This window comes from Streptomyces sp. PA03-6a (assembly GCF_033792765.1).
Lineage (GTDB): Bacteria > Actinomycetota > Actinomycetes > Streptomycetales > Streptomycetaceae > Actinacidiphila.
Genome location: NZ_JARAVK010000029.1, coordinates 1 through 54,758, shown reverse-complemented (window position 1 = coordinate 54,758; position 54,758 = coordinate 1). Strand labels below are relative to the sequence as shown.

Genomic DNA, 54,758 nt, shown 5'->3' with positions numbered 1-54,758 from the left:
TCCGCACCCTCGGCCCCCGCCTCCGCGCCCTCGTCGGCACCGTCGTCGGCACCGTCCGCCGCACCGGCCTCCCCGGCCGCGGGTTCCGGCGCCACGCTGACGGGAGCCTCGGCCACCGTGCTCGACATGGTCAACCAAGAGCGGGCGAAGGCCGGCTGCACCGCCCTGAAGGTCAACGCCAAGCTGAACCGGGCCGCGCAGGACCACAGCAAGGACATGGCCTCGCACCAGAACATGTCGCACACCGGTTCCGACGGTTCGTCCCCCGCCGACCGCATCTCCTCGGCGGGCTACGACTGGAGCAGCTACGGCGAGAACGTGGCCTACGGCTACTCCTCAGCCTCCAGCGTGATGAGCGCATGGATGGCCAGCCCGGGTCACAAGCGGAACATACTGGACTGCTCGTACAAGGAGATAGGGATCGCGCTGGCGCAGCCCGGCAACTACTGGACGCAGGACTTCGGCGCCGCGCGCTGAAGCAGGACGCCGGCAGGACCGGCCGCCCCCGTGGCGGCCGGGCCTCCCGGCGTACGTGCGGTGGGATCAGCGCAGGCCGCGGCCGAGCGCGTTGATCAGCTCGCCATTGGTGGTGTCCCCGCTCAGCTCCCAGAAGAAGGCGCCGCCGAGGCCCTGTGACTTCGCCCAGGCCGCCTTGCCCCGGAGGGTGAGCGGCGTGTCGTAGCTCCACCACTCGTCGCCGCAGCGGGCGTACGCGGTGCCGGCGACCACGCGCGTGGCCGGGCAGCGGGTCTTGAGCACCTTGTAGTCCTCGCTGCCCGCCTCCCAGGTGCCGGGGGCGGGGCCGGTGGCGTCGCCGCCGGGCGCCGTCCGCGTCACGCCGGTCCAGCCGCGGCCGTAGAAGCCGAGGCCCAGCAGGAGCTTGCGGGCCGGGATGCCGAGGCCGCGCAGCTTGCGGATGGTCGCCGCCGCGTTGGAGGTCTTCTCCGGGATGCCGCGGTAGGAGGTGAGCGGCGAGTGGGGGGCGGTCGGGCCGGTGGCCGACCAGGTGCCGAAGTAGTCGTAGGTCATCGGGTTGTACCAGTCGACGTACTTCGCGGCGCCCGCGTAGTCGGCGGCGTCGATCTTGCCGCCGTCCGAGGCGTCGGCGGTAATGGCGGCGGTGACCAGGTTCTTCTTGCCGAAACGGTGGCGTACCGCGGCCATCAGGTCCGTGTACGCGGTCGGGCCGCTGGTGTCGCAGGACATGCCGCAGGCGTTGGGGTACTCCCAGTCGATGTCGATGCCGTCGAACACGTCGGCCCAGCGCGGGTCCTCGACGAGGGCGTAGCAGGAGTCGGCGAAGGCCTTCGGGTCGGCCGCGGCCTGGGTGAAGCCCGGCGACCAGCTCCAGCCGCCGAAGCTCCACAGGATCTTGATGTCCGGGTACTGCTTCTTGAGCTTGCGCAGCTGGTTGAAGTTCCCGTGCAGCGCGCCGTCCGCGGTGCTGTCGGCGACGCCGTCGACGCTGCCGGCCGCGTCGTAGGGCTTCTGGTGGTCGGCCCAATCGTCGCCGACGGCGCACTTGCCGTCGCTCACGTTGCCGAAGGCGTAGTTGATGTGGGTGAGCCGCGAGGCAGCGCCCGAGGTGACGATGTTCTTGACGTGGTAGTCGCGGGCGTAGACGCCCCAGTCGATGAAGTAGCCGACGACTTTCGACGTGGCTCCCGTGGTGTGCGGGGCGTGGTGGCCGTGGCCGTGGGACGCCGCCGCGGGCGCGGGCTGGGCCGCGGCGGGGCCGGTGACCAGGCTCGCGGTGAGCAGCGCCGTGCCGGCGGCGACGAGGCCGACCAGCGTTCTGCGGAACCGTGATCCCTGCTGTCTGGGCATGGAGTCACCTCTGGTGAGGAAGCGGTCGTGAGCGCGCGTGGATGCGGGGACACCCTAGAAGGACTAGACCAATGGGGTCAATGGTCTGCACCAATTCGGAAGTCCCCGCTCCACGCGGCGTGTTGACCGTCCGTCAGAGCGGCTGCAGCGTCCAGGACCAGCGGTGGGTACCCGGGCCCACCCGGTACGCCGGCAGGGTGTCGGGGCCGCAGGAGGCGGTGCCGACCCCGCGGTGGGCGGCGTCCAGGTGGACCACGCACGCGGCGCGCGGCTCGAGTTCGTCGTGGTGGGCGGCGGCCGTCAGGTCCGCGGCGCGGTAGCGGGTGACGCTCACCTGGCGCGGCACGTCCAGGTGGACGGCGATCCCCGGCGCGGCCGCGGCCCCGGTGAGCGTGAAGCGCCGCACGTCGTGCCGGCCGCCGCTCTCCTGCGGCCTCAGGTACGGCGTGAACAGCGCGTCCACGGCCGACCGGTGGACCCCCACGGTCGCACCCGCGCACCGGTCGGGGTACGTCTCGCCGGGGCCCCGCCCGAACCATTCCAGGGTGCCGAGCCCCGCCACGGTCTCGAAGACGGTGCCGACCCGCGGCAGGTCGGTCAGCGCATCCGGCAGCACCGCGGTCTCGTCGACGAGCAGCCCTCCGTTCGGCAACGGCGTGAGGACCTGCTCGTGGCCGACGGTGCCCGCGCCGTCCGTCGCGTACGCCGAGCGCACCACCACGCTCGCGCCCTCCCTGCCGACCGACACCAGGGTGCGTTCCAGGGCGTGCAGGCCCCAGGCGCGCCAGCGGGCTGCGATGCCGCCCCACTCGTCGTTGTCGGTGGGGGCGCGCCACAGCGTCAGCACGGGCGGCGCCGTGAGCAGCGGATGCCGGAGCAGTCCGGCGTCGTCGAGCTCCACCGCCCCCACCCCGTCACCGGCGAGCACGGCGCCCGCCCGGGTGAGCAGGTCCCGGTGGTCCTCGGCGAGCACCACCTGCGGGGCGCACACGAGCGTGCCGCGCGGCGCCCACGGCAGGTCCTGCGCCGTCGTGACGCGCAGCGTCAGGTGCGAGTCGCCGTGCGGCAGCAGGCTGGTGGGCAGCGGCACCACCGCGCTCTCCCCGGGCGCGAGGTCCGGGAGCCGGGCGGGGGCGGTGCCGGAGTCGCCGATGTGCCACCGCGCGCTCAGCCACGCCAGGTCCGCGAAGTGCTGCCGGTTGGTGATCCGCGCCTCGCGGCGGTCGGGGGTGAGCTCCAGCCGCAGCGGGGCGGCGATCTCGCGGTGCTCGGCCATCGCGGGCTTGGGCGTCCGGTCGGGCAGGACCAGGCCGTCGGCGCAGAAGGCCCCGTCGTGCGGCGTGTCGCCGAAGTCGCCGCCGTACGCCCAGCGGTAGCCGGGGGCGGTCACCCCGTCGGCGTAGGCGTCGGCGGGGGCGTCGGGCCCGGCCGGGCGGCCGGCCCCCTCCCCGGTGAGCCGCTGGAGGATGCCGTGGTCCCGGAACTCCCAGACGAAGCCGCCCTGCAGGCCCGGGGTGGACTCGATGGCCCGCCAGTAGTCGGCCAGGGAGCCGTTGCTGTTGCCCATGGCGTGCGAGTACTCGCACAGGATGAGCGGCTTGGAGTGCGGGCCGGCCGTGATCTCCTCGATGGAGGCGTACATCGGGCAGATGATGTCGCTCGCGGACTGCGCCTCCTCCCAGGCGTCCTTGATCGCGCCCTCGTACTGCACGGGCCGGGTCGGGTCGGTGCGCCGCAGCCAGCCCGCGGCGGCGTCGTGGTGGGCGCCGTGGTCGCTCTCGTTGCCCAGCGACCAGACGACGACACTGGGGTGGTTGCGGTCGCGCAGCACCATCCGGGCCACCCGGTCGGTGAACGCCCCCAGGTAGCGGGGGTCGTCGGCCAGCTCGTGGGCGTGGTCGTGGGTCTCGATGTCGGCCTCGTCCACGACGTACAGGCCGAGTTCGTCGGCGAGGGAGAGCAGGGCCGGGTCGGGCGGGTAGTGCGCGGTGCGCACCGCGTTGAAGCCGTGCCGCTTCAGCAGGCACAGGTCCGCCCGCATCTCCTCGGCGTCGACCACGCGCCCGGTCAGGGGGTGGAAGTCGTGCCGGTTGACCCCGCGGAAGTAGACCCGGACGCCGTTGACCAGCAGGTCGGCCCCGGAGATCTCCACGCGGCGGAACCCGACGCGGTGGCGCGACTCGTCGGCCACGCTGCCGTCCGCCCGGTGCAGCCGCACGGTCAGGTCGTACAGGTGCGGCGTCTCGGCGGTCCACGGCCGGACACCGGGCACCGTGGCCCGGATGCGGGCCTCGCCGAGGAAGTCCGAGACGCGCTCGCTCGCGACGTTGGCCCGCGCGAAGGCCTCGTCGGCGGGGAGCCGCAGGATGCCGTCCGGGGTGCACAGCAGTCCGGACACGCTCCAGCCCGCCGGGAGGGCGCCCTCCCCGCTGCGGACCCGGACCGCGACGTCGAGGGTGCCGCCGGGCACGGCCGTGATCCCCACGTCCGCCAGGTGGAGCGGGTCGGTGGCGTAGAGGTGGACGGAGCGGGTGATGCCGCCGTGCCACCACTGGTCCTGGTCCTCCAGGAAGGTCGCGTCGGACCACTTGACGACCGTCAGGCGCACGGTGTTGCGCTCCCCCGGGCGCACCGCGTGCGTGACGTCGAACTCCGAGGCGAGGCGGGAGTCCTTGCCCACCCCGACGGCGGTGCCGTTGACGTGCGCGATCAGCACGCTCTCGGCGGCCCCGACGTGGAGCACCACCCGCCGCCCCGCCCAGTCGGCGGGTACGTCGGCCTCCCGCTCGTACACCCCGGTCGGGTTGCGTCCGGCCGGCGGTGAGGGCGGCAGGTCGGGGAAGGGCATCGTCACGTTGGTGTAGTGCGGCAGGTCGCGCACGCCGTGGATGTCGTCGAAGTCCTGGACGGTCCAGCAGCCGGGCACGTCCGTCTGCGCCCAGCGGCCGGCGAGCGGGGTGCGCGGGGTGGGCAGCAGCTGGAAGCGCCAGCGCCCGTCCAGCGCTACCCGGGGCGCGTCGGGGCGGACGACGGCGTGCATCGGCAGCCGGCGCCATCCGGTCAGCTCGGGGGCGTCCCACGGGTCGATCGGAACGACGGGCTCTGCGCTTGCGGGGCGGCGGTCCTGCATGGGGGTTCCCTCCCGGGAGCGGTCGGTTCGCGGTGGGGCGCGGTGACGGCGGGCCGCGTGGGGACGAGGACCGGGGCGGCGTCGCCGGGGGTGGCCCGGCGGCCGCGGGTCGGGGCCCGCGGTGCGGCGCGATCGGCGCCGGGGAGGACGAGGGTCCGCTGCGACGGCACGGGGTGACGGCCAGGCGGTGCGTCGTCCGGGGCGGGCGTGGTGCGCGCGCCCCGGACGGCCCGGAACGGTCGGACGGGTGGCCGGCGGCCGGTGGCCGGACCGTTCCGGGCGGTGGGGCGGCTACGCGCGCGGCGTGAGACGCAGGGTGAGGATCTGGAACGGCCGCAGGGACACCCGGATCCCTCCGTCGGGCCCTACCTGCGCGCTCTCCCCCTCCAACGGGCGTTCCAGCAGGTCGGTCACCTGCACCCGCTGCACCGGGAACGAGGCGCGCAGGGTGGTCGCGGCGCGCCCGCCGAGCGACTCGTACAGCCGGACGACCACGTCGCCGGACCGGTCGTCGGCGAGCTTGACCGCCTCGATCGCGGCCCGCGTGCCGTCGAGGGTCACCAGGGGCGCGACCGGCCCGGTGCCCACGGCCCCGGCGGTGACGCGCAGCGGCAGGTTGAGCTCGTAGCCGCCCGCCACGGCGTCCTCCACGGCCGCGCCGGGCAGCAGCGCGTACGTCATGCGGTGCGTGCCCTGGTCGGCGTGCGGGTCGGGCACGCGGGGCGCCCGGACCAGGCTGAGCCGCAGCGTCGTGGTGGTGCCGCCGTCCTCGCGGGAGGTGCGGCCGACATCGTGGCCGTAGGTCGAGTCGTTGAGCACGGCCACGCCGTACCCGGGCTCGGCGACGTGCACCCAGCGGTGGCAGAAGACCTCGAAACGGGCCGCGTCCCAGCTGGTGTTGGTGTGCGTGGGCCGGAAGACGTGCCCGAACTGGATCTCGGCGGCGCTCCGGTCGGCGTGCACGTCCAGCGGGAAGGCCGCCTTGAGGATCTTCTCGCTCTCGTGCCAGTCGATCTCCGTCTCGAAGTCGATCCGCGGGCTGCCCGCGCGCAGCCGCACCGTCTGCGCGAGGCGGGAGCCCCCGAAGGACCGCTCGACGCGGATGGCGCCCACGAGCGGGCCCTCCTCCACGACGGTGATCGCGTCGGCGGCCGTCAGGTCGGTGTACTGGCGACGGTAGTGCCGGTCGATGTCCCAGGCGTCCCACTGGTTGGGCAGGTCGGTGTGGAGCCGCAGCAGGTTGCCGCGCTCGCCCGGGGCCAGCACCTCGCGGCCGGCGGTCAGGTCGAACACCGAGGTGAGCAGCCCGTCGTCGTCGAGTTCGACCCGGACCAGCCCGTTGTCCAGGACACGGCCGGTGACGGTCACCTTGCCGCCCGGCTCACCCGCCACGACCGGCCCCGCCCCGGAGGCCGGCAGCTCGGCGAAGACCGCCACCCGGCCGTCGGCGAGCGGCTGGCCTCCGGCTCCGTCCGGCGCCGCCGGCACCGCGACGACCTCCGCCCGGGCCCGCGGCGAGGTGTTGAACACCCACGGCGCCGACGGCCCGGTGCCGGGGTCGCCGGCCACCACCGCGGCGGCGCCGGCCGTGATCGCCTCCAGCTCCTCCTTCAGGCGGGCGTAGGTCGCCTCGGCCTCGCGGTGCACCCAGGCGATGGAGGAGCCGGGCAGGATGTCGTGGAACTGGTGGAGCAGGACCGTCTTCCACAGCCGGTCGAGGTCCTCGTACGGGTACGCGTACGAAGGGTCGCGCAGCGCGGCCGTGGCGGCCCACAGCTCGGCCTCGCGCAGCAGGTGCTCGCCGCGCCGGTTGCCGGACTTGGTGCGGGCCTGGCTGGTGTACGTGGCGCGGTGCAGCTCCAGGTAGAGCTCGCCGGACCACACCGGGGCGTCCTCGTACTCCGCCCGGGCCTCGCGGAAGAAGGTGTCCGGGTCCTGGACGACGACCTTGGCCGAGCCCTCCAGGTCGCGCAGGCGCCGGGCCTTCTCCAGCATCTCGCGGGTGGGGCCGCCCCCGCCGTCGCCGTGCCCGAAGGGGACCAGGGAACGCGTGCCGCCGCCCTTGTCGGCGTAGTTGCGCACGGCGTGGGCCATCTCCTCGCCGGAGAACACCGCGTTGTAGGTGTCGACGGGCGGGAAGTGCGTGAAGATGCGGGTGCCGTCGATGCCCTCCCACCAGAAGGTGTGGTGCGGCATCTTGTTCGTCTGGTTCCACGAGATCTTCTGCGTGAGGAACCACTCCATCCCGGCCAGCCGGGCGATCTGCGGGTAGGCGCCGGTGTAGCCGAAGGAGTCGGGCAGCCACACCCCCCGGCACTCGACGCCGAACTCCTCGGCGAAGAAGCGCTTGCCGTGGATCAGCTGGCGGGCCATCGCCTCGCCGCCCGGCAGGTTGCCGTCGGCCTCCACCCACATGCCGCCGACCGGCACCCAGTTGCCGGCCTTCGCCGCCTCCTGCATGCGCCGGTACACCTCGGGGTTGCGCTCCTTCACCCAGGCGTACTGCTGGGCCTGGGAGCAGGCGAAGACCAGCTCCGGATAGTCGGCGGCGAGCGCGGTGACGTTGGAGAAGGTGCGGGCGGTCTTGCGCTTGGTCTCACGCAGCGGCCACAGCCACGCGCTGTCGATGTGGGCGTGGCCGACCGCCGACAGCGTGTGGGCGCTGGCGTGGGCGGGCCGGGACAGCGCCCCGGCGAGTTCCGCGCGGGCCGCGGCGGCGGTGCCGGCGACGTCCGCGATGTCGAGGGCGTCGAGCATCCGCTCCAGGGCGCGCAGCAGTTCGTGGCGGCGCGGCTCGGCCGTGGACAGCTCACGCATCAGCTCGCCCGCGACCTCGATGTCCAGGACGAGGTGCCACACGTCCTCGTCGAGCACGGCGAGGTCCGCGCGGGCCATCGTGTACAGCGGTTCCGCCGGCGCCGTGAGCCGGTCGCCGAGCGGGGTCGGCAGGAACCCCTTGGCCAGGATGTCGGGGTTGGCGGCGGCCTCCAGCAGCAGTTCCACCGGTTCGCCGCCGGCCGCGGGGTTCGCGACGGGCACGTACTGGTTGCGCGGCTCGATGCCCTTGACCGGGGTGCCGGACGCGTCGTGGACCAGGGCCTCGGCCTGGCCGCCCGGCCAGTCACCGATGAAGCCGAGGTCGAAGACGGCCTCGACGCGCCGGCCGGCCCAATCCGCGGGAACGGTGCCCCGGGCGCGTATCCAGCTGGTCGACCAAGGGGTGCCCCAGCGGTCGCCGGTCGCGAAGGGGACGTACTCGGCGGCCAGCGCCTCTCCCACCGGCACCGGTTCGCCGTCCACGTGCCACGCGGTGAGCGTCAGCGGCACCGACGCCGCGTACACCGCGGGGCGGATGCGCTGTTCGAGGACGCGGTCGAGGCGCGCCTCGACCTGCTTGCGGTCGTCGTGCATGGGTGCTGGTCCCCTCAGTCCCGGAGGTAGGCGAGGTCGGGTACGTGCTTGCGGTAGCCGTCGAGCAGACGCTGGGCGACGGCGACGGAGTCGACGAGCGGGTGGAGCGCGAAGGCGCGCAGCGCGGCGGCGCGCTCGCCGGTGGTGGCGGCCCGGATGACGTCGCGCTCGACGGCCTTGACGGAGGTGACCAGGCCGACGGCGTGGCCGGGCAGCGGATCACCGACGATCGGGCGGGCGCCGTTGGCGTCCACGTGGCAGGGCACCTCGACGACGGCCTCGGCGTCGAGCGGCTCCAAAGCGCGGCGGTTGCGGACGTTGAGGATCAGCGTCGTGCGCTCGTCGAGGGCGATGGCCCGCATCAGGGCGAGGGCGACCTTCTCGTAGCCGCCGGACTCCAGGTCGCACGAGTCGCGTTCGCCGGCTCCCGCGGCCTCCCGGACGTCGGCGCCGTAGGTCGTCTCGCGCTCCAGGCGGGTGGCGTCCCAGGCCGCGAAGGGCTCCGTGCCCGGGGCGCGCATCGTCTCGTAGAAGCGCTGCTGCTGCTCCAGGAGGAAGGCGCCGCGGGTGTGCTCGGCGTCGCGCGCGGCGGCGACGGTCTCGCGGTTGGAGTAGTAGTAGTTCAGGTACTCGTTGGGCACCGAGCCGAGGGTGCGCAGCCACTCGGCGCCGAAGAGCTTGCCCTCCTCGAAGGAGGTGAGCGCCGCCTCGTCGGCCAGCAGGCGCGGGAGCAGGTCGACGCCGTCCACGCGCACCGCCCGCAGCCAGCCGAGGTGGTTCAGGCCCGCGTAGTCGAACCAGGCGCGGCCGGCGTCGACGCCCAGGGCGCGCGCCACCCTCCTGCCGAGGCCGACGGGCGAGTCGCAGATGCCGATGACGCGGTCGCCGAGGTGGTGGGACATGGCCTCGGTGACCATGCCGGCGGGGTTGGTGAAGTTGATGACCCAGGCGTCGGGCGCGAGCCGCGCGATGCGGCGGGCGATGTCGACGGCGACGGGGATGGTGCGCAGCCCGTACGCGATGCCGCCGGGGCCGACCGTCTCCTGGCCGAGGACGCCCTCGTCGAGGGCGACGCGCTCGTCGACGACGCGTCCGGCGAGGCCGCCGACGCGGATCGCGGAGAAGACGAAGTCGGCGCCGGTGACGGCCTCGTCGAGGTCGGTGGTGACGGTGACCCCGGGCGCGTCGGGGTGTCCCTGCGCCTGCTGCCGCAGCACCCGGACGATGGCGTCCAGGCGTCCGGGGTCCAGGTCGTGCAGGGTCACGTGGGTGACGCGGCCCGCCGCACGGTCCTCCAGCAGGGCGCGGTAGACCAGCGGGACGCGGAAGCCGCCACCACCGAGAATCGTGAGCCTCATACCTCGACCACCTCCACCCCCGCCTCGCGCAGCGAGGTCCGGGTCGTCGCGTCCGCCGGGGCGTTGGTCACCACGACGTCGATGTCCTCGGGCCCGCACACGCGGGCCATGCCGGTGCCGGGGAACTTCCCGGCGTCCGCCGCGAGCACCACCTGGTCGCTCGCCGCGATCATGGCCCGTTTGACGGGCACCTCCACGGCGGTCGTGTCCAGTATCTGCCCGCCCGGGCGGATGCCGCTGGTGCCCAGGATCAGCCGGTCGGCCCGGACCTGGCGCAGGTTGTCCTCGGTGAGGAAGCCGACCAGGGAGCGGTACTCGCGGCGCACGACCCCGCCGAGCAGCACCAGCTGGACGTCCTTCTCGTCCTGCAGCTCCTCGTAGACCGCGAGGTTGCTGGTGATCACCGTGAGCGAGCGGCCGCGCAGGTGCCGGGCGACCCGCAGTGCGGTGGTCCCGATGTCCAGCAGCACGGTCTCGCCGTCCTGGATGATCTCGGCGCAGCGGACGGCGATGGCGTCCTTGGCCTCGACGCGGACGGCGGCGACGTCCGGGAACGGGTCGTCCTCGCCGGTCAGCGGGACCGCGCCACCGTAGACCCGCTTCAGCAGGCCCTCGTCCTCGAGCTGGATGAGGTCGCGGCGGATCGTGGCCTGGCTGGCGCCGATCCGCTCGGCCAGCACGGTCACCGAGGTGGGGCCGTCCGCCCGCAGCGCACGGAGGATCAGCTCATGTCGTCGGTCGGGGAGCATGGCACGAACCCTACCCGGGCTCTCTGCAAAGTCAATCAAAGTCGAGCAGGTTTGTGATTGACCCTTGTCAAACCACTGCACAGCATGCAAGCTCTTGCCTACTTCAGGCCGGGGCGTCCCCCTGTCCGGGCCTGGACCGGGGGGGGACACGAAGCACCGGGCGCCCCGCGCCGGTGCCCCTGGAGAGGTAGGTCGCAATGCCGCGGTCGACACACGCCGGCAGCACCCGGGAGGAGGCAGCCGATGTCTTCCTGTCCGGGCTGCTCTTCTTCGACCTGGGTTTCACCGGGCTCCCCTCGGCTCCCACCCCGGGCGCCGAGGTGTGGACCAAGGGCATGGGCACGTCCCCCGGCGGGATCGCCAACTTCGCGGTCGCGCTGAGCAGGCTGGGGCTGCGCACGTCGCTGTCCGCGGCCTTCGGCGAGGACCTGCTCGGCACGCACCTGTGGCACGAGCTGTCCGTCACCGAGGGCGTCGACCTCTCCCGCTCGCGCCGTTTCGCCGGGTGGCCGACCCCGGTGACCGTCTCGCTGGCGTACGACGGCGACCGGGCGCTGGTCACCCACGGCGAGGAGCCGCCGCTCGTCCCGGACGCGATGATCGGCGAACCGCCGCCCAGCCGGGCCGCGATCGCTCACATCGGCGCCGAGCCGCTGGAGTGGGTGGGGCGCGCGCACGCGGCGGGCACCCTGGTCTTCGCCGACGTCGGCTGGGACCCCTCGGAGCGCTGGAGCCCGGCGGTGCTGGAACAGCTCGCCCTGTGCCACGCCTTCATGCCCAACGCCGAGGAGGCGATGGCCTACACCCGCACCGGCACCCCGCGGGCGGCGTTGTCCCGGCTGGCCGACCTGGTGCCGCTCGCCGTGGTCACCGACGGCGCCGGGGGCGCGCTGGCGGTGGACTCCACGACGGGCGAGAGCGCGTCGGTGGCCGGCCTGCCGGTGGACGCCGTCGACACCACCGGCGCCGGGGACGTCTTCGGGGCCGGGCTGGTCGCCGCCACCCTGGCCGGCCTGCCGCTCGCCGACCGGCTGCGCTTCGCCAACCTCGTCGCCGCGCTGTCCGTGCGGCGGATCGGTGGCGCCGCCGCCGCACCGGACGTGGCCGCCGTCGGCCGCTGGTGGCGGTCCGTGCGCGACTCCCCCGGCAACGACGACCTGCGCTCCGCCTACGCCTTCCTCGACCACACCGTGCCGGCCGCCGCGACGACCGCCGCCGGCCCGCACCACGCCGACCAGCCCGAGCAGTAGGAGAACCCCGTGGACCTTTCCCGCAGACGATTCCTGCAGGCGACCGTGCTCACCGCCGCGGCCGCCGGCCTCACCGCCGCGTGCGGTGGCGGCGGAGCGGGCGGCACCAGGAACGGCAAGAACCTCACGCTCTGGTACTGGGGCGGCGGGCTGAGCGACAAGGTTGTCAAGGACGCCGAGGCGCACTTCACCGCAGTGACCCTGAAGTCCGCGCAGATAGGCGGCGACTTCAAGCAGAAGCTGCTCACGACGCTGACCGGCGGCCAGTCCGTGCCCGACATCACCGGCATCAAGGGCGAGGACATGGCCTCCTTCCTGCCCAACGCCAACCGCTTCCTGGACCTCAACGACCTGGGCTTCAAGGACGTGGCCCCGCAGTACCTGGAGTGGAAGACCAAGCTGGCGCGCAGCGAGGACGGCCGGCAGATCGGTTTCCCGATCGACATCGGCCCCACCGCGATGTTCTACCGCGCGGACTTCTTCGAGCAGGCCGGGCTGCCCTCCGAGCCGGAGCAGGTCGCGGCGCAGATCAAGAGCTGGGACGACTGGCTGGCCGCGGGCCGGGAGCTGCACAAGGCGGTGCCGTCGGCGTCGCTGATCAACAGCGCCAGCGCGGTCTTCGACATCGCCGTGGGCCAGGGCACGCAGCGCTTCATCGACACCGACAACCACTTCGTCGGCGACCAGGACCACATCCGTGCCGCCTGGGACCTGGCCGTGCGGCCGTACGAGCTCGGGCTCGACGCCAAGATCAACGACAACAGCTGGAACGCGGCCATCGCCAAGGGCACGCTGGCGACCGAACTCGGCGCCGCCTGGCACGCCCTGGACATCTCCTCCGCCGCCCCCGACTCCAAGGGCAAGTGGCGCGTGGCCCCGATGCCGGGCGGCCCGTCCAACCTCGGCGGCTCCTTCCTGGCGCTGCCCCGCCAGTGCCGCAACCCCGAGCAGGCCTTCAAGGTCGTGAGCTGGCTGCTGAGCCCCGCCAACGACGCCCGCGGCTTCGCCGACGCCGCGATCTTCCCGGCCGCCCCCGCGGCGTACGCGATGCCGCAGATGACCGCCGGCGATCCGTACTTCGGCGGCCAGAAGACCATCGACGTCTTCGGGCCGGCCGCCAAGGCGATCCCGGCGGCCTACGAGGCCCCGGCGGACGCGGCCCTGATGGCGACGTACAAGACCGAGCTGACCAACGTCGAGACCAAGGGCAAGAAGGCGGACGACGCCTGGAAGGACGCCGTGGCCCAGGCCAAGCAGGTCGCGCAGCGGCAGGGCGTGCGCTGACATGGCGGCGCCTCCGACCACCGGCCCCGGCTCCGTCGCGGTGGACGCCACCGGCGGCGGCCCGGGGCGGCCGCGGTTCCGTCCGCGCCGCTCCGCGCCCGCGCACCACCTGCCGCAGCCGGCGGCGCGGGCCGCCCGGCGCGGTGCGCTGTCCTTCTGGCCGCAGTACCTGGCGATCTCGCCGTTCTACCTGGTCTTCGGCGTCTTCATGCTCTGGCCGGTGTTCTACTCGCTCTACCTGGCCTTCCACCGCTGGGACGGCATCGGCGAGATGCAGTTCGTCGGGTTGCAGCAGTTCCGCTTCCTGATGGACGACCCGGTCTTCTGGCTGTCGATCCGCAACACCCTGGCCATCTGGGTGCTGTCGACGGTGCCGACGCTCCTGGGGGCGCTGGTGCTGGCCACGCTGCTCAACTCCGTGCGGCGCTTCAAGTCCTTCTACCGGATCGCGCTCTTCCTGCCGAACGTCACGTCGATCGTCGCCATCGCGATCTTCTTCGGGGCGGTCTTCAGCAACAACTTCGGCCTGGTCAACGCGATCCTGCACATGGCCGGCCTGCCCGAGGTCCAGTGGATGAGCAATCCGTGGACCATCAAGCTGGTCATCGCGCTGCTGATGACCTGGCAGTGGACCGGGTACAACATGATCATCTACCTGGCTGGCATGCAGGCCATCCCCGGCGAGGTCTACGAGGCGGCGCGGATCGACGGGGCCGGGCCGGTGCGGACCTTCCTGCGCATCACGATCCCGATCCTGCGCCCGGTCATCCTGTTCACGGTCGTCATCTCGACCGTCAACGGCCTGCAGAGCTTCACCGAGCCGCAGGTCCTGTTCGGGAGCAACGCGGCCAACGCCAATCTCGGCGGCCCCGGCCAGGCGGGTCTGACCACCTTGCTCTACTTCTACCAATCGGCGTTCTCCAACAACGACTTCGGCTACGGGGCCGCCATCGTCTGGGCGTTCTTCGTGCTCATCCTCGTGCTCGTCGTCGTCAACTGGCGCCTCGTCCAGCGCGGGAGGAAGTCATGACGCGCACCGCACGGTCGCTGCGCCCCAAGGGGCTCACCGCGCACCTCGTGCTGATCGTCGCGGTCCTCGTCTCGGTCTTCCCGTTCTACTGGACGATCGTCATGGCGACCAACACCACCCGCGACATCTACCGCACGCCGCCCAAGGTCTCCTTCGGCCCGCACCTGCTGGACAACGTCCGCACGGTGCTCGACAGCATCGACTTCTTCGGCTCGATGCTCAACACGCTGGCCGTCGCCTGCGTCTCGACCGTGCTCGTGCTCCTCGTCGACTCGATCGCGGCCTTCGCCTTCGCCAAGTTCGACTTCCCCGGGCGCAGGTGGCTCTTCGGGGTGCTGCTCGTCTTCATGATGCTGCCGCTGCAGCTGGCGATCATCCCGCAGTACCTGATCATGATGCACCTGGGCTGGCTCGGCACGCTCAAGGCGCTCATCCCGCCCGCGCTGGCCAACGCCTTCGGCATCTTCTGGCTGCGCCAGTACGTCAGCGGGGGCGTCCCCGACGAACTCCTCGACGCCGCCCGCATGGACGGCTGCGGCTTCCTGCGTCAGTACTGGCACGTGGTGCTGCCGATGATCCGCCCGGCGCTGGCGTTCCTCGGGATCTACGCCTTCGTCAACGCCTGGAACGACTACGTCTGGCCGCTGATCGCCCTGGTCAACCCCGAGCACATCACGCTCCAGGTCGCCCTGGCCCAGCTGAACGTCGGCCGCTCCACCGACTACAGCGTTGTGATGGCCGCCGTGCTCATCGCCTCCGCGCCCCTGGTGGTGGTCTTCGCGCTCTTCGCCCGGGGCTTCATCGCGGGCGCGACCGAGGGGGCCGTCCGCGGCTGACCCGGCACCGGTCCCGGGGCGCGCCGCCCGGCGCCCCGGGGCGGCCCGGGGCGGTCAGCCCGTCTGCACCGTGACCATGCCGTTCTCGGTGGTGGCGGTGATCCTGCGGGACGACGACGGATCGTTCGGCACGCTCACCTGCCTCATGCCGACGCCGGTCCGGGCCCGCACGTCGTAGGCGGTTCCGGGCGGCACGGTGACGGTGACCATGCCGTTCCCGGCGGTGGCGGTGACCTCCTGCGGTGCGACCTCGAAGGTCGCCTCGACGGTGCCGTTCTCGCTCGTCAGGGACGCCCGGCGGGCGCCGAGCGCGGTGCCGGTGACGCTCCCGTTGCCCGTGCCGAGGTCGACCGCGCCGGTGACGCCGTCCGCCTCGACCTCCCCGTTGTCCACCCTGACGGTGACGGGCGTCGCGGGGGGCACCCTGACGACGTAGTCGACCTTGCATGGCCGGCTGTTCCCGCACCCGGAGCCGACCAGCCTCAAGGTGCCGCCCTCGACCCGATGACGGGTGGCCGGTTTCACGGCGCCGTACTCCAGGGTCTCGGTCACCGACATCGGCCCGCTCCCCACGGTGATCCGCACGGAGCCGTTCTCATTGCTCACGTCGAGCGCCTTCGCGCCGGAGATCTCGTAGGAGTGCGGGGAGGAGTGCGAGGAGGACCCGCCGGTCGCGCCGCCGGGTGCCCCCTCCCCCGAGGGGACGGCGGAGCCGGTGACGTTGGCACCTGGTGCCCCGTCGCCGCCCGCGTCGCAGGACACCAGGAACCCCGCCGCCGCAAGGGCCAGGACGACCGCCACCGCGCGCCAACTCTTCACCACTGCCTTCTCCTTGCACGTCGTCGACCATCGCCCCACGGGGAGCATATCGCTGCAAAGGCGGCATTCCCGATCCTCCGATGGGGTGACCGGCCCGTCGGCGGACAGGTGGGCAGGCGGCCAGGAAATGACGCGTGGCGGTCGCACCGGCCGCCCGCCTCCGGCCGTTACGGTCCGTGCATGGGACCGGGTATCGCCTTCGCTCTGTGTGCCGCCGTCCTGATGGGGACGGCGACGGTGATGCAGGCCATGGGCGCGCGCCGGGCCGCCGCGGGCTCGCCCGGGGCGCCGTGCTCGGGCGCGCGGACGCTGCTGGCGGCGCTGCGGTGCTGGCCGTTCGTGGCGGGTGTCGGGATGGACGCACTGGGCTTCGCGGCGGAGCTGGTCGCGCTGCGGTCCCTGGCGCTGTTCGTGGTCGAGGCGGCGCTGGCGTCCTCCCTCGCGGTCACCGCGGTCGTGGCGGCGGTGCTGCTGAAGGTGCGGTTGCGTGCGGCGGAGTGGACGGCGGTCGGCGCGGTGTGCGTCGGGCTCGCGGTGCTGGCGCTCTCCGCGGGCCGGGACGGCGGGGGCGAGGGGGACCTGCGGCTGCGGCTGGCGATCCTCGTCACGGCGGTCGTGCTGGCGGTCGCCGGCCGGATCGTGGACCGTCGTGTGACGCGGAGCAGGGCGGCGGTGCTCGGCGCCGTGGCGGGGCTCGGCTTCGGCGTCGTGGCGGTCGCGGTGCGGATGCTCATCGGGTTCGAAGTGGGCGAACTGCTCGCGGACCCGGCGACGTACGCCGTCGTCATCTCGGGGATCACCGGCTTCGTCTTCCTCGTGGACGCCCTCCAGGCGGGCTCGGTGACCGCCGCGACGGCGGCGATGGTCATCACCGAGTCCCTGTGGCCCGCGCTGTTCGGGGTGGTGTGGCTGGGGGACTCCACGCGGCACGACCGGGCCCCGCTCGCCGTGCTCGGCTTCGTGCTCTCGATCGCGGGGGCACTGGCCCTGGCGCGGTTCGGGGAGGCGGAGCAGGAGGCGCCGCCCGCGTCGGCCGCGGGCGGCGCGCCGTGAAGGACGGCTGACGGTCGCCTGCCGGTCAGCCGCTCACCGTCCCGGCCAGGTCCAGTCGGTGACCTCGGGCAGGTCCACGCCGTGCTCGCGGATCCACGCGTGGTGCCGCAGCCGGGCGTCCTCCATCAGCTGGCGTACCGGCGCGGCCCGCACCGCGAGCCCCGGCACGCGGTCGATGACGTCCATGACCAGCCGGAAGCGGTCGAGGTCGTTGCGGACGACCATGTCGAAGGGCGTGGTCGTGGTGCCGATCTCCCTGTAGCCGCGCACGTGCAGGTGGGCGTGGCCGGTGCGGCGGTAGGCGAGCCGGTGGATGAGCCACGGGTAGCCGTGGTAGGCGAAGATCACCGGCTTGTCGCGGGTGAAGAGCGCGTCGTACTCCGGGTCCGCCATGCCGTGCGGGTGCTCGTCCTTGGGCACCAGCCGTGCGAGGTCGACCACGTTGACCACCCGTACGGCCAGCTCGGGCAGATGACGGCGGATCAGTGAGGCGGCGGCCAGCACCTCCTGGGTGGGCACGTCCCCCGCGCAGGCCAGGACGACGTCCGGTTCGCGGGTGCCGTCCTCGGTGCCCGCCCACTGCCAGACCCCGGCGCCGCGGGCGCAGTGGGCGCGGGCGGCGTCGAGGTCGAGCCAGTCGAAGCAGGGCTGCTTGCCGGCGACGACCACGTTGACGTAGTCGCGGCTGTGCAGCACGTGCTCGGCGGTCGACAGCAGGGTGTTGGCGTCCGGCGGCAGGTAGACCCGTACGACCTCGGGCGCCTTGTTGAGGATGTGGTCGATGAAGCCGGGGTCCTGGTGGGAGAAGCCGTTGTGGTCCTGCCGCCACACGTGCGAGGTCAGCAGGTAGTTGAGGGAGGCGATGGGGCGGCGCCAGGGCAGCGCCCGCGTGGTGCGCAGCCACTTGACGTGCTGGTTCACCATCGAGTCGACGATGTGGACGAAGGCCTCGTAGCAGGAGAACAGCCCGTGCCTGCCGGTGAGGAGGTAGCCCTCCAGCCAGCCCTGGCAGGTGTGCTCGGACAGGATCTCCATGACGCGGCCGTGCCGGTCCAAATGTTCGTCGACGGGGAGTACCTCGGCCTGCCAGGCCTTGCCGCTGGCCTCGTAGACCGCCTGGAGCCGGTTGGAGGCGGTCTCGTCGGGGCCGACGAGCCGGAAGTCGCGGCGCTCGGCGGTGTCGGCCATGACGCGTTCCAGCAGGTCGCCGAGGATCCGGGTGGGCTCGTGCAGGGTCACGCCCGGCTTGTCGACCTCGACGGCGAACCGCTCCAGGGGCGGCACGGGCAGGTCGCGCAGCAGCAGCCCGCCGTTGGCGTACGGGGTGGCGCCGAGCCGCAGGTCGCCCTCGGGGACGCAGGCCAGCACCTGGGCGGTGGGCGCGCCCTGTTCGTCGAACAGCTCCTGCGGCCGGTACGAGCGCATCCACTGCTCGAGCTGCCGCAGGTGCTGGGGGTTGTCGCGGACCGCGGCCAACGGCACCTGGTGGGCGCGCCACGTGCCCTCCACGGGCAGGCCGTCGACCTCGGCCGGTCCGGTCCACCCCTTGGGCGTGCGCAGCACGATCACGGGCCAGCGCGGACGCCCGCTCTCCCCGCCCTCGCGCGCGGCGGCCTGGATCTGGGCGATGCGGTCCAGGGCGCTGTCCATCGCCTCGGCCATCGCGGCGTGCACGGCCATCGGGTCGTCCCCGGTGACGTGCAGCGGCTCGTGTCCGTAGCCGCGCAGCAGTTCGTCGAGCTCGCCCTCCGGGATGCGGGCCAGCACGGTCGGGTTGGCGATCTTGTAGCCGTTCAGGTGCAGCACGGGCAGGACGGCCCCGTCGTGGACGGGGTCGAGGAACTTGTTGGAGTGCCAGGACGCGGCGAGCGGCCCGGTCTCGGCCTCGCCGTCGCCGATGACGCAGGTGACGACGAGTCCGGGGTGGTCGAAGGCGGCACCGTAGGCGTGCGAGAGCGAGTAGCCCAGCTCACCGCCCTCGTGGATCGAGCCGGGGGTCTCCGGCGCGACGTGGCTCGGCACGCCCCCGGGGAAGGAGAACTGCCGGAACAGCCGGTCCATGCCCGCGGCGTCACGGGGGACGTCCGGGTAGGTCTGCGAGTAGGTACCCTCCAGCCACGCGTTCGCCAGGACGGCCGGGCCGCCGTGCCCCGGGCCCCAGACGGCGAGCTCCCGCTGCCCGCGGGCCTTGATCACCCGGTTGAGGTGGGTGTACACGAGGTTCAGGCCGGGCGAGGTGCCCCAGTGGCCGAGCAGCCGTGGTTTCACGTGTTCGGGGCGGAGCGGTTCGGCCAGGAGCGGATTGCCCATCAGGTAGATCTGGCCGACGGCCAGGTAGTTCGCGGCGCGCCAATGGGCGTCGAGGGCACGGAGCTCCTCGTCGTGCATGGCTTCCTCCGAAACGTCGGGTACGGGAGACCTCTCCTTCCCAGACTCGGCACTCGCGATGACGGTCCGCTAGGGCCGGATGGGGCCTCTTGCGGTGGTCCGGACGCCGACGGGATGTCCGACACGGGCCGTGATCTGGAGTGCGCGTGCCGCAGGAGGGGACAGGGAAGATCGCGGATTGAGCGGATTCGGGCGAACCGGACCGGTTTCGGCGCATCCCCGGCACGGCCCGCCGCCAGGCCCTACGGTCCCGGAATCGGCCCCGAACGGACGCCCGGATGGACAGGGGGACCACGATGCACGAGACCAGGACCGACATGCCGGCCCCGGCGGTCGGCGACCCGGCCGCAGAGGAGATGTTCCGCGCGCTGCTGGAGGCGGCCCCGGACGCGATGGTCATCGTGGACGGCACCGGTGTCATCAGACTGGTCAACGCGCAGACCGAGTCCCTGTTCGGCCACACCCGGCAGGAGCTGCTGGGCCGTCCCGTCGAGGTGCTGGTCCCCGATCGCTTCCGCGGCCACCACCCCTCATACCGGCACGGCTACGCCCACAACCAGCAGGTGCGGCCGATGGGCGCCGGACTGGAGCTGTACGGGCTGCGCAAGGACGGCCGGGAGTTCCCCGTCGAGATCAGCCTCAGTCCCCTGCAGACCGCCGACGGCCTGCTGATCTCCGCGGCGGTGCGCGACGTCAGCGAGCGCAAGGCCGCCGAGGAGCGCATCAACGAGCTGGCGGTGCTCGTCGAGTCGTCCCAGGACGCGATCCTCGCCAAGACCCTCGACGGCCGCATCACCTACTGGAACGCCGCGGCACAGCGGCTGTACGGCTACGCGGCGGAGGAGGCCATCGGCCGGCACGTGTCCATGCTGGCCCCGGCGCACCTGAAGGAGGAGATCGCGACCCTGCTGCAGCGGCTGGGCCGGGGCGAGCGGGTGGAGCACTTCGAGACGCTGCGGGTGACGAGCACCGGGCGGCTGCTGGACGTGGACGTGACCCTCTGGCCGATACGCGACCGCGACGGGGCCATCGTGGGCGCCTGCTCCATCGTGCGCGACATCGCCGACCTCAAGCGTGCCGAGGAGGAGCTGACGGAGCTGTACCGGCAGCAGCGGCACATCGCGCTGACCCTGCAGCGCAGCCTCATGGGGTCACCGGCCGAGCCGCCGGGCATGCGCACGGCCAGCCGATACTTCCCCGCCACGCAGGGCGCGGGCGTCGGCGGTGACTGGTTCGACCTGATCCCGCTGGGCGGCGGTCAGGTGGGCGTGCTCATCGGCGACGTGATGGGGCGTGGCCTGGAGGCCGCCGCGGTGATGGGGCAGTTGCGGTCGGCGGCCCGCGCGCTGGCCAAGACCGGGATACCCCCGCGGCAGTTGATGCAGGCCCTCGACGCCTTCGTCACCGACCTGCCCGACCAGCTCGTCACCTGCTGCTACCTGGTGGTGGACCCGGACGCGGGCGAGGTGACGGTCTGCTCGGCGGGCCATCTGCCGGTGCTGCTGGTGGACCCCGGCCCCGAGGCCACCGTGCGCGAACTGCCCGCGCCGATCAGCGTGCCGCTCGGCGTCGGCGACGTGCCGCACCAGCAGGTGTGCCTGCCCGTCCCCGCCGGGTCGACGCTCGTGCTGTACACCGACGGGCTGGTCGAGACGCCGCGCTCCGACATCGACGCACAGCTGCGCCGGCTCGGCACGGAACTGCGCACCGCCTTCGCCCGCTCTCCCGGGCTGGAGGAGGCCGCCGACATGGTGCTGGCCTCGCTCCGCCCCGACGCCGACGGCCACGCCGACGACGTCACCCTGCTGCTGGCCCGGCTGCCCGAGGCTCCGCTCGCCGCGACCACGATGGAGGTGCCGGCCGTCCCCTCGGCGGTCGCCGACGGACGCGGCTTCGTCCGCGAGACCCTGGCGCAGTGGGGCTGCGAGGAGGTCTCGGACGCCGCCTGCCTGCTGGCCTCGGAGGTCCTCACCAATGCCGTGCGGCACGCCCAGGGGCCGTTGCGGCTGCGGCTGCACCGTACCGACCGGGAGATCACCGTCGAGGTCACCGACCACAGCACGCACATCCCGCAGCGACGTCCGGCCGAACTCGGCGACGAGTCGGGGCGCGGTCTGCTGCTGGTGGAGGCACTGGCCACGGGCTGGGGCACCCGGCCGTCCAGCGACGGCAAGACGGTCTGGTTCACCCTCCTGCTGCCGCACCGGTGACGCTCCGGCCGGCGCCGCCGGCCACTTCGGCCGTCTCCACGAAGTGGGGGTTGTACATCACGCCGAGCAGGTTGCCGAAGGGGTCGAGGGCCGCACCCGCGACGAAGCCGTGGCCGTGGTCGCGCGGTGCCTCGTGCGGGCGGGCGCCCAGGGAGATCAGGCGCTCCCAGACCGCCTCGAGGTCGTCGACGTGCCAGTAGGCGACGACACCGGCGGGCGCGGAGGGCGTGCGGGAGACGCCCAGCTCCTGGCTGTGGTCGCCGAGGCGGAACTCGATGTAGTCCGGGGTGTCGAAGTACGGCTCGATGCCCAGCAGTTCGGTGTACCAGGCCTTGGCGGCCGCGAGGTCCTGCGCGTGGTAGCGGATGGTGGCCAGGCCACGGAATGTCGTCGTCATGCCGTCATGCTCGCCTGCCTTGCGGTCGGTTCCGGTCCGCATGGAGCGGGACGGGGCCCGGACGGCGGTGCGGGCACCGCCACGGCCGCGCGCCGCTGGTCCCGGCCCGCGGCCCGTCCGTAGCATCGGGTCCATGGCAACCCTGTGGGAGCTCATGCGCGACTGCATCCCCGACGACCACGCCCGCCAGGTCACGTCGCGCTTCTACCTCGACGAGGCCATGACCTCCGCCCAGGCGCCGGACCATGTGGTGGACCTCGGCTGCGGCCGCGGCACCTCGGCCGCGCGCTTCCGCCGGCACAACCCGAAGGTGCGCTGGGTGGGCGTCGACATCGGCGACTCCCCCGAGGCGCGGCAGCGCACCGCCGGCGGCGACCCGGTCGTCCACTACGACGGCGTCCGGCTGCCCTTCCGCACCGGCGCCGTCCCGCTGATCTACTCGCACCAGGTGTTCGAGCACGTCTCCCGTCCGAGGGAACTGCTGGCCGAGATCGGCCGCGTGCTGCGGCCGGGCGCGGTCTTCATCGGCAGCACCTCGCAGTTCGAGCCGTACCACTCCTTCAGCCTCTGGAACTACACGCCCTACGGCTTCCGGGTGCTGGTCGAGGACGCCGGGCTCGCCCTGGAGGAGATCCGGCCCTCCCTGGACGGGGTGACCCTCATCATGCGCTCGTACCACGGCCGGCCGCCCGAGTACGGCCGGTACTGGGACGAGGCGTCGCCCCTGAACGCCGAGATCGACACCTGGGCGCAGCGGACGAAGCGGGGCGCCGCCCTGGCGAACCTCCGCAAGCTCACCTACTGCGGGCAGTTCGCCTTCCGCGTCCGCAAGCCGGCCGGCGCCCCCGCCTGACGCCCGGTCACGAACCCAGGGACAGCGCCTCCGGACCCAGGTCCCCCGGGCGGGAGTGGCCCGACAGGGCGAGGGTGAGGTCGAACTCGGCGAGCAGGCAGCGGATGACGTGCTCGACGCCCGCCTGGCCGTCGAGGCCGAGGCCGTAGGCGTAGGGGCGGCCGACGAGGACGGCGTCGGCACCGAGGGCGAGCGCCTTGAGGACGTCGTCGCCGGTGCGGATGCCGCTGTCGAAGAGGACGGCGAGGCGGTCGCCGACGGCGCGGGCCACGGCGGGCAGGGTCTCGGCGGCGCCGATCGCGCCGCCCACCTGGCGGCCGCCGTGGTTGGAGACGACGACGCCGTCCATGCCGGCGTCGGCGGCCAGACGGGCGTCGTCGGGGTGCTGCACGCCCTTGACGACGATGGGCCCGTCCCAGTTCTCACGCAGGAAGGCGAGGTCGGGCCAGGTCTTGCCGGGGTCGGCGAACATGCCGACGAAGTGCAGGACGGCCGCGTTCAGGTCCTCCTCGACGGGCTTGGCGAGGCCCGCGAGGAAGGCCGGGTCGGTGAAGTAGTTGGCGGTGCCGATGCCCTTGAGGAAGGGCAGGTACGCCTGGTCCAGGTCGCGGGGGCGCCAGGCGAGCAACGGGGTGTCGAGGGTGACGAGCAGCGCGGTGTAGCCGGCGGCCCTGGCACGGCCCAGGAAGCTGCGCGTGACCTCGCGGTCCTTGGCCCAGTACAGCTGGAACCAGCGTTCCGCGTCGCCCATCGCCTCGGCGACGTCCTCCATGGGCGTGCTGGACGCCGAGGAGAGCACGAAGGGCACCCCTTGCGCGGCGGCGGCACGGGCGGCCGCGCGCTCGGCGTCGGGGTGCACGATCGACAGCACGCCGACCGGGCCCAGCGCGAGCGGGGCGCTCAGCGTGCGCCCGAGGACCTCCACCGTCAGATCGCGTGCGGACACGTCGCGCAGCATGCGCGGCACGATCCGCAGCCGGTCCAGGGCCTCCCGGTTGGCGCGCTCCGTGCGGCCGCTGCCCGCGCTGCCGGCGACGTAGCCGAAGGGGCCTGGCGCCAGGCGCTCGGCGGCCAGTTCCTCCAGCCGCGTCAGGTCGGTGGGGAGCGCGGGCAGCACGCCCGCGAGCCCGTTGAGGTAAATCTCGTACTGGTGGTCCGCCCGGTCGCCCATCCCTGTCCCGTCTCTCGGTGCCGAGAGCAGGACTGTGTCAGGACCGGACCGCCGCGTCCACCGTCCGGTCAGGGCTGCGGCAGTTCGGCCGCCATGTCGGCGCGTACGGCGGCGTTGCGGCGGGAGACCACGACCGCCGCGGCGACGGCACTGGCCGCGAAGCAGGCCACGACCGTCCAGGGGCAGTCCAGTACGTCGCCGGTCAGATGGTCCAGGGAGTAGCGGCCGGGCCCGGCAATGCCGATCGCGGCGGCCGTGAAGCCGAGGAAGGCCGGGTGCTCGAAGCCGCCCGAGGCGGCGAAGAAGCCGGCCGGCAGGTGCACGGAGACGGCGCCGGCCATCCCCCCGGCGGCGGCCGCGCCCGCGGCCGGGGTGGCCAGGCCGAGCGCCAGCAGGGTGCCGCCGCCGGCCTCGGCGAGGCCCGAGGCGAGCGCGCTGCGCCGGCCGGGCCGGAAGCCCATGGACTCCATCGCCTCGCCCGTGCCCTCCAGGCCGTGGCCGCCGAACCAGCCGAAGAGCTTCTGGGCGCCGTGCGCGAAGAGCACCGAGCCGGTCCCGAGGCGCAGCGCGAGCAGTCCGAGGTCCTTGCGGCGGTTGGTGGGCATGACGGGGTCCTTCCGAGGCGGTGCGGGCGCGTACGGCCAGTCTCGGCGCCCACCGCGGGGGGCGCCGCCCGCGGTGGGCCGTCCGGGCGGTCAGGAGCTGATGGCCACGGCCCGCCGTACGCAGTCCTCGGAGCCCAGGGCGCGGAGCATGAAGTCGGCGACGTCGGCCCGGCTGACCCGGGAGGCGAGACCGAGCCGCAGGTCGGATCCGGTGCGGTAGACGCCGGAGTAGCGGCCGCCGGTGACGACGGCGGGCCGCACGATCGTCCACAGGTCGCCCTCGGCGCGGATCAGCTCCTCCTGGCGGTCCTTGTCCCGCATGATGGCCGGGATGACCAGCGAGGTCGCGGCCCGATACACACCGCGCCGGCCGGGTCCCGACCCGTACGCGCCGACGGCCACCAGCCGCCGTACGCCGAGCGCCCGCATGGCGGGGAGGATGCGCCGCATCCCGTCGGCGCAGACCGTCTCGCCGCGCGGGGAGCGGGTGCCGAGGGCGCTGAGCACCCCGTCGGCGCCCGCGATCACGCGGCCGACGGCCTCGGGGTCCCGGACGTCGCCGGGGACGACCGTCAGCCGTTCGTGCGGAGGGAGCGCTGCGGGGTCGCGGGCCAGGGCGGTGACCTCGTGGCCGGCGTCGAGCGCCTGCGCCACGAGTTCGCGTCCCACGTGGCCGGTGGCTCCGAAGATGGCGATGCGCATGTCAGCGGTGCTCCGGGTTCGCGAAGTCGGAGCGGCAGCCGGCGTCCCAGGCGCTGCGCTGGTTGCCGTGGCCCGGGATGCCGCCGGAGCGCTTGAGCAGGGCGGCCAGGTGCATCAGGTTCCAGGTCATGAAGGACAGGTTCCGGTTGGTGAAGTCGTTCTCCGGGCCGCCGGAGCCCGGGTCGAGGTAGGAGGGCCCTGGGCCGGCCTCGCCGATCCAGCCGGCGTCGGCCTGCGGCGGGATCGTGTAGCCGAGGTGCTGGAGGCTGTAGAGGAGGTTCATGGCGCAGTGCTTGACGCCGTCCTCGTTGCCCGTGATGAGGCAGCCGCCGACCCGGCCGTAGTAGGCGTACTGGCCACGGTCGTTGAGCAGGCTGGAGCAGGCGTAGAGCCGTTCGACGACACGCTTGGTGACGGAGGAGTTGTCGCCGAGCCAGATCGGGCCGCACAGGACGAGGACGTCGGCGGCCAGCACCTTCTCGTACAGGGCGGGCCAGGCGTCGGTCCGCCAGCCGTGTTCGGTCATGTCGGGCCAGACACCGGTGGCGATGTCCTCGTCGACGGCGCGGACGACCTCGGTGCGGACCCCCTGCGCCTCCATCAGGGCACGACTGCGGTCGATGAGCCCCTCGGTGTTGCTGACCTCGGGGGAGCGCTTCAGCGTGCAGTTGAGGAACAGCGCACCCAGGTCGTCGTAGCGGTACCCGGTGAAATCGGACATGGCGCACCCTTTCGGTCACCAGTCATCCTGGGTCACCGCCCGCCGGGCGGCTACTTCAGCAGCCGCGACATCCTCCGGTCGGCGAGCGGCTTCCCGCCGGTCTGGCAGGTGGGGCAGTACTGCAGGGAGGAGTCGCTGAAGGAGACCTCGCGGATCGTGTCGCCGCAGACGGGGCACGGTTCGCCGGTGCGCCCGTGCACGCGCAGTCCGGTCTTCTTCTCGCCCTTCAGGTCTCCCGCGGCCAGGCCGCGGGAGCGTTCGACGGCGTCCCGGAGGGTGGTGAGCAGCGCTTCGTACAACCGGCTGACCTCCTCCGCGGAGAGGTTCGCGGCGAGCGCGTACGGCGACATCCTGGCGGCGTGCAGCACCTCGTCCGAATAGGCGTTGCCGACACCGGCGATGACGCCCTGGTCGCGCAGGACGCCCTTGATGCGGCGGCGTTCACCGGAGAGCAGGGCCGCGAAGACCTCGGGGGTGAAGGCGGCATCGAGCGGTTCGGGGCCGAGGCGGGCGATGCCGGGGACGTCCGCGAGGTCCCGGACGCAGTGGACGGCGAGCCGCTTCTGCGTCCCCGCCTCCGTCAGGTCGAAGCCGGCGCCCTCCGGTTCCGCCATCAGCAGCCGCAGTGCCAGCGGGCCCTTGCCGGGACGGGGCGGGGTCGTGGGCAGGTCGTCCTTCCAGCGCAGCCAGCCGCCCCGGGCCAGATGGACGGCGAGGTACGGTCCCGCGCCCTCGTCGGTGGTGAAGACCAGGAACTTGCCGCGGCGCCCGACGGAGGTCACGGTGCGCCCGTGCAGCGCGTCCAGCGGGGGGTCGTAGGTCTTCAGGACGCTCACCGCCACCGGCAGCACCCGGGCGATGGCGTGGCCGGCCATGCGGCCGGTGAGGAAACCGGCCAGGGCTTCGACTTCGGGCAGCTCCGGCATGCGACCAGTGTGCGCCCCGGGGCGGCGGGGTGCGAGCGGCGACGGGGCGGTTCCGCCCGGTTCCGGCGCCAATACCGCACGATGAACAGACAGTTGGATCTTCGGGAGAACTGGACATCGGGCCGCCGGATGTGAATGATCGCAGCCATGGCCGATTCTCTCCCCCTGCCCGCCGAGGCACCGAGCCACCCCGACCCGGGTGCGCTGGACCCCACCGAGGTGATACCCCGGCCGCAGCCGGTGGAGGCGGGTGAGGCCGCGGAGGTCAAGGTCATCAGCGGAGAGGTCGTCGGGGGCCGCCACCGCGGGCAGCACGGCGGTCCCGGCCGCGGCTCGCTGGGCACCGCCGTGCTGACGGCGACCGGGGCCATCGCGGGACTGTCCATGCTCATGCCGCACGGCGGCTCCGGCGACGTCGCGGAAGCCGCCCAGGGGCCGGCCAGGGCCGTGCCGGACGGGTCCGTCGAGGACGCCATCGTGCCGACCGCCGCGGGCGCGGCCGTCTCCGCCGAGACCACGAAGGCCGACACGGCGGCGGTCACGAAGGCCGCGTCGACGGGCACGGGTACGGGTACCGCGGCGAGCACCGGCACGCGCGACACCGCGCGGCCGGACGCCCCGGGCGACGCCCCGGCCCCGGGCCGCCACGCACGCGTCAGCGGCACCTGGGACAGCGACGACTGGCAGGAGGCCGTGACCCGCGCCATCGCCGCGCACCGCTCGGGCGAGCAGGGTCACCTCGGCGGCCGGCACCGCACCGGCGGCGGCACCGGCTGGCACGGCGGCCAGTGGAACGGCGGCCGGCAGGGCGACTGGTCCCGCGGCGGCTGACGCTCCTTCAGGGGCGGCTCTGCCACGAAGGGCTGACGCAGCGCGCAGCGTCAGGGAGTCAGACCAATTCCTGCTCGGCCCAGATCGTCTTCCCGGCGGGCGTCTGCCGGGATCCCCAGCGCTGGGTGAACTGGGCGACGAGCAGCAGCCCGCGGCCGCCCTCGTCGAAGATCCGGGCACGGCGCAGGTGCGGGGCGGTGCTGCTGGTGTCGGAGACTTCGCAGATCAAGGTGGCGTCGCGGATCAGCCGGAGCTGGATCGGGCCGCCGCCGGCGTAGCGGATCGCGTTGGTGACCAGTTCACTGACGACCAGTTCGGTGATGAACACGGCCTCCCCGAGCCCCCACTCGCGGAGTTGCTCCGCGGCCGTCCTGCGCGCCCGCCCGACGACGGCCGGGTCGTCGGGCAGCTCCCAGGTGGCGACCTGGTGGGCGTCGAGGGCGCGGGTCCGGGCGACCAGCAGGGCGATGTCGTCGCGGGGCCGGTCCGGCAGCAGCCCGTACAGCACGTTGTCGCAGAGTTCGTCCAGGCTCCCGGCCGGCCGGGTGAGCGTCCGGGCGAGCAGCGCGAGCCCCGCGTCGACGTCGTGCCCGGCCGACTCGATCAGGCCGTCCGTGTACAGGGCCAGCAGGCTGCCCTCGGGCAGGTCCAGCTCCGCCGACTCGAAGGGCAGCCCGCCCAGCCCCAGCGGCGGCCCCGCGGGCAGGTCGGGGAAGTCGGCCCGGCCGCCGGGCAGGACCACGGCGGGCAGCGGGTGGCCGGCGCGTGCCATGGTGCAGCGCCGGGTGACGGGGTCGTAGACCGCGTACAGGCAGGTGGCGCCGACCTCCCCGGAGAGCTGGTCCGAGCCGCCCTCGATGCCCTGCCCCTCCTCCATGTCGAGGCGTACCACCAGGTCGTCGAGCTGGGTGAGGAGTTCGTCGGGCGCCAGGTCGACGTCGGCGAGGGTCCGCACGGCGGTGCGCAGCCGTCCCATGGTCGCCGAGGCGTGCACCCCGTGGCCGACGACGTCGCCCACCACGAGCGCCACCCGGGCGCCGCTGAGCGGGATCACGTCGAACCAGTCGCCGCCCACGCCCGCCCGGGAGCCGGCCGGCAGGTAACGGGAGGCGACCTCGACGGCGGCCTGCCGCGGGGAGTGCTGGGGGAGCATGCTGCGCTGCAGCGTGAGTGCGGTGGCGCGTTCCCTGGAGTAGCGGCGGGCGTTGTCCACGCAGACGGCGGCCCGGGCGGCGATCTCCTCGGCGAGCAGCAGGTCGTCTGCGTGGAAGGGGTCGACGGTGCGATGCCGGATGAAGATCGCCAGTCCGAGGGTCGCGCCCCGGGCACGCAGCGGCACGACCATCAGCGAGTGCACGCCGTAGTCGACGACGCTCCTGCCGCGGGCCCGGTCGTACTCCGTCCAGCGCCGGATCTCCGGCTCATGGGTGCGGTGCAGCGACCCCCGCCCGGTGACCAGGGCGCAGGCGGCCGGCGAGTGCTCGGGCACCATGTCCAGCTCCCCGACCTGGGCCGCGGCCTCGGGGCAGCCGGGCAGCACGGACTGCTGGGCGACGCGGCGGAAGGCGAGGGCGCCCGCGGCCGGCAGCGGGCCGGGTTCCTCACCGCGGACGACGGAGTCCAGCAGGTCGACGCTGACCATGTCGGCGAACCGCCGTACGGAGACGTCGGCGAGTTCCTGCGCGGTGCGGGTGATGTCCAAGGTGGTGCCGATGCAGGTGCTCGCCTCGTTGACGATGTCCAGCCGGCGCCGGGCGTGGAACTGCTCGGTCGTCTCGTAGACCGCGGCGGAGACCCCGGTGACCTGTCCCGACCCGTCCTTGAGCGGGAAGACCAGCATCGCGTACGCGTGGTCGCGGTCGTCGCCGGGCGGGCGGCCGAGGCTCTCCAGGCGCGCGGTCGCGCCGGTCTGCATCACCTCCTCCTGGACGCGGTCGAACTCCTCGAAGGCCGCACCGGGCATGAACTCGCGCAGCCGCTGCCCGCGCACCTCCTCCACGCTCCTGCCGACCAGGCGCTCCATCGCCGCGTTGGCGGTGCTGAGCCGTACCTCGCGGTCGTACACGGCGACGGCGACCGGGAGCTGGGCGAGGACCCCGGCGTCCGGTTCCGGTCGCCCGGGGGCGGTCGCGGTGACGGCCCAGTGCGCGGTGCCCGACGCGTCGCTGAGGAGGCGCAGCCCCAGCCGGACCGGCACGTCCCCGCCGTCGCGGTGGCGCAGGACGACGGGGCCCGCCCAGGCGCGTCCGGCGGCGATGCGGCGCAGTGCGGCGAAGGGCAGCGGGGCGGCGAGCAGGCTGCCGGCGGGCCGGCCGAGCACCTCGGCGGACGACCAGCCGAGCAGCCGGCAGGCGTCCTCGCCCCAGGCGGTCAGCACCCCCGTGTCACCGGCAGCGACGGCAGCGGCCGCGGGCGGCGTCAGCCCGTGGCACTCCTTCCCTCCCCCGTGCTCCCCGTGGCCGGTGCGCCTTCCCATGGGTACGTCCTCGTCCTCACGGCCGTTCCCCCTCAGCATGGTCCCCCGCCGGGGCACTCTCAACCGGCGTGCGCGGCGGGGGCGCGGCGCGCACGGCACGGGGCCGCCGGTTCACGCGCCGTGGCCCTCTGGGCAAGGCCGTCCGGACGAACGAGACTGAGGGCAGGCGAGTGTGAGGAGTGGCGCAGGTGACGGTGAAGGTCGACGGGCCGCGGACGGTCTCCCCCCGGCTCGCCTCGCCCTGGAAGCGCGGCGCGGCGGCCGCGGCGGCGGGGGCGCTGCCGGCGCTGGCGTTCCCCGCACCGTCGCTGTGGTGGCTGGCGTACGTCGCCCTCGTGCCGTGGATGCTGCTGGCACGCGCCGCGCCGACGGGGCGGAGGGCCGCCTTGGACGGCTGGCTGGGCGGGGCCGGCTTCATGGTGGCCGTGCACCACTGGCTGATCCCGAGCCTGCACGTCTTCATCGTGCTCATCGCCCTGCTGCTGGGGGCCCTGTGGGCGCCGTGGGGGTGGCTGGTGCGGCGGCTGCTCGGGGGCACGCCGGGCCGCCGCACGGTCCTGGCGGCGACGGTGCTGGTGCCGTCCGCCTGGCTGCTGGTCGAGCTGGTGCGGTCGTGGGAGTACCTGGGCGGGCCGTGGGGACTACTGGGGGCGAGCCAGTGGCAGGTGACGCCGGCGCTGCGGCTGGCCTCGATCGGAGGCGTGTGGCTGGTCAGCTTCCTGGTGGTGGCGGTGAACACGGCGCTGGCCGCGCTGCTCGCGGTGCCCTCCTGCCGGGCGGCCGCGGGGTCGGCGCTGGCCGCCGCGACGGTGGGCACGACGGCGGTGTGGGCCTGGGCGCCGGTCCCGGCCCGCAGCGGGGAGTCCGTGCGGGTGGCGGTCGTGCAGCCGGGGGTGATCACCGGGCCGCAGCCGCGCTTCGACCAGGGGGAGCGGCTGACCCGTACGCTCGCGGGCAAGGGCGTGGACCTGGTGGTGTGGGGGGAGAGCAGCGTCGGCTTCGACCTGTCCGCCCGTCCCGACCTGGCGAACCGGCTGGCCGCGCTGTCCCGGGACGTCGGCGCCGACATCCTGGTCAACGTCGACGCCCGGCGGGCCGACGGCCTCGGGATATCCAAGACCTCGGTCCTGATGGGCCCGGACGGGCCGGTCGGCCCGAGCTACGACAAGATGCGGCTGGTGCCGTTCGGCGAGTACGTCCCGGCCCGTACGGTGCTGGGCTGGGCCACATCGGTGGGCAGGGCGGCGGGTGAGGACCGGATCCGGGGCGACCACCAGGTGGTCATGGACGCGGGCACGGTGCGGCTGGGGCCCCTGGTGTGCTTCGAGTCGGCGTTCCCCGACATGAGCCGGCACCTCGCGGACGACGGGGCGCAACTGCTCGTGGCGCAGTCCTCCACGTCCTCGTTCCAGGGGAGCTGGGCGCCCGCGCAGCACGCCTCGCTGGCGGCGCTGCGCTCGGCAGAGTCCTGGCGGCCGATGGTGCACGCGACGCTGACCGGGATCAGCGCGGTCCACGACGCCCGCGGCGAGCGGATCGGCCCGTCGCTGGGCACGTCGCGCAGTGCGGCGCAGGTCTACGACGTGCCGCTGGGTTCCGGGCGCAGCCCGTACGACCGGCTCGGCGACTGGGTGCCCCGGCTGGCGGTGCTGCTGCTGGCCGGGGCGGGCGCGTACGAGACGGCGCTCAGGAGGTCTGCTCGGTCACGGCGGTGACGATGCGCTCGCACAGCTCATGGGTCAGCAGCGCGTCGCGGGCGTCGAGGGGCTTGCCGTGCCGTACGGCGTCGAGGAACGCGAGGGCGATCCCCTCTATGCCGCGCTGGCGGGCGACGGGGACCCAGTCGCCGCGGCGGCGGACGGTGGGCTGGCCCTTGTGGTCCACGACCTCGGCCAGGTTGAGCACCTGGCGCTTGCTGTCCTGGCCCATGACCTCCAGGACCTCCTCGTTGGAGCCGCTCATGCGGTTCATCACGCCGATCGCGGTGAAGCCGTCGCCGGACAGCTGGAGCGTGACGTGGTGGAGCAGCCCGCCGCGGACCCGTGCCCGGACGTCGGTGTGCTCGACGGGGCCGGGGAGGAGGAAGCGCAGGGTGTCGACGACGTGGATGAAGTCGTCGAAGACGACGGTGCGCGCGGTCTCCGGGTGCCCGATGCGGTTCTTCTGCAGGAGGATCAGGTCGCGCGGGTGGTCGGCGCACTGCACGTAGCCCGGCGCGTGGCGGCGGTTGAAGCCGACCGTCAGCCCGACCCCGCGTTCCTCGGCGAGGCGCACCAGGTGCTCGGCCCCGGCCAGGTCGTAGGCGAGCGGTTTGTCGACGTAGACGGGGACGCCCGCGGCGATGAGGCGTTCGGTGATCTCCACGTGCGTCTCGGTGGGGGCGTGCACGAACGCCCCGTCGAGCCCCTGGTCGAGCAGGGCGTCGAGGGTCTCGTGGCGGTGCGGGACCGGGACCCGGTGGGTGTCGCCGACCGCGTCGAGGGTGGCGCGGGTGCGGGTGTGCAGGTGGAGTTCCACCCCCGGCTGCGCGGTCAGCACCGGCAGGTACGCCTTGCGCGCGATGTCGCCGAGTCCGATGACCCCGATCCTGAGGGGTTCCATGTGCCGCTCCCGCCTACGCCTGCAGTGCCTGACCTGTGCCGTCGGCAGCATACGGGCCGGCCGGCGGCCGCCAGTCGGCGATCCCGTCGAGGCTGCGCAGCGCCAGGCGCGGGCCGACCCGGTTGACGGTGGCGAACAGGGCGTCGCGCAGTGCGACGGCGGGCGGCGAGGACCAGGTGGTGAGCCTCCCGATGCTCCAGGAGCGGCGCACGACGCCCGTCGTGCGGGGCAGCCGCTGAGCGGTGTAGTCGGCCAGGGCGCGCGCGACGGGCTCGTCCCCGGCGTCGGGGGCGGCGAGGTGGGCGAGGACGACGGCGTCCTCCAGGGCCTGGCAGCCGCCCTGGCCGAGGTTGGGCGTCATGGCGTGCGCCGCGTCGCCGAGCAGGGCGATGCGCCCCTGGTGGAAGGCGGGAAGCGGTCGCGCGAGGTGGTGGACGTCGTTGCGGAGCACGGAGCCGGGGGCGGCGGAGTCGATCAGCTCGGGCACCGGGTGGTGCCAGTCGCCGAACAGCCGCCGCAGCTCGGTGCGTTCGTCCCCGTCGGGGGCGCGGCCGCCCGGCGGGGTCACGGCGGTCGCGTAGCAGTAGACGCGGCCGCCGGTGAGCGGGACGGTGCCCCACAGCCGGCCGCGCCCCCAGGTCTCGTGCGGGAGGTACGCGGAGGGTGCCGGCACGACCGTGCGCCAGCTGGTGAATCCGCTGTAGACCGGCCCCGGGTGCTCCGGGAACAGCGCGGCGCGCACGGCTGAGTTGATCCCGTCGGCGGCGACCACCAGATCGGCGTCGATCGTCCCGTCCTCGGTCGTGACCTTCCCCCCGGGGGAGGCGGACAGGACCCGGGTCCCGGTGCGCAGCGCGCCGTCCGGCAGGAGGCCCGACAGCACGGCCACCAGCTCCGCCCGGTGGGCGATCACCACGGGTCCACCGAACCGCTCGGCGGCGGCCTCGCCGCTGGTCCGGGAGAGCCAGCGCCCGTCGGGGCGGCGCAGCCCGCCCTCGCCCTGGAAGGCGGCCATGGCGCGCACGGCCTCACCGACCCCGAGCGCGTCCAGCGCACGCAGGCCGTTGGGCGCGATGCCGATCCCGGCTCCGACGGGTTCGAGCGCCGCGGCCCGCTCCAGGACGGTCACCCGCCATCCGCGCCGGCGCAATGCCACAGCGGCGGCCAGCCCTCCGATCCCGGCTCCGACGACGACGGCGTGCGGCTGACGCGATGTGCGGCCCATGGCTTCCGCTCCCCTCCCGGGACTACAGGTGTAGTGGGGAGCGTACTACATCTGTAGTGACGGGGGGAGAGGGCACACCCCGCACGTCCGCGCCGCACCGGCCTGCCGCCGCAGGCAGACGGGCAGGTCCGGCCCCGGAACCGGAGGCGCACGCGAACCCGGGGAGACGGTCGCCCATGCTCTCGGCAAGGCACACGGTGACACCGAGCCGGGTGACGGCCCACCCGGGCCACCCCGTCCTGCGCAGGCGCCCGTCGCCCCGGCTGACCGGGGTGGGGCCCGGCAACGCCGAATCCCGGTGACGGTGCCGTCCGAGACCTCCACCCGGGCACCTGGTGAGGGAAGGAAGGCGGGGCGGGGGCCCGGGCGGCGGCCCATCGCCTCGGCCCAGGTGACGACGCTGCCGCCCGCCGGTACACGAGCAGGGCGGGGCCGGAGCCGGGGCCGGTAGGTTGCCGTCATGAGCACCGCGCAGACGTCCCGCCCCGAGCTGATCGCCGACACCGCACTCGCCCTGCTCGCCGAGCGGGGCATGCGCGGGCTGACCCACCGTGCGGTCGACGAGGCGGCCGGTCTGCCGCAGGGCTCCACGTCCAACCACGCCCGGACCCGCGCGGCCCTCCTGGAGGCGGCGGTGCGCAGGCTCGCCTTCCGCGAGTCGCAGACGGCCCACGCCCCCACGTCCGCGCCCGGGCCCGAGGGGCTGGCCGCGCTGCTCGCGTACTTCCTCCACCGCTCCGTCACCGAGGCCCGTGACCTCACGCGCGCCCGCCTGGAACTCGCCCTGGAGGCCACCCGGCGCCCCGAGTTGCACACGGTCTACGACACCGCGGGCCTCGCCTTTCGCGAGCAGCTGGAGGCGATGCTGCGCGCCGTGGGTTCCGCCGAGCCGGAGCGTCACGCGCGGTCGCTCATCGCGTGGTGCGACGGCGTCCTCTTCCACTCCGTCGCGGGCGCCGGGTCCGTGTCGCCCCCACCCGAGGCCGAGTTGCGGGCGGGCGCGGCCGACCTGCTGCGCGGGATGCTCGGCGGCGACTGCGGCAGCTCGGCCGGTTGATGCGTCGACGCTGTCAGAGGCCCCCGCCATCATGGCGGCCATGACGACGACACCGGAGCGCACCGACCCGCCCTACATCGCCGACGAGCGCACCATGCTGGAGAGCTGGCTGGACTTCCACCGCGACACCCTCGCGATGAAGTGCGCCGGCCTGGACGACGAACAGCTGCGCACCCCCAGCGCGCCCCCCTCCGACCTCACCCTGCTCGGCCTGGTCCGGCACATGGCGGGGGTCGAACGGGGCTGGTTCCGCACCGTGCTCGCCGGAGAGGACGTGCCCCCGCTCTACCTCACCGAGGAGGACCCCGACGGCGAGTTCCACGACCTCGCCCAGGCCGACACCGCCGAGGCGTTCGCCACCTGGCGCGCCGAGATCGCGCACGCCCGCGAGCTGACCCGCCACCGCTCGCTCGACGACACCGGGCTGCGCCGCGGCAAGCACGAAATCTCCCTGCGCTGGATCTACGTCCACATGATCGAGGAGTACGCCCGCCACAACGGCCACGCCGACCTGATCCGCGAACGCATCGACGGGGTCACCGGCGACTGACGTCTCACCCCGGCGCCCGGTGCGGCAACTCGTCGCGGCGCACGCCATCGACGTCCCCCTGGGCCCGGGCCCGGCGACGACCCCCGTGCGTCGCCCGGCCCGGGCACGAACTCACCGGCCCAGGTCCGGGATGCGCCAGTCCACCGGGTCGTGGCCCTGTGCCTTGAGCGCCTCGTCGATCTGGGTGAAGGGACGGCTGCCGAGGAAGAGCTTGGCCGACAGCGGCGACGGGTGGGCGCCCTGGACGACCGCGTGCCGCTCGGTGTCAATCAGCGGCAGCTTCTTCTTGGCGTAGTTGCCCCACAGGACGAAGACCGCCGGGTCGGGCCGGGACGCGACGGCCTTGATGACCGCGTCGGTGAACTTCTCCCAGCCCTTGCCCTTGTGCGAGTTGGCCTCGGCCTCGCGCACCGTCAGCACCGCGTTGAGCAGCAGCACGCCCTGCTCCGCCCACGGCATCAGGTAGCCGTTGTCCGGGATCGGGTAGCCGTACTCCTCCTTCATCTCCTTGAAGATGTTCCGCAGGGAGGGCGGGGTCTTGACACCCGGCTGCACCGAGAAGCACAGCCCGTGCCCCTGACCCTCGCCGTGGTACGGGTCCTGGCCGAGGACCAGCACCTTCACCTTGTCGTAGGGCGTGGCCTCCAGGGCCGCGAAGACCTGCTCGCGCGGCGGGAAGACCTTGTGCTTCCCGCGCTCCTCCTCCACGAACTCGGTGAGCTGGGTGAAGTAGGGCTTCTCCAGCTCCTCACCGAGGACGGCCTGCCAGGACTCGGGCAGCGTGATGGGCACGTCGGGAACCTCCGGTACGCGATCCGTTACTGGGGACGAACGTACCGTTCCGCACCGACAATCCGCCCGGCCGGGTGTCAGGCCGCGTGCAGCCGGGCCTGCAACTGCTTTCGAGGTCCGGGTCGGCCGCCGCCAGGAGTTCGTCGAGCTGCACGACGCCGCTCACCCCGGGCACCGGCAGGACGGGCACGTCCCCGCCCAGCAGCCAGGCCGGCGAAGGCCTCCACGGTCCCTCGGCTACGGGCGGGTCCCTGGTGCCGGCCGCCGCAGCGGTGGCCGGCACCAGGGACCGTGCACGTCGGAGTGCGGACGAACGCGGGCCTCAGGCGCCGACGCTGGCGTTGAGGAAGATGCCGCCGTCCACGACCAGGGTCTGGCCGGTGATCCAGGCCGCCGCGTCCGAGAGCAGGAAGGCGGCGGCGCCGCCGATGTCCTCGGGCACACCGAGCCGCCCCAGCGGGTAGGCGGCCGCGGCCTGCTCCTCGCGGCCCTCGTAGAGGGCGGAGGCGAACCTGGTCTTGACGACCGCGGGGGCGATGGCGTTGGCACGGACGCCGGGCGCCATCTCGGAGGCGAGCTGCAGCGTGAGGTTGACCATCGCGGCCTTGCTCATGCCGTACGCGCCGATGAAGGGGGAGGCGCTGATGCCCGCCACGGAGGCGATGTTGACGATCGCGCCGCCGTTCTCCTTCATCCACGCCTTGTACGTCTGCTGGGCGAAGCCGAGCGCGGAGATGACGTTGGTCTCGAAGACCTTGCGGGCGACGCCGAGGTCGAGCTCGGCGAGCGGGCCGAAGACCGGGTTCGTACCGGCGTTGTTGGCGAGGTAGTCGACGCGGCCGAAGGCCTCCATCGTCCGCTCGACGACCTCGGCCTGGTGCGCCTCGTCGTGGGCCTTGCCGGCCACGCCGAGGGCCCGGTCGGCGCCGAGCCGTTCGACGGCCTCCTTCAGCGCCTCCTCGTTGCGGCCGGTGATGACGACGCGGTCGCCGCGGGCGACGAGCGCCTCGGCGATGCCGTAGCCGATGCCGCGGCTGGCGCCGGTGACGATCGCGACGCGTCCGCTGTCGGGCTGGTTGCTCATGATGCGGGTCTCCTGTCGCGGTTCAGTCGAGCGGTCCGCCGGCCACGTACAGCACCTGGCCGGAGACGAAGCCCGCGTCGTCGCCGGTGAAGAAGGCGATGGCGTTGGCGACGTCGTCGGGGTTGCCGACGCGCTGGACGGGGATCTGGGTGGCGGCCGCGGCCTGGAACTCCTCGAATCCCATGCCGATGCGGGCGGCGGTGGCGGCCGTCATGTCGGTGGCGATGAAGCCGGGGGCGACGGCGTTGGCCGTGACGCCGAACTTGCCGAGCTCGTGCGCGAGGGTCTTGGTGAAGCCCTGCAGGCCCGCCTTGGCGGCGGAGTAGTTGGCCTGGCCGCGGTTGCCGAGGGCGGAGGACGAGGACAGGTTGACCACGCGGCCGAAGTTCGCGTCCACCATGTGCTTCTGGACGGCGCGGGTCATCAGGAAGGCGCCGCGCAGGTGCACGTTCATGACCGTGTCCCAGTCGGACGCGCTCATCTTGAACAGCAGGTTGTCGCGGAGCACGCCCGCGTTGTTGACGAGGATCGTCGGCGCCCCGAGTTCCGCGGCGACGCGCGCGACCGCGGCCGCGACCTGCTCCTCGTCGGAGACGTCGGCGCCGATGGCGACGGCCCGGCCGCCCGCCTTGGTGATCTGCTCGACGGTGTCCTTGCACGCGGTCTCGTCGAGGTCCAGCACGGCCACGGCGCGGCCCTCCGCGGCCAGGCGCACGGCGGTGGCGGCGCCGATGCCGCGCGCCGCCCCTGTCACGATCGCTACGCGCTGCTCGGTGGTCGACATCTGCTCTCCTCAGCCCTGTGGGGAGCGGTCGCGCAGGTGAGCGACCGCTTAGTACGTCCCGTAGCCGAAACCGTAGGAGCGCAGTGACCCTGTGTCAACGCCCACCGCGCCGATGTGGCTCAGCGCACCAGAAGATCCAGCAGACGGTCCACCTCGGCCTGCGGGTCCTCGGTCAGCCCGGTGTGGATCGGGCCCGGCTGCACGATGGTGCTGCGCGGCGCCGTCAGCCACCGGAAGCGGCGCCCCGGATCGTCCTCCGCCGCCTGCCCGGCCCGCTCGCCGCCCGCGCAGATGCCCTCGTAGCCGCGCAGCGCCGCCCGTACGCCGGCGACGTCCACGTCGGGGTCGAGGCAGCGCAGCCGGGTCTCGTCCAGGTGGACCCGGGCGCCCACGAAGGACTTGGCACGGCAGTAGACCAGCACACCCGCGTTGATCAGCTCGCCGCGCTCGATCCGCGGCATCACGCGCACCAGGGCGTACTCGAACACATCGCGCCCGCTCGCCGTGCTCACTTGGCGGCCTTCCCCTCGACCCAGGTGCGCAGCCACTCCGGCGGCGCCTGCTTCTCCTGCTGCTTCGGGGCGAGGGTGATCCGCTCCCCCACCGAGCCGGCGCGCGCCAGCAGCACCCGCTCGTACGCGCGCCGCACCTCGTCCGGGCCGGCGAACCCGGGCTCGTCCACCAGCCACTCGTCGGGGACCTGGGCGGTGACCTCGCGCAGCAGCGCCTCGTCCACCCGCGGGGCGAGGTCGCGGGCGGCGGCCTCGACGTCCGGGGCGAAGCGGGCGAGGGCGTGGTCGGCGGCGTCGTACGGCTTGTCCGCGGCCTGGTCTGCGCCCTTCCAGTTGTGGTGGAAGATCAGCGAGGCGCCGTGGTCGATCAGCCAGAGGTCCTGGTGCCAGACCAGCATGTTCGGGTTGCGCCACGAGCGGTCGACGTTGCCCACGAGGGCGTCGAACCACACGATCCGGCCCGCCTCGCCGGACTCCACCTCGAAGACCAGCGGGTCGAAGCCGAGCGCACCGGGGAGGAAGTCCATGCCGAGGTTGAGGCCGCCGCTGGCCTTCAGCAGGTCCTGGATCTCCTGGTCCGGCTCGCCGAGCCCGATCACCGGGTCGAACTGGAACCGCACCAGCACCGGCACCCGCATCCCCAGCCGCCGGGCCAGCTCCCCCGCGATCACCTCCGCGACCAGCGCCTTGCGCCCCTGTGCGGCGCCCACGAACTTCACCACGTAGGTCCCCAGGTCGTCGGCCTCGACGACCCCGGGAACCGATCCGCCCTCACGCAACGGCGTGACGTAGCGGATCCCGGTCACTTCCTCCATGGACGCATCCTAGTGATTGGTGTCCCACGGCCACGCCGCGCCGTGGTTCCGGCACCCGGAGGGTTTGGTGGGCGGAGCAGTGGTGGGCCGCCTTGGGGACATCGATCGATGGATCAACGTCTTCGTCAGCACGCACTACTAGCCTCGGCGCTTCGCGCGGACATGCGGCCGCACGTGAGATTTCCCTGGGATGGTTGAACGGCTCACCCATCTCGTCCGTACGACAGGGCAGGGCGTGACCGACGCTCCCGGGCCCCGGCTGGCGGTCCGGAACGGACGAGGCAACAGGATGTGTGACGCATGGCCGAGACGACTGGCACCGCAGGAGCTCCGACCCGCCGCGCCGTGGTCGCCGGGGTGGGTGCGGCGGGGCTCGCGGCCGCGCTGGCCGCGTGCGGTGACTCCAACGACTCCGCGGGCGCCTACAGCCCTGCCGCGCCCCCGCAGGGCGGCGACCAGGGGACCGGGGGGTCGGCGCCCGCCGGCGGCGGGGCCGAGGCGGCGCTGGCCAAGACCTCGGACATCCCGGTCGGCGGCGGCAAGATCTTCGCGGACAAGAAGGTCGTCGTCTGCCAGCCCGAGGCGGGCTCGTTCAAGGCGTTCTCGGCGATCTGCACCCATCAGGGCTGCGCCGTCAACGAGATCGCGGGCGGCACGATCAACTGCCCATGCCACGGCAGCAAGTTCAGCATCAAGGACGGCAGCGTGGCCAACGGCCCGGCGACCCAGCCGCTGCCGGCGGCGAACATCAAGGTGGAGGGGGACTCAGTGGCCCTGGCCTGAGCCCCCCGGGCCCGGCCCGGACCGTTTCCAGCTGCCGATGACCTCGTCGGCGGTGGTGACCGTGGCGACGAGCGCGAGGGTGTGCCGGACCATGTCCGCGGTGTACGACTGCGGCACCCCGGCGATGGCGTCCGCGGGCACGACCGCCTGGTAGCCGAGGTTGACCGCGTCGAAGACGGCGTTGGGAACGGCCACGTTGGCCGACACCCCGGTGACGACGACCGTGCGCACGCCCAGGTTGCGCAGCACGGCGTCGAGGCCGGTGCCGGCGACCGGCGACAGCCCGTGCAGCCGTCGCACGACGAAGTCGCCGGCACCGACCGCTATCTCCTCGGCGACCTCGACCGCCGGTGTACCCGCGAGCTGCAGGACGGGCAGCCGCTCGGCGGCGCGGAAGATCCGCGCGTTGCGGCTGGACCCGCGGCCGTCGGCGCGGCGTTCGGCGACGGCGTGCACCACGGTGGCGCCCGCCGCGTGGGCCGCGGTGACCAGCCGCGCGGTGGCGTCCAGCGCCCCCGAGGCCCGTACGGCGGCCGCGAGTTCCGGCAGCGCGCCGTCCGGACCGACCACCCCGCGCTGGCACTCGACGGTGAGCACCGCGGTGGACCGGGGGGTCAGGAGCGCGTCGAGCCTGCGGTCCCGGTTGCCGTCCGTCATGCTTGCCCCCTCGTGCGCGGCTGCCTTACCGTCGTCCCGAGCGACCGTATCTGACGAGTCGTCAGGCAGGGAAGTGGGGGACGCACATGGCCGTCGCACAGCGGCGCGGGCGCCGGATCATGATGACCCCGCAGGAGGCCGACGCCTTCCTCGGCGCGCAGCGCACCTGCCGCGTCGCGACCGTCTCGCCCGACGGCCGCCCGCACGTGGGCGCGCTGTGGTTCGTCTGGGACGGGACGTCCCTGTGGCTGTACTCGATCGTCCGCAGCCGCCGCTGGGCCGACCTGCGGCGTGATCCGCGGGTCGCGGTCGTCGTGGACGACGGCACGGAGTACGGCGAACTGCGCGGCGTCGAGCTCTCCGGCACCCTCGAGTTCGTCGGCGAGGCGCCCCGCACCGGCGAGCCCCACCCGGACCTGGAGGCCGTCGAGCGGCTGTTCGCCGCCAAGAACTTCGGCCTGGAGTCCATGCCCCACGACGGTCGCCACGCGTGGCTGCGCCTGACCCCGGACTCCGTCGTCTCCTGGGACTTCCGCAAGATGCCGGGGCTCGGCTAGCGCACGCGCGGCGGCCCCGAACGCGATCAGCCCTCGGCGGCCGCCACGTCCTCGCCCGCCCGGCGCAGGGCCTCGACGGCGGCGCGGATGGCGGGGCGGCGGTCGGCGTCGGAGCGCCAGACGGCGTAGATGTGGCGCTTCATGGTGTGGCGCACGCGGATCGCGCGGACCCCGGCCGGGAGGGGGCCGCGCCCGAGGCGCGGGACGACGGCGACGCCCAGGCCGGCGGCGACGAGGGCCAGCACCGTGGGGTGCTCCTCGGCGTGGTGGGCGATGCGCGGTTCCACACCCTTGCCGCGCAGGGTGAACAGCAGCCACTCGTGGCAGAAGCCGCCGTCCGGCCAGGCGATCCAGTCGTCGTCGGCGAGTTCGCCGAGGTCGACCTCGTCGCGGCCCGCCAGGGGGTGGCCCTCGGGGACGACCACGTCGGCGAGGTCGTCGAGCAGCGGCTCCTTGGCCAGGCCCCCGGGCAGCGACAGCGGCTTGTTGTACCAGTCGAGGACGACCGCGAGGTCGATGTCGCCGCGGACGAGCCGGGCCAGCGCGTCCTGGGGCTCCATCTCGTGGACCATCGCGCGCAGCTTGGGGTGGTCGTGCCGCGTCGCCGCGAGCGCCTGCGGGAACAGGCCGCGCACCGCGGTGGGGAAGGCCCCCATGCGCAGCTCGCCGACCGCGGCGCCGCGGTGCGCCTCCAGGTCGGAGTGGGCAAGCTCGACGAGGGAGAGGATGCGGTCGGCGTGCCCGGACAGCAGCCGGCCGGCGTCGGTGAGGCGGACCCCGCGGCCGTTCTTGGCCAGCAGCGTCTGCCCCGTCTCGCGTTCGAGCTTGCCCATCTGCTGGGAGACGGCCGAGGTCGTCACGTGCAGGACGTCCGCCGCGGCGCTCACCGAGCCATAGGTGGAGATCGCATGCAGGATGCGCAGGCGCTCGAGGTTCAACATGTAAGCAACACTACGTGATCACCGACAGGTTTTCTCGCTTGTCCTAAGAGGTTCAATCCGTCATGGTGATGGCCATGAGCGCACCCAGCACCCGCCACCCGGCCGCCGTGGCCGCCCCGTGGTGGACTGGCGCGTCAGCTGGGCCGTGCTCGCGCTCATCTGGGGCTTCAGCTTCCTGTTCATCAAGGTGGGCACCGAGGCGTACGCCCCGCTGCAGGTCGCGCTCGGCCGCATGGTCTTCGGCACCGCCGTGCTGGCCGCCGCCTTCGCCGTGAAGCGCGAACGGATGCCGCGCGGCGCCCGCACCTGGGGGCACATGGCGGTCGCCGCTCTGCTGCTGAACACGCTGCCGTTCACGCTCTTCGCGTACGCGGAGCTCACCATCCCCTCCACGCTCGCGGGGATCTGCAACGCCACGACCCCGCTGTGGAGCATGGTGCTGTCGGTGGTGGCGCTCTCGGACGACAAGCCGACCCGGCAGCGGGTCGCGGGGGTCGGCATCGGCTTCGTCGGCGTGCTGACCGTCCTCGGCGCCTGGCAGGGCTTCTCCGGGACGGACCCGGCGGGCACCGCGATGGCCCTGGGCGCCTCCGCGAGCTACGCGGTGGGGTGGATCTACGTGCGCCGCACCCTGAGCGGCAGCGGCAACTCGGCGCTGTCGATGTCCTCCGCGCAGCTGCTGCTCGGCACCGTCCAACTGGCCGTGCTGACCCCGCTGTTCACCTCCACGCCCGGCTCGTTCCCGCTCTGGCCGACGCTGTCGGTCGTGGCGCTGGGCGCGCTGGGCACCGGGATCGCCTTCCTCCTGCAGTACGGGATCGTCGCGGAGAAGGGCCCGACCATCGCCACGATGGTCACCTACCTGATCCCGGTCATCGCGACCGCTGCCGGTGTCGCCCTGCTGGACGAGCACCTGACGTGGAACGAGCCGGTCGGCGCCCTCGTCGTGCTCGCCGGCGCGGCGCTGACCCAGCGCCGTCCGGCGGCCTGATCCCCTCCGGCCCGCGCCCCGTCAGCCGAAGCGCCCGGCGCGGTGCGGCCGGACGGCGGCGGCGACGGCGTCGGCAAGGGCCGGGACCTCGTCCGCCGCGACCGGGGAGACGGTGATGCGGATGCCCGGCGGGGAGTCCAGGCGGAAGCGCGCGCCGGGCGCGACCGCCCAGCCCGCCTGCAGGAGCCGGGCGACCGCCCCGGTCTCGTCGGGCACCGGGACCCAGACGTTCATGCCGCTGCGGCCGTGCGCCGGGACGCCGCGGTCGGCCAGCGCCCGCACCAGAGCGTCGCGGCGCGCGGCGTAGGCGGCGGAGACGACCGGAACGTCGACCGCTCCGGTGCGCCAGAGGTGGGCGACGGTGTGCTGCAGCAGATGGCTGACCCAGCCGGGCCCGAGCCGGTAGCGGCCGCGGACCCGGTCGAGCGTGACCGGGTCGCCGGTGAGGACGGCCAGGCGCAGGTCGGGGCCGTAGGCCTTGGCGGTCGAGCGGACCAGCATCCAGTGCGGGGTGCTCCCGGCGAGCGGGTGCAGCGGCAGCTCGGTCAGGCCGTTCACATGGTCGTCGTCGATGACGAGCACCTGCGGGTGGCCGCTCAGGACGGCGCGCAGTTCGCCGGCGCGCGCCGCGGAGAGCGTGGCCCCGGTCGGGTTCTGGCCGCGGTCGGTGACGATCAGCGCCCGCGCGCCCTGCCGCAGGGCGGCGTCCACGTCGTGCGGCAGCGGGCCGTCGTCGTCCACGCCGACCGGGACCGCGCGCAGCCCCAGGGCGGGGACGAGATCGAAGACGCTGCCCCAGCCGGGGTCCTCCACGGCCACCGCGTCCCCCGGCCGCAGGTGGGCGGTGAGCGCGCGCTCCATGGCGTCGAGCGAACCGGAGGTGAGGCCGACCGGGCCGGGCGGCACCCCGTCGGCGTCGAAGGCCGCACGCGCGAGCGCGGCGAGCTCCTCCTCGACCGGGGACCGCCCGTACAGCGTGGGCTGCCGCGCGTTGCGGGCGGCAGCCTCGGCCATTGCCTCCCCGAGCGGGGGCAGCAGGGCGGGGTCCGGGTTGCCCGTGGACAGGTCCCGCACCCCGGGCGGCACCTCCAGGCGGATCTCGTCCCGCGCGGTGGTCGCCGGACGCCTGCGCACCCGGCTGCCGCGCCGGCCCGCCGTCTCGATGACGCCGCGGTCGCGCAGCAGACGGTAGGCGGCGGCGACGGTGTTGGGGTTGACGCCGAGTTCCGCGGCGAGCTCCCGCAGCGGCGGCAGCGCGGCGCCGGGCGCCAGCGCGCCCTCCCCGATGGCCCGTTCGACGCTCGCCGCGATGTCCGCTGCACCCCGGCCGGTGAACGTGTACTCTCCTAGCACAAAAGGCATTATGCACTAGTGCAAAGGATCGCGCCATGTCCGCCACGCCCTCCGCTGCCGATGCGTACGCTGCCACCGACCGCACGGTCCCGACCCGCAGCCGCGAGCGTGCCTCGTACGATCGCGACCTGGTGCACGCGATCCTCGACGCGGACTACCTCTGCCACCTCGGCTTCGTCCGCGACGGGGCACCGGTCGTGCTGCCGACCCTCTACGCCCGCGTCGGCGAGCGGCTCTACGTGCACGGCTCCACCGGCTCCCGTCCGCTGCGCGGCGCCGGCGAGGACACCGGGCTCCCGGTCTGCCTGACCGTGACGCACCTGGACGGGCTCGTGCTGGCCCGGTCCGCCTTCCACCACTCGATCAACTACCGCTCGGTGGTGGTGCACGGCGTGGCCCGCCAGGTCACCGACCCCGCCGAGCGCTCCGCGGCCCTGGACGCCCTCGTCGACCACATCGTGCCCGGCCGCGCCGCCGACTCCCGCCCCGCCAACGCCAGGGAACTGGCCGCCACCGCCGTCATCGCCCTCGACCTGCACGAGGTCTCGGCCAAGGTGCGCACCGGCGGCCCCGGCGACGACCCCGAGGACCTGGCGCTCCCCCACTGGACGGGCGTGCTGCCGGTGACCCGCTTCTACGGGACGCCCGAACCCGCCGACGACCTCGACCCGTCGATCGCCGTCCCCGGCTACCTCACCGCGCGCTGAAAGGAGCCCCGCGCATGCTCGTCCACCCCTGGGACGCCGCCCTCGACGAGGCCGAGTGGCAGGACTGGCTGGCCGCGCACGACTTCGGCCAGCTCGCGGTCAACGGCCTGGGCGGCGAGCCCCCGTTCGTCCAGCCGCTGCACTTCGCCTACGACGCCGGACGGCGCGAGGCGGTCACCCACCTCGCCCGGCCGAACCCGCTGTGGGCCGCGATCGAGGCCCACCCCCGGGTGACGCTCAGCGTCGTCGACGACTACACCTTCATCCCCGGCCCCTGGCACGCCCCCGAGGGCACCCCGCCCGAGCACGGGACGCCCACCAGCTACTACGCCGCCGTGCAACTGCTCTGCGTGGCCCACCTCGTGGACGACCCGCAGGAGAAGGCGGACCTCCTACACCGGCAGCTCGCCCACTTCCAGCCGCGCGGCGACCACGCCCCCGTCGTCCCCGGCCAGGCGCCGTTCGGCCGGATGCTGCCCGGGATCCGCGGGCTGCGGCTGGAGGTCACCGACGTGCGCGCCAAGTTCAAGTTCGGCGGGAACCGCCCGCGCGAGACCCAGTGGCGGGTGAGCGGGCTGCTGGCCGAGCGCGACGGTCCGGGCGACGACGCCGCCCGGACCCAGCAGTTGCGCCGCCTCGGGCAGCGCGGTTAGTCGTCGATCGCCGCGCCGAACCGGGCGTTCTGCGACGGGGCGCCGAGCGAACCGCCGCCGTACGTCCAGCTCCCCGGCAGCTTGAGGCCGCCGGCGCCCGCCGAGAACACCCACACCACGCCGTCGTTGGTGTTCTCGCCCGGGGCCGCGACGAGCAGACCGAAGTAGCCGTCGCGGTTGGGGTCGGTGAAGGAGACCTGGGCGCCGAACTTGTCGGCCTTCTCGGCGGCGCCCGGGACGCCCGCGGTGTTCTGGCTGACGTCCAGGACACCGGCGGTGGTCAGGCCCCCGGCCGAACCGCGCAGCACCCACACGGCTCCGGCGTCGGCGACGCTGCCGATGTCCTCGCCCGAGGCGCCGATCGCGACGTCCGCGTACCCGTCGCGGTTGACGTCCCCGACGGAGAGGTCCGAGCCGAAGCCGTCACCGCGCTCCGAGACACCCGGCACTCCGGCGTTGTCCTGGGTCCACCACACGGGCGGGCTCCCCGGACCCTCCTGCCCGACCGGCCCGTCCGGACTGCCGTAGTAGACGCCGACCATGCCGCCGGTCACCGACGCGCCGCCGTCGTCGGGGCTGTGCGGCTCCCCGGTGACCAGGTCGTCGAAGCCGTCGCCGTTGACGTCGCCGGAGGCGACGACGGGGCCGCCGCGCAGGGCGGTGACGGGCAGCGGATCGATGTCGTCGCTGAGGAGGACGTACGACCAGCCGTAGCCCGGCTCGTCGCCCAGGCTGAGGCCGGAGACCACGAGGTCGGCCAGGCCGTTGTCGTCGTAGTCGCCGGTCGTCAGCGAGGTGGGCGCGATGCCGGGCCCTTCCGCCTGCCGGGCGAGCGGCGTGCGCCGCCGGTCCTTGAAGGGCGTGAAGGTCCCCGCGTCCCCGCCCTTGCGGGCGGCGGCCTGCGGCACGGACTCGTACTGGAAGATCGACAGCCCCACCTTGTCGATCACGGCGAGCAGGTCACCCGGGACGTAGGTGGTGAAGTGCCCGGCGGCCAGGGCGCTGCCGAACCGGTCGCCCTTCATGGCGCTGACGGACTGCAGCCAGTCGCTCGCGGCGCCGGACAGCCCCTTCGCCGAGCCCCACAGGACCACGATGCCGCCCGCGTCGGCGCCGACGCCGCCCAGGTCCTCGCCGGGGATGCCGACGACGGCGTCGTCGTACCCGTCCCCGTCGAGGTCCCCGCTGGCCACGGCCTGGCCGAAGGCGTCGCCGGTCTCGGCGGCGCCGGGCACGCCGGAGGTGTTCTGGCTGAAGACCTTGGCGCTGGTGGTGACCCCCTTGGGCCCGCCGTACTGCACGGTGACGGCACCGGCGCCGGAACGCCCGCCCACGGTGGCGCCGGGCGCGCCGGTCAGCACGTCCTCGTACCCGTCGCCGTTGAAGTCCCGGTTGCGGTCACTTGCATGGGTGCCGCCGGGGGTCCCGGCGACGGAGGCGGGCGCGGTGGCGATGGCCGCGCCCGTGATGAGGAGAAATGATGCCGCGGTGACCGCAGCCGAGCGGTTCTTGCGCATGAGCGGCTCCTTCGCTCAGGACGACCGGGCGGTGCGGGGGTGTCCGGAAAGAGCCCGTTTCCTTCTCCGGCACGGTCTTTGACACGCCGTGGGGAGGAATGGTTGTAGGGGTGATTGCGGAAGCGCGGCCGGAGATGCACGGACGGGGGGCGCCGTCGGCGCACGGCACCGGGGGCACCACGACCGCTGCGGCCCGGCGTGGCGGGTCGGTGACCCTGGCGCGGAACGCCGGAACCGACGCTCTCCACGGCCCGCGGCCGACAGCCGCGGACGAACCGACAAGCGCGACCGCCGCTACCGGACCCGGCGGGCGGGGCAGCGCGCATGGCGAACCGGACGGGGACGATCACGCTGTGCCGGGGCGGCCGCGACCGCCGCCCCAGCGGGGCCGCGCCACCGACACCAGCGCGCGTCACGCGGACCAACGCGACCGCCGGTGCCGGACCCCCACAGGCGGAACGCCCCGGCCGCCCGCGGCGCGTGGCCGCGACGACGAGCACCCATCGACTACCGGTGACTCCAGCGGACCACGCCGTGCCGACGCCGTCCGCGGCGCGCGGACCAGCGCCACCGCCGGCGCCGGACCCGGCGGCCCGGCGGCGGGTGGAACACCCCCGCGCCCCATGCGACGTGGCCGGGCCTAGGCCGTGTCGTCAATGGAGCTCCCCCAGCTTCGCTGGGAGGTGCCCCCAGGTGCGGTGCATCGCAAGGCGGAGAGTCGTCCTCGTAGTGGGCCACTCGGACGATTCGACAACGCAGCGTGGGGGCACTCCCGGCCGAAGGCTGGGGGAGTGCTGTACCAGACGTCGCGGGGGCAGGCGGGCATGTGACGACATGGCCAAGGGGCCGGCGCGCGTAGCGACGAGGGCGGGGGGCGACACAGGCCGCGCAGGTGTCCCGGACGGTCGTGTCGGTCCTCCGCAGCGGTGCGCGGCCGAGACGACGAGACCCCCGCAGGGCCGGCGCCGCGGCCGGCGGGAGCGTTACGCGGGTTGCGTCGCGGAAGCGGCGGCCTCCGCGGCGGCCGGGGTGCCGGAGGCGACGACCGTGGTCGTGCCCTGCTTCTTGGCGGTCTGGGCGACGAAGGCGCCCGCCAGTACGAGCGTTCCGCCGATGATCTGCGGCAGGGCGAGGTGCTCGCCCAGCAGCACCCACGCGAAGACGGTGCCGACCACCGCCTCCAGGCAGGCCACGACTCCGGCCACCTGCGGCGACAGCCGTCGTACGGCGACCACACCGGTCAGGTAGGCGAGCACGGTGGCCACCAGCACGACCCAGCCGACGAGCAGGACCGCCGGCACGTCGGTCTCGCCCAGGGCCGCCTGCCGGGTGAGCACCGACCAGTCCATCGACCAGGGGCGGGAGACCGCGGTGAGCACGACGGCGCCGATGGCCAGGCCGTAGGCGATGACGGCGACCGGGTCCGGCGCGTCGTCGCCCTCGCTGCCGTGGTCGGCCAGGACGAAGTAGCTGACCTGGCAGCAGGCGGCGCCGAAGGCGAGCGCCAGGCCCAGCGGGTCGAAGGCGAGCCCGGACCACACCTCGACCACCGCGGCCATGCCGCCGACGGCGAGCACGACACCGATCGCCGCGGCCTTGCTGACCGCCTTGCGCTGGACGAAGCGCACCCAGCCGAGCAGCAGCGCGGGGCCGAGGAACTCCACGAGGATCGCGACGCCGACCGGGATGCGGGAGATCGCCGCGAAGTAGAGCGTCTGGACGCCGGCGACGCCGAGCAGGCCGAAGCCGAGCAGCAGACCGGGGCGGCGCAGCAGGAGCGCCCGGTGCCGCAGCACCACGGGGAGCATGACGAGTGTGGCACCGGTGACGCGCAACCACACCACGTGCAGCGGGTCGAGCCCCGCCTCGATCAGCGGCTTGGCCGCCACCCCCGAACCGCCGAACGCGAACGCGGACACCAGCGCGAGCCAGAGCCCGGCGTTCCTCCCCTGAGACACATGCATCGGGCCATGATGTCAGCTCGCGACAGGACCGTCATCCCTGTGGCGACTGTCGCCCTCGGTACGTGGCGGGCGCGGGCGCCCGGCCAGGACCTCCGGTTCGACCCCCGCCGACCTCAGCACCTGCGCCGCCCGGCTCCCCCGGTCGGCGACGAGCGCAGCGAGCAGGTCGGTCCCGTCGGCCCGCGGCGCGCCCCGCTCCCCGGCGCGGACGGCGGCCGCACGCAGGGCCGCGGCGGCGGCCGGGCTCCAGCCGGGTGCGACGACGGCGGTGAGCACGCTTCCGGCGCCCGGGTCCTCGACCGCGTCCCGCCAGGCGATGCCGTAGCCGATGCTGCGCTGCGCGAGGTAGCCGAGGACGCGCGCCACCCGCCGGCCGCCGGCGGCACCCGTCGTACCGGCCGCGCCCGCCGCACCGTCCGCTCCCTCCACGGTTTCCCGCGCCCGCGGGTCGGCCTCGAGGAGGGAGTGCAGGAGGTGCGCGGTGTCGACCTGCCGGTCCCCGTCCCTCGTGGCGCGCCGCCGGGCGGCGGCGGTCACGGTGCGCAGCTCGGCGCCGAGCCGCGAGTCGTTCCAGTGCACGCGGTCCACCCCATCAGACGGCACGCCCGGACGGCATCGGCGCACGGTCCCATTCCGCCGTCCTGCGCTGGACGGGCACCCCCGTGCGCCGCGTCCTCCTCAGGGATGACGGCGGCCCCAGGACCAGCCCCGGACCGACCCCGGACCGGACCCGGGCCGGACCCGGGCCGGGCGCCGCGGGCGGTTCAGTAGCGGACGTCGCTCTGCAGCAGCGGCGGGTACACCGTGGACGCCCGGCCGTCGACCGTGGTGCCCGCGAACTGCAGCATCGCCTGCAACTCGCCGTGCAGGGGCGCCGGATAGCCCAGCACCGGGGCCGACACCTCGTCCAGCCGCCGCAGGTGCTCCGGGGCGAGGACCGTCTCCAGGCCCGCGAGGTTGTCCTCGAGGTGCTCCAGACGCCGCGCGCCGACGATCGGCACGACGGTGCCCTCGCGGGCGCGCAGCCACGCCAGGGACACCGCCGCCGAGGTGGTCCCCAGCTCGTCGGCGACGGCGGCGACCTCCTCGATCACGGGGTACTCGTCCTCCCCGGGACCGCCCACGAACGAGGTGCGGGCGGAGTCGGCGACCGCGCCGCCGCGCCGGTACTTGCCGGACAGGAAGCCGTTCTTCAGCGGGCTCCACGGCACGAGCGCCATGCCCTGGTCGAGGGCGAGCGGGCCGAGTTCGCCCTCCACGGTGCGGGCCAGCAGCGAGTACTCGACCTGCAGCGCGATCAGCGGGGTCCAGCCCTTCAGCAGTGCGGTGGTCTGGGCCTGCGCGGTCAGCCAGGCAGGGGTGTTGGAGAAGCCGATGTAGCGGATCTTGCCCGCGCGCACCAGGTCGTCGAGGGTGCGCATCGTCTCCTCGATCGGGGTGTGCCGGTCCCAGTTGTGCAGCCAGTACAGGTCCAGGTGGTCGGTGCGCAGGCGGCGCAGGGTCTCGTCGAGCTGGGCGACGATCGAACCGCGGCCCGCGCCGCCGCCGTTGGGGTCGCCGGGGAAGAGGTTGGTGAAGAACTTCGACGCCAGCACCACGTGCTCGCGCCGTCCGGGGTGGGCGGCGAACCAGTCGCCGAGGATCCGCTCCGAGTGGCCGTTGGTGTAGAAGTTCGCGGTGTCGATGAAGTTCCCGCCGCGGTCCAGGTAGGTCGCCAGGATCTTCTCCGACTCCTCGACGCTGCACCCGGCGCCGCCGGGGTCCTCGCCGAAGGTCATCGCGCCGAGCGCGAACGGGCTGACCCGCAGCCCCGATCGGCCGAGGGTGACGTAGTGGTCGAGCGGCATGGACGTGCTCCCTTGTGCGTCGGAATCTGTCCACTCCATGCAACGGGAGACGGCTCCGGCGGGGTAGACCGATCCTCGCGGGCTCTTGCCCGATCCTGCCGACTTCGCCCCGATCGGGCTTGCCGGGCCCCTGGAGGGGATGGTTCGGTGAGGTGTGCGCACCCCTCCCGACCTCCTGGACGAGGTCCGCGGCCTCATCTCGACCCACGCCCGGCCCGACCTGCGGACGCCCATCGACGGGCTGCTGCTCTCGCGGGTGGCGACGGCCCCGCCCGACTACTCGCTGACCGAACCGCTGCTGGTCGTCATGGCCCGGGGCGGCAAGCGCCTGCTGCTCGGCGAGGAGGTGCACGACTACCGGGCGGGGCAGTACCTCGTGGTCACCGCGGTCCTGCCGGTCACCGGCCACTACGTGGACATGAGCCCGCGGCACCCCGCGCTGGGCATGGGGCTGGTCCTGCGCGCCGCCGCCATCGCCCCGCTGCTGCTGGAGGCACCGCCCGGGCGCCGGGCCCGAGCCGCGTCCGCCCCGCCCGCGATCGCGACCGGTGAGGCCGGACCCGACCTCCTCGACGCCGTCGTGCGGCTGCTGCGGCTGCTCGACCACCCCGCGGACGCCCCCGTGCTCGCCCCGATGATCGAGCGGGAGATCCTCTGGCGGCTGCTCACCGGCCCCCACGGCGCCATGGTCCGTCAGATCGGGCTGGCCGACAGCGGCCTGTCCCACGTCAGCCGGGCCATCCACTGGATTCGCGACCACTACGCCGAGCCCCTGCGGATCGAGGACCTCGCCCGTCTCGCCGGCATGAGCCCCTCCGCCTTCCACCGGCACTTCCGCGCCGTGACGACCATGAGCCCCCTGCAGTTCCAGAAACGCATCCGCCTCCAGGAGGCCCGCTCGCTCCTGGTGGCCCGGCCCGAGGACGTCGCGGGCGTCGGCCATGTCGTCGGCTACGCCAGCCCCACCCAGTTCAACCGCGAGTACCGCCGCCTGTTCGGCGCCCCGCCGGGCCAGGACGCCGCCCGCGTCCGCACCGCTTCCGGCCCGCTGGGGGTGCGGCACCTGCCGTGAGGCCTCAGGGCCAGAGCAGTCCCCGTGTCCAGCCGCCGGGGGCGGCGGGGTCGCGGGTGTAGCGGAGGCGGACGTGGCCCTGGGCGGGGGCGGCCTGCCAGAACTCGGCCTCGTCGGCGACGAGCCGGTAGACGGTGTGGCCCTCGGGCACGTCGTCGGGGTGGGCGGCGACGTGCCCGGTGGCCCGGCGCCGGGCCTCCTCGTACGCGCCGCGCCCCTGCATCGGGGCGCTCATCACGCCCGTGAAGCCGGCGATCCGGGAGGCCTCACGGCGGCCGAGGAAGTCGCGGCGGGCGGTGGCGCGGTCCAGGGTCTCGACCGGCCCGGTCACCCGGATCTGCCGGCCGTGCCTCGGCCAGTACCAGGTGAGCGCGGCGTGGGGGCGGTCCGCCAGGTCGCGGCCCTTGCGGCTGGCCGCGTCCGAGGCGAAGTCGAAGGCGGGACGGTCGAGGTCGACGCCGCGCAGCATGAGCACCCGTGCCGAGGGCCGTCCGGCGGCGTCCGCCGTGCTGAGGGTCATGACGTGCGGCTCCGGGACGCCGTCGTCGAGGGCGTACGCCAGCCAGCGGGCGAACAGCGGCCCGGGTTCGGGTCCGGCGGTCGCGGGGTCGAAGGACGGGAGGGGTCCGCCGAGGACGGGCGCGGAGCGCATGCGCTCCCGGAGGGCGTCGGCGGTCACGGGTGCCTGGTCGTCGGTCACGCACCGATCCTGGCATGCGGCCGCCCGGCGCACCGCGGTCGCGCGGTGCGCCGGGCGGCGGCGGTGGGGCCGTCAGGCCGGGAGGTGGAACTGCTGGTTGGTGCCGCCGGCGCAGGTCCAGATCTGCAGCCGGGCGCCGTTGGCGGTGGACTTGTCGGTGACGTCCAGGCACTTGCCGGACGCGGGGTTGACCAGGGTGTCACCGCTGCCGCGCTGCCAGACCTGGGCGCCGGTGCCGTTGCAGTCGTACAGCTGGACCTTGGTGCCGTTGGCGGTGCCGGCGGCGGTGAGGTCCATGCACTTGCCGAGGGCGCGCAGCGTGCCGTCGGTGCCCACCGTCCACTGCTGCGCGGTGGTGCCGTTGCAGTCGTACATCTGGACGGCGGTGCCGTTGGCGCTGCTCGCGGCGGCGATGTCGACGCACTTGCCGCCGAGGCCGGTGATCTGGCCGGTGGAGCCGGTGGGCGGCGGGGTGGTGCCGCCGCCGGTCACGGTGTTGAAGACGGAGGAGAACTGCCAGGCGCTCTGCGGGGTGCCGCTGCAGCTGTCGGAGAGCTGCCCGTTGGTGGCGCAGGCCTTGTCGCGGCCGAGCGCCCAGAAGGCGAGCTCCTGGATGCCCTTGGACTTGGCGAAGTTTGCGAGCGTGCTGGCGTTGCCGGTGGTGAAGATCTCGCTGGTGTCGTCGTTGACCCCGATCATCGGGGTGTTGCCCTCCATCGCCCACAACTGGGCGTCGGACTTCTCCGGCCAGATGGCGCCGAGCTGGCCGCGCAGGGCGGTGGCGGCGTCGGTGGCCGCCTTGCCCATGTCGCGGGTCCCGTCGTAGTAGTCCATCGTCATGATGTTGACGAGGTTGACGTTCAGCCCGTTGCTCTTGGCGTTGGCGAGCAGCTTCGTCCCGTTGTCGTCCAGGCCGTTCGGCATGGACGGCAGGGTGTACTGGACGTCGAGCTTGCGCCCGGCGGCCGCGTACTCCTGCTGGAGCTGGGCGAGCGCCTTGTTGCGGCGGTCGTTCGCCGCGGTGTTGGCGATCGCGCTGCCCTCGACGTCCAGGTCGACGCGGGTGAGGTTGAGGGCGTCGACGACCTTCTTGTACTGGGCCTTGAGTGCGGACACGGTCGTACAGGAGAGTCCGACCTCGGTACCGGAGGCACCGCCGAAGGAGACGATGACGTCGCCGCCGGCGGCCCGCAGGGAGTTGACCGCGGAGGTCCAGCCGGCGTCGGTGACGGGCGTGTCGCCGTTGAACATGGCGTTGCAGCCGCCGCCGTCGATGACGAAGGCGAGGGTGAAGTACTTCAGGCCCGTCGCGTTGCGGGCGTTCGTCATCGCCGAGGGCGAGTTCCAGGTCTCGACGTAGGGCGCGGCGTAGTGGGCGGGGAAGCCGGGGCCGGGGTTGGCGGCGGCGCTCGCGGAGCCGCCGGTGGCGACGACGGCGGTGGCGGCCATCGCGAGGACGGCGGGGGCCGCGGCGAGGGCTCTGACGGCGGATTTCAGCACGGGACGGCTCCTTCGTGTGCGCACCCGGGGTGCACGTCGTGGGGGGCCAACCGTTTAGGGGGGTGGGAC

Annotated in this window: 48 protein-coding genes; 18 read left to right on the top strand and 30 right to left on the bottom strand. The window is 73.8% G+C overall.

The annotated features are described in order from the left end of the window. Positions 1 to 126: 126 nt before the first annotated feature. Complete coding sequence (locus PV350_RS10220) at positions 127 to 477, top strand: CAP domain-containing protein (protein ID WP_500333423.1); 351 nt, start codon at positions 127 to 129, stop codon at positions 475 to 477. A gap of 66 nt (positions 478 to 543) precedes the next feature. Here PV350_RS10220 and PV350_RS10215 read toward each other — a convergent pair whose 3' ends face one another. The 5 genes from PV350_RS10215 to PV350_RS10195 form a co-directional block, all read right to left on the bottom strand. Next, positions 544 to 1,827 carry a glycoside hydrolase family 18 protein gene (locus PV350_RS10215; protein ID WP_500333422.1) on the bottom strand — a complete coding sequence of 428 codons (1,284 nt, stop codon included), beginning with the start codon at positions 1,825 to 1,827 and terminating at the stop codon, positions 544 to 546. 133 nt (positions 1,828 to 1,960) lie between these two features. Beyond that, positions 1,961 to 4,957: a glycoside hydrolase family 2 TIM barrel-domain containing protein gene (locus tag PV350_RS10210; protein WP_500333421.1), complete on the bottom strand. Its 2,997-nt coding sequence runs from the start codon at positions 4,955 to 4,957 to the stop codon at positions 1,961 to 1,963. A gap of 291 nt (positions 4,958 to 5,248) precedes the next feature. Beyond that, complete coding sequence (locus tag PV350_RS10205) at positions 5,249 to 8,368, bottom strand: alpha-mannosidase (RefSeq protein ID WP_500333420.1); 3,120 nt, start codon at positions 8,366 to 8,368, stop codon at positions 5,249 to 5,251. Positions 8,369 to 8,382: 14 nt separating this feature from the next. Further along, positions 8,383 to 9,726 (bottom strand): 6-phospho-beta-glucosidase, encoded by a 1,344-nt coding sequence (locus PV350_RS10200; RefSeq protein ID WP_499510471.1) that lies wholly within the window; start codon positions 9,724 to 9,726, stop codon positions 8,383 to 8,385. Continuing rightward, positions 9,723 to 10,475 carry a DeoR/GlpR family DNA-binding transcription regulator gene (locus tag PV350_RS10195; protein WP_499510472.1) on the bottom strand — a complete coding sequence of 251 codons (753 nt, stop codon included), beginning with the start codon at positions 10,473 to 10,475 and terminating at the stop codon, positions 9,723 to 9,725. Before PV350_RS10195 ends, PV350_RS10200 begins: the two co-directional genes overlap by 4 nt. Before the next feature lie 197 nt (positions 10,476 to 10,672). On the opposite strand from PV350_RS10195, the gene PV350_RS10190 reads away from it, so the two are divergent. The 4 genes from PV350_RS10190 to PV350_RS10175 are packed head-to-tail and all read left to right on the top strand — an operon-like array spanning position 10,673 to position 14,875. Continuing rightward, on the top strand, positions 10,673 to 11,725 hold the full coding sequence (locus tag PV350_RS10190; protein WP_500333419.1) for a carbohydrate kinase family protein: 1,053 nt from the start codon (positions 10,673 to 10,675) through the stop codon (positions 11,723 to 11,725). Between the two features lie 9 nt (positions 11,726 to 11,734). Next, positions 11,735 to 13,009: an ABC transporter substrate-binding protein gene (locus tag PV350_RS10185; RefSeq protein ID WP_500333418.1), complete on the top strand. Its 1,275-nt coding sequence runs from the start codon at positions 11,735 to 11,737 to the stop codon at positions 13,007 to 13,009. Position 13,010: 1 nt separating this feature from the next. Further along, positions 13,011 to 14,039, top strand: coding sequence for a carbohydrate ABC transporter permease (locus tag PV350_RS10180; RefSeq protein ID WP_499510475.1), 1,029 nt, complete (start codon positions 13,011 to 13,013; stop codon positions 14,037 to 14,039). After that, the gene (locus tag PV350_RS10175) at positions 14,036 to 14,875 is read left to right on the top strand and encodes a carbohydrate ABC transporter permease (RefSeq protein WP_326578253.1); all 840 of its coding nucleotides are present in this window, start codon (positions 14,036 to 14,038) and stop codon (positions 14,873 to 14,875) included. The genes PV350_RS10180 and PV350_RS10175 overlap by 4 nt, the downstream gene beginning before the upstream one ends. Positions 14,876 to 14,929: 54 nt before the next feature. Here the strand turns inward: PV350_RS10175 and PV350_RS10170 are convergent, their stop codons facing one another. Next, a complete protein-coding gene (locus tag PV350_RS10170; protein ID WP_500333417.1) occupies positions 14,930 to 15,694 on the bottom strand; it encodes a DUF4097 family beta strand repeat-containing protein in 765 nt (254 codons plus the stop codon). 180 nt (positions 15,695 to 15,874) lie between these two features. Here PV350_RS10170 and PV350_RS10165 point away from each other — a divergent pair, with 180 nt between their 5' ends. After that, positions 15,875 to 16,747: a DMT family protein gene (locus PV350_RS10165; RefSeq protein ID WP_499510477.1), complete on the top strand. Its 873-nt coding sequence runs from the start codon at positions 15,875 to 15,877 to the stop codon at positions 16,745 to 16,747. 33 nt (positions 16,748 to 16,780) lie between these two features. Here the strand turns inward: PV350_RS10165 and PV350_RS10160 are convergent, their stop codons facing one another. Next, positions 16,781 to 19,195 carry a phosphoketolase family protein gene (locus PV350_RS10160; protein WP_500333425.1) on the bottom strand — a complete coding sequence of 805 codons (2,415 nt, stop codon included), beginning with the start codon at positions 19,193 to 19,195 and terminating at the stop codon, positions 16,781 to 16,783. Positions 19,196 to 19,431: 236 nt separating this feature from the next. Here PV350_RS10160 and PV350_RS10155 point away from each other — a divergent pair, with 236 nt between their 5' ends. Further along, positions 19,432 to 21,345 carry a PAS domain S-box protein gene (locus PV350_RS10155; RefSeq protein ID WP_500333416.1) on the top strand — a complete coding sequence of 638 codons (1,914 nt, stop codon included), beginning with the start codon at positions 19,432 to 19,434 and terminating at the stop codon, positions 21,343 to 21,345. On the opposite strand, the gene PV350_RS10150 is transcribed toward PV350_RS10155, so the two are convergent. After that, the gene (locus PV350_RS10150; protein ID WP_500333415.1) at positions 21,320 to 21,742 is read right to left on the bottom strand and encodes a VOC family protein; all 423 of its coding nucleotides are present in this window, start codon (positions 21,740 to 21,742) and stop codon (positions 21,320 to 21,322) included. The two genes, PV350_RS10155 and PV350_RS10150, sit on opposite strands and share 26 nt — an antisense overlap. 133 nt (positions 21,743 to 21,875) lie before the next feature. Here PV350_RS10150 and PV350_RS10145 point away from each other — a divergent pair, with 133 nt between their 5' ends. After that, positions 21,876 to 22,595: a class I SAM-dependent methyltransferase gene (locus PV350_RS10145; protein WP_500333414.1), complete on the top strand. Its 720-nt coding sequence runs from the start codon at positions 21,876 to 21,878 to the stop codon at positions 22,593 to 22,595. Positions 22,596 to 22,602: 7 nt separating this feature from the next. Here PV350_RS10145 and PV350_RS10140 read toward each other — a convergent pair whose 3' ends face one another. From PV350_RS10140 to PV350_RS10120, 5 genes are all read right to left on the bottom strand, one after another. After that, on the bottom strand, positions 22,603 to 23,766 hold the full coding sequence (locus tag PV350_RS10140) for a lactate 2-monooxygenase (protein ID WP_499510481.1): 1,164 nt from the start codon (positions 23,764 to 23,766) through the stop codon (positions 22,603 to 22,605). A gap of 68 nt (positions 23,767 to 23,834) precedes the next feature. Then, entirely contained in the window at positions 23,835 to 24,371 is a 537-nt protein-coding gene (locus tag PV350_RS10135) for a DoxX family protein (RefSeq protein WP_500333413.1), read from the bottom strand. Between the two features lie 90 nt (positions 24,372 to 24,461). Beyond that, a complete protein-coding gene (locus tag PV350_RS10130; RefSeq protein WP_499510483.1) occupies positions 24,462 to 25,073 on the bottom strand; it encodes an NAD(P)-dependent oxidoreductase in 612 nt (203 codons plus the stop codon). Position 25,074: 1 nt separating this feature from the next. Beyond that, complete coding sequence (locus PV350_RS10125; RefSeq protein ID WP_500333412.1) at positions 25,075 to 25,794, bottom strand: flavodoxin family protein; 720 nt, start codon at positions 25,792 to 25,794, stop codon at positions 25,075 to 25,077. A gap of 50 nt (positions 25,795 to 25,844) precedes the next feature. After that, positions 25,845 to 26,720, bottom strand: a complete 876-nt coding sequence (locus PV350_RS10120) for an Fpg/Nei family DNA glycosylase (protein ID WP_499510485.1) — start codon at positions 26,718 to 26,720, stop codon at positions 25,845 to 25,847. Between the two features lie 147 nt (positions 26,721 to 26,867). On the opposite strand from PV350_RS10120, the gene PV350_RS10115 reads away from it, so the two are divergent. Next, the gene (locus PV350_RS10115; RefSeq protein ID WP_500333411.1) at positions 26,868 to 27,551 is read left to right on the top strand and encodes a hypothetical protein; all 684 of its coding nucleotides are present in this window, start codon (positions 26,868 to 26,870) and stop codon (positions 27,549 to 27,551) included. Positions 27,552 to 27,609: 58 nt separating this feature from the next. On the opposite strand, the gene PV350_RS10110 is transcribed toward PV350_RS10115, so the two are convergent. Next, on the bottom strand, positions 27,610 to 30,027 hold the full coding sequence (locus tag PV350_RS10110) for a SpoIIE family protein phosphatase (protein ID WP_500333410.1): 2,418 nt from the start codon (positions 30,025 to 30,027) through the stop codon (positions 27,610 to 27,612). A 188-nt stretch (positions 30,028 to 30,215) separates the two neighbouring features. On the opposite strand from PV350_RS10110, the gene lnt reads away from it, so the two are divergent. Beyond that, complete coding sequence (lnt, locus tag PV350_RS10105; protein ID WP_500333409.1) at positions 30,216 to 31,742, top strand: apolipoprotein N-acyltransferase; 1,527 nt, start codon at positions 30,216 to 30,218, stop codon at positions 31,740 to 31,742. On the opposite strand, the gene PV350_RS10100 is transcribed toward lnt, so the two are convergent. Continuing rightward, the gene (locus tag PV350_RS10100) at positions 31,714 to 32,628 is read right to left on the bottom strand and encodes a Gfo/Idh/MocA family protein (protein ID WP_499510489.1); all 915 of its coding nucleotides are present in this window, start codon (positions 32,626 to 32,628) and stop codon (positions 31,714 to 31,716) included. The two genes, lnt and PV350_RS10100, sit on opposite strands and share 29 nt — an antisense overlap. A gap of 13 nt (positions 32,629 to 32,641) precedes the next feature. Continuing rightward, positions 32,642 to 33,853 carry an FAD-dependent monooxygenase gene (locus PV350_RS10095; RefSeq protein WP_500333408.1) on the bottom strand — a complete coding sequence of 404 codons (1,212 nt, stop codon included), beginning with the start codon at positions 33,851 to 33,853 and terminating at the stop codon, positions 32,642 to 32,644. Positions 33,854 to 34,313: 460 nt separating this feature from the next. On the opposite strand from PV350_RS10095, the gene PV350_RS10090 reads away from it, so the two are divergent. Then, positions 34,314 to 34,910, top strand: a complete 597-nt coding sequence (locus tag PV350_RS10090; protein ID WP_500333407.1) for a TetR/AcrR family transcriptional regulator — start codon at positions 34,314 to 34,316, stop codon at positions 34,908 to 34,910. A gap of 31 nt (positions 34,911 to 34,941) precedes the next feature. Next, positions 34,942 to 35,460, top strand: a complete 519-nt coding sequence (locus tag PV350_RS10085) for a DinB family protein (RefSeq protein ID WP_499510492.1) — start codon at positions 34,942 to 34,944, stop codon at positions 35,458 to 35,460. Between the two features lie 111 nt (positions 35,461 to 35,571). Here the strand turns inward: PV350_RS10085 and PV350_RS10080 are convergent, their stop codons facing one another. From PV350_RS10080 to PV350_RS10060, 5 genes are all read right to left on the bottom strand, one after another. Then, a complete protein-coding gene (locus PV350_RS10080; protein WP_499510493.1) occupies positions 35,572 to 36,252 on the bottom strand; it encodes a uracil-DNA glycosylase in 681 nt (226 codons plus the stop codon). A gap of 322 nt (positions 36,253 to 36,574) precedes the next feature. Further along, complete coding sequence (locus PV350_RS10075) at positions 36,575 to 37,336, bottom strand: SDR family oxidoreductase (RefSeq protein WP_499510495.1); 762 nt, start codon at positions 37,334 to 37,336, stop codon at positions 36,575 to 36,577. Positions 37,337 to 37,358: 22 nt separating this feature from the next. Next, on the bottom strand, positions 37,359 to 38,120 hold the full coding sequence (gene fabG / locus PV350_RS10070; protein ID WP_499510496.1) for a 3-oxoacyl-ACP reductase FabG: 762 nt from the start codon (positions 38,118 to 38,120) through the stop codon (positions 37,359 to 37,361). A gap of 119 nt (positions 38,121 to 38,239) precedes the next feature. Continuing rightward, positions 38,240 to 38,581, bottom strand: coding sequence for a DUF3037 domain-containing protein (locus tag PV350_RS10065; RefSeq protein ID WP_499516753.1), 342 nt, complete (start codon positions 38,579 to 38,581; stop codon positions 38,240 to 38,242). 47 nt (positions 38,582 to 38,628) lie between these two features. Next, positions 38,629 to 39,447, bottom strand: a complete 819-nt coding sequence (locus PV350_RS10060; protein WP_499510497.1) for a HipA family kinase — start codon at positions 39,445 to 39,447, stop codon at positions 38,629 to 38,631. 300 nt (positions 39,448 to 39,747) lie between these two features. Here PV350_RS10060 and PV350_RS10055 point away from each other — a divergent pair, with 300 nt between their 5' ends. Beyond that, the gene (locus PV350_RS10055) at positions 39,748 to 40,230 is read left to right on the top strand and encodes a Rieske (2Fe-2S) protein (RefSeq protein ID WP_499510498.1); all 483 of its coding nucleotides are present in this window, start codon (positions 39,748 to 39,750) and stop codon (positions 40,228 to 40,230) included. Here PV350_RS10055 and PV350_RS10050 read toward each other — a convergent pair. Then, the gene (locus PV350_RS10050) at positions 40,213 to 40,887 is read right to left on the bottom strand and encodes an isochorismatase family protein (protein ID WP_499510499.1); all 675 of its coding nucleotides are present in this window, start codon (positions 40,885 to 40,887) and stop codon (positions 40,213 to 40,215) included. The two genes, PV350_RS10055 and PV350_RS10050, sit on opposite strands and share 18 nt — an antisense overlap. An 86-nt stretch (positions 40,888 to 40,973) precedes the next feature. On the opposite strand from PV350_RS10050, the gene PV350_RS10045 reads away from it, so the two are divergent. Beyond that, positions 40,974 to 41,444: a pyridoxamine 5'-phosphate oxidase family protein gene (locus PV350_RS10045; protein ID WP_499510500.1), complete on the top strand. Its 471-nt coding sequence runs from the start codon at positions 40,974 to 40,976 to the stop codon at positions 41,442 to 41,444. 26 nt (positions 41,445 to 41,470) lie between these two features. Here PV350_RS10045 and PV350_RS10040 read toward each other — a convergent pair whose 3' ends face one another. Beyond that, positions 41,471 to 42,385, bottom strand: coding sequence for a LysR family transcriptional regulator (locus tag PV350_RS10040; RefSeq protein ID WP_499510501.1), 915 nt, complete (start codon positions 42,383 to 42,385; stop codon positions 41,471 to 41,473). Positions 42,386 to 42,440: 55 nt separating this feature from the next. On the opposite strand from PV350_RS10040, the gene PV350_RS10035 reads away from it, so the two are divergent. Further along, positions 42,441 to 43,376, top strand: coding sequence for a DMT family transporter (locus PV350_RS10035; RefSeq protein WP_500333424.1), 936 nt, complete (start codon positions 42,441 to 42,443; stop codon positions 43,374 to 43,376). A gap of 21 nt (positions 43,377 to 43,397) precedes the next feature. On the opposite strand, the gene PV350_RS10030 is transcribed toward PV350_RS10035, so the two are convergent. Further along, positions 43,398 to 44,729, bottom strand: coding sequence for an aminotransferase class I/II-fold pyridoxal phosphate-dependent enzyme (locus tag PV350_RS10030; RefSeq protein ID WP_499510502.1), 1,332 nt, complete (start codon positions 44,727 to 44,729; stop codon positions 43,398 to 43,400). A gap of 35 nt (positions 44,730 to 44,764) precedes the next feature. Between PV350_RS10030 and PV350_RS10025 the strand changes: the two genes are divergently transcribed. Beyond that, positions 44,765 to 45,436: a pyridoxamine 5'-phosphate oxidase family protein gene (locus tag PV350_RS10025; RefSeq protein ID WP_499510503.1), complete on the top strand. Its 672-nt coding sequence runs from the start codon at positions 44,765 to 44,767 to the stop codon at positions 45,434 to 45,436. Positions 45,437 to 45,450: 14 nt separating this feature from the next. Beyond that, the gene (locus tag PV350_RS10020; protein ID WP_500333406.1) at positions 45,451 to 46,089 is read left to right on the top strand and encodes an FMN-binding negative transcriptional regulator; all 639 of its coding nucleotides are present in this window, start codon (positions 45,451 to 45,453) and stop codon (positions 46,087 to 46,089) included. Here PV350_RS10020 and PV350_RS10015 read toward each other — a convergent pair. The 4 genes from PV350_RS10015 to PV350_RS10000 all read right to left on the bottom strand — a co-directional run bounded on the left by PV350_RS10015 (position 46,086) and on the right by PV350_RS10000 (position 51,417). Then, on the bottom strand, positions 46,086 to 47,606 hold the full coding sequence (locus PV350_RS10015; protein ID WP_500333405.1) for an FG-GAP repeat protein: 1,521 nt from the start codon (positions 47,604 to 47,606) through the stop codon (positions 46,086 to 46,088). The two genes, PV350_RS10020 and PV350_RS10015, sit on opposite strands and share 4 nt — an antisense overlap. A 983-nt stretch (positions 47,607 to 48,589) precedes the next feature. Continuing rightward, the gene (locus PV350_RS10010; protein ID WP_500333404.1) at positions 48,590 to 49,570 is read right to left on the bottom strand and encodes an EamA family transporter; all 981 of its coding nucleotides are present in this window, start codon (positions 49,568 to 49,570) and stop codon (positions 48,590 to 48,592) included. Between the two features lie 12 nt (positions 49,571 to 49,582). Next, complete coding sequence (locus tag PV350_RS10005; RefSeq protein ID WP_500333403.1) at positions 49,583 to 50,149, bottom strand: peptidase; 567 nt, start codon at positions 50,147 to 50,149, stop codon at positions 49,583 to 49,585. A 185-nt stretch (positions 50,150 to 50,334) separates the two neighbouring features. Beyond that, positions 50,335 to 51,417 carry an aldo/keto reductase gene (locus PV350_RS10000; RefSeq protein WP_500333402.1) on the bottom strand — a complete coding sequence of 361 codons (1,083 nt, stop codon included), beginning with the start codon at positions 51,415 to 51,417 and terminating at the stop codon, positions 50,335 to 50,337. A 154-nt stretch (positions 51,418 to 51,571) separates the two neighbouring features. On the opposite strand from PV350_RS10000, the gene PV350_RS09995 reads away from it, so the two are divergent. Beyond that, positions 51,572 to 52,489, top strand: coding sequence for an AraC family transcriptional regulator (locus tag PV350_RS09995; RefSeq protein ID WP_500333401.1), 918 nt, complete (start codon positions 51,572 to 51,574; stop codon positions 52,487 to 52,489). Positions 52,490 to 52,493: 4 nt separating this feature from the next. Here the strand turns inward: PV350_RS09995 and PV350_RS09990 are convergent, their stop codons facing one another. Together PV350_RS09990 and PV350_RS09985 are read right to left on the bottom strand one after the other, a co-directional pair. Beyond that, positions 52,494 to 53,189 (bottom strand): pyridoxine/pyridoxamine 5'-phosphate oxidase, encoded by a 696-nt coding sequence (locus PV350_RS09990; protein WP_499510510.1) that lies wholly within the window; start codon positions 53,187 to 53,189, stop codon positions 52,494 to 52,496. A 72-nt stretch (positions 53,190 to 53,261) separates the two neighbouring features. Continuing rightward, positions 53,262 to 54,689 carry an RICIN domain-containing protein gene (locus tag PV350_RS09985; protein ID WP_500333400.1) on the bottom strand — a complete coding sequence of 476 codons (1,428 nt, stop codon included), beginning with the start codon at positions 54,687 to 54,689 and terminating at the stop codon, positions 53,262 to 53,264. Positions 54,690 to 54,758 lie beyond the last annotated feature (69 nt).

Coding starts and splice junctions, on each gene's coding strand:
- PV350_RS10220 (WP_500333423.1), top strand. CDS start 127: ATGGTCAACCAAGAGCGGGCGAAGGCCGGCTGCACCGCCCTGAAGGTC.
- PV350_RS10215 (WP_500333422.1), bottom strand. CDS start 1,827: ATGCCCAGACAGCAGGGATCACGGTTCCGCAGAACGCTGGTCGGCCTC.
- PV350_RS10210 (WP_500333421.1), bottom strand. CDS start 4,957: ATGCAGGACCGCCGCCCCGCAAGCGCAGAGCCCGTCGTTCCGATCGAC.
- PV350_RS10205 (WP_500333420.1), bottom strand. CDS start 8,368: ATGCACGACGACCGCAAGCAGGTCGAGGCGCGCCTCGACCGCGTCCTC.
- PV350_RS10200 (WP_499510471.1), bottom strand. CDS start 9,726: ATGAGGCTCACGATTCTCGGTGGTGGCGGCTTCCGCGTCCCGCTGGTC.
- PV350_RS10195 (WP_499510472.1), bottom strand. CDS start 10,475: ATGCTCCCCGACCGACGACATGAGCTGATCCTCCGTGCGCTGCGGGCG.
- PV350_RS10190 (WP_500333419.1), top strand. CDS start 10,673: ATGCCGCGGTCGACACACGCCGGCAGCACCCGGGAGGAGGCAGCCGAT.
- PV350_RS10180 (WP_499510475.1), top strand. CDS start 13,011: ATGGCGGCGCCTCCGACCACCGGCCCCGGCTCCGTCGCGGTGGACGCC.
- PV350_RS10175 (WP_326578253.1), top strand. CDS start 14,036: ATGACGCGCACCGCACGGTCGCTGCGCCCCAAGGGGCTCACCGCGCAC.
- PV350_RS10165 (WP_499510477.1), top strand. CDS start 15,875: ATGGGACCGGGTATCGCCTTCGCTCTGTGTGCCGCCGTCCTGATGGGG.
- PV350_RS10155 (WP_500333416.1), top strand. CDS start 19,432: ATGCACGAGACCAGGACCGACATGCCGGCCCCGGCGGTCGGCGACCCG.
- PV350_RS10150 (WP_500333415.1), bottom strand. CDS start 21,742: ATGACGACGACATTCCGTGGCCTGGCCACCATCCGCTACCACGCGCAG.
- PV350_RS10145 (WP_500333414.1), top strand. CDS start 21,876: ATGGCAACCCTGTGGGAGCTCATGCGCGACTGCATCCCCGACGACCAC.
- PV350_RS10140 (WP_499510481.1), bottom strand. CDS start 23,766: ATGGGCGACCGGGCGGACCACCAGTACGAGATTTACCTCAACGGGCTC.
- PV350_RS10135 (WP_500333413.1), bottom strand. CDS start 24,371: ATGCCCACCAACCGCCGCAAGGACCTCGGACTGCTCGCGCTGCGCCTC.
- PV350_RS10130 (WP_499510483.1), bottom strand. CDS start 25,073: ATGCGCATCGCCATCTTCGGAGCCACCGGCCACGTGGGACGCGAACTC.
- PV350_RS10125 (WP_500333412.1), bottom strand. CDS start 25,794: ATGTCCGATTTCACCGGGTACCGCTACGACGACCTGGGTGCGCTGTTC.
- PV350_RS10120 (WP_499510485.1), bottom strand. CDS start 26,720: ATGCCGGAGCTGCCCGAAGTCGAAGCCCTGGCCGGTTTCCTCACCGGC.
- PV350_RS10115 (WP_500333411.1), top strand. CDS start 26,868: ATGGCCGATTCTCTCCCCCTGCCCGCCGAGGCACCGAGCCACCCCGAC.
- PV350_RS10110 (WP_500333410.1), bottom strand. CDS start 30,027: ATGGGAAGGCGCACCGGCCACGGGGAGCACGGGGGAGGGAAGGAGTGC.
- PV350_RS10100 (WP_499510489.1), bottom strand. CDS start 32,628: ATGGAACCCCTCAGGATCGGGGTCATCGGACTCGGCGACATCGCGCGC.
- PV350_RS10095 (WP_500333408.1), bottom strand. CDS start 33,853: ATGGGCCGCACATCGCGTCAGCCGCACGCCGTCGTCGTCGGAGCCGGG.
- PV350_RS10090 (WP_500333407.1), top strand. CDS start 34,314: ATGAGCACCGCGCAGACGTCCCGCCCCGAGCTGATCGCCGACACCGCA.
- PV350_RS10085 (WP_499510492.1), top strand. CDS start 34,942: ATGGCGGCCATGACGACGACACCGGAGCGCACCGACCCGCCCTACATC.
- PV350_RS10075 (WP_499510495.1), bottom strand. CDS start 37,336: ATGAGCAACCAGCCCGACAGCGGACGCGTCGCGATCGTCACCGGCGCC.
- fabG (WP_499510496.1), bottom strand. CDS start 38,120: ATGTCGACCACCGAGCAGCGCGTAGCGATCGTGACAGGGGCGGCGCGC.
- PV350_RS10065 (WP_499516753.1), bottom strand. CDS start 38,581: ATGCCGCGGATCGAGCGCGGCGAGCTGATCAACGCGGGTGTGCTGGTC.
- PV350_RS10060 (WP_499510497.1), bottom strand. CDS start 39,447: ATGGAGGAAGTGACCGGGATCCGCTACGTCACGCCGTTGCGTGAGGGC.
- PV350_RS10055 (WP_499510498.1), top strand. CDS start 39,748: ATGGCCGAGACGACTGGCACCGCAGGAGCTCCGACCCGCCGCGCCGTG.
- PV350_RS10050 (WP_499510499.1), bottom strand. CDS start 40,887: ATGACGGACGGCAACCGGGACCGCAGGCTCGACGCGCTCCTGACCCCC.
- PV350_RS10045 (WP_499510500.1), top strand. CDS start 40,974: ATGGCCGTCGCACAGCGGCGCGGGCGCCGGATCATGATGACCCCGCAG.
- PV350_RS10040 (WP_499510501.1), bottom strand. CDS start 42,385: ATGTTGAACCTCGAGCGCCTGCGCATCCTGCATGCGATCTCCACCTAT.
- PV350_RS10025 (WP_499510503.1), top strand. CDS start 44,765: ATGTCCGCCACGCCCTCCGCTGCCGATGCGTACGCTGCCACCGACCGC.
- PV350_RS10020 (WP_500333406.1), top strand. CDS start 45,451: ATGCTCGTCCACCCCTGGGACGCCGCCCTCGACGAGGCCGAGTGGCAG.
- PV350_RS10015 (WP_500333405.1), bottom strand. CDS start 47,606: ATGCGCAAGAACCGCTCGGCTGCGGTCACCGCGGCATCATTTCTCCTC.
- PV350_RS10010 (WP_500333404.1), bottom strand. CDS start 49,570: ATGCATGTGTCTCAGGGGAGGAACGCCGGGCTCTGGCTCGCGCTGGTG.
- PV350_RS10000 (WP_500333402.1), bottom strand. CDS start 51,417: ATGCCGCTCGACCACTACGTCACCCTCGGCCGATCGGGGCTGCGGGTC.